The organism is Streptomyces sp. NPDC002754 (genome assembly GCF_053592315.1).
The window spans coordinates 619843-676173 of record NZ_JBSFVM010000001.1 but is presented as its reverse complement, the minus strand read 5'-3'; the positions used below and the strand labels follow the sequence as shown (position 1 = coordinate 676173).

Here is a 56331-nt window from a genome sequence, read left to right as displayed (position 1 = left end):
TGTCGTCCAGCGGCTCCTCGCGCAGGTCGCGTACCGCGGTCTCCAGCTGGGTGAGGTCGTCGACGGCACCCCTGCAGTGCGGGCAGGCGTGCAGGTGCGGGTCGTCCGACTGCTCCTCCCACGCGGCCCACACCTGGGACAGCAGGCGGCCGCAGGGCAGTTGCTCGTCGTCGGGGCCCTCGGAGTGTGTGTTGGGCGGGTCGGTGTGAGCGGTCATCGCCAGGCCCCCAGTGCTTGAGTCAGGCAGCGTCGTGCACGGAAGACACGGGCGCGGACAGCCTCCTGGCTGATCCCGACCGCGTCCGCGATGAAGTCGTAGGACTGGCCGTCCAGATCGCGCAAGACCCAGCACGCGCGCTGTTCGGCCGACAGTTGATCGAGGGCCGCGCCCAGCTCGCGCACGGCGCCGCGGGCCTCGGCGATCCGGGCCGGCGAGACCGTGTGCTCGGGCGCGGCCACGTCCGCCGCCGTCTCCAGCGACACGACCGGCCTGCGGGATCGGGTGCGCAGAATGTTCAGGCACCGGTTGGTGACGATGCGGTACGTCCAGGTGCCGAACGACGCCGAGCCGCGGAACTCGGGGAGCCGCCGCCACGCGCTGACGAAGGCGTCCTGCACGGCGTCCTCAGCCTCGGTGCGCGTGCCGAGGAGCCGGGTGGCCAGCCGCAGCAACGCCGGAGCGTGCCGCTGGACGAGCACGGCGAAGGCGTCCTCGTCCCCTTCCGCGGCCCGGACCGTCAGCAGCTGGTCATCGGTCTCGCTCCCGCCCTCGGGCGGTGCGGTGTCTCTGCGGGCACCCGCCACTGAGTGGCTCCTCTCGTCTCTTCCTGCCTGTTGGACACACCTGCGCCGGATCTGTGACGCAGCAATTCCGAAAAAAGTTCTTCCGGTTGGCGCGTCACAGATGCGTCCGGGGCGGGTCTATCCACGTAAGAGCATCTGACCGACCGCAGAGAGAAGGACACGCCATGAGCACGAACACGCAGAGTGCACCAGACGCCAAGAACGTGCCGCTGGAGCGCTCCGGCCGGCCGACGCAGACGACGCAAGCCACGCAGACGACGGAGGTCTTCGGCGGCGCGACGGGAGCCGATCAGCCCGCCTCCGACCGCGGCAGGACGTCCATCGCCGACGTCGTCGTGGTGAAGATCGCCGGTATCGCGGCACGCGAGATCCCTGGCGTCCACGACATGGGCGGCGGGCTCTCCCGCACCATCGGTGCCGTGCGCGACCGGGTGCCGGGCGGCCGGCCGAACGTCGGGCGGGGTGTGAAGGTCGAGGTCGGCGAGCGGCAGACGGCCATCGACATCGACCTCGTGGTCGAGTACGGCGTCCCGATCTCGGACCTGGCCCGCGACGTGCGGGAGAACGTGATCTCCGCGGTGGAGCGCATCACCGGTCTGGAGGTCGTGGAGGTGAACGTCACGATCAACGACGTGCACCTGCCCGAGGACGACGAGGCGCCCGCCGCGGAGACCCGCGTGGAGTGACCGGCAGGTCGTACATACGGGCCGACGGAAGCGGCCGGGGTCCTGGGCGCCGGTCGAGACGAGGTGAGGTGAGGTGGCAGTGACCAGAGCGATGACCGGGATGCTCGCCGGGATGGCGTTGGCCTTCGCAGGGTACTTCGGGGGCTTCGGAGCGTTCCTGCTCGTGGCTGCCCTCGGCGCCGTGGGCGGGGCGGCGGGCCACTGGTTCGACGCCGGAGGGCACGTCCAGGACCTGCGCGACAGCTGGGAACGGGGCCGGCGATGACCGAGGCCGCCGAGCGGGGCACGACGGCCGTCTCGGACAGAGTCGTGCGCAAGATCGCCGGGCGTGCGGCCGGTGAGGCCACGCCGGGTCCCGTCCGCGGCGGGGCCGCTTCCGCGACCGTGCGTGGACGCCGGGCGGACGTCGGAGTGAAGGTGGCGGTGCCGTTCCCGGCGCCACTGCCCGAAGCCGCCCGACTGATCCAGGATCATGTCACCCGCCGCACACAGGAGTTGACGGGCCTTCACGTCGGCCCCGCACGGGTCCATGTCACCGGACTCCTCCCGGCGCCAGCAGAGAGGAACGCAGCGGCGCTCACGGCGACCGACGACCCGGGTGCCACACACCGGGACAGCGGGGGCTCCGGGGACTCGGGGGACTCCGGCTCCCGCACGCCGTTGCGCTGGTGGTCGCCGCGCAGGCTACCGACGGCGCTGCTCTGCCTGGCGGCGGCCACCGCCAGCGGCATACTGGCGGCCGACATGATCAGGGTGCATTGGGCCCACCGCGCGGCCGCATCCTGGCGCACTGACGCGGTCCACTGGCTGGAGGGGCACGGCCCGGACGCCCCTTTCGTCGCCGTCGCCGCCGGGGCTCTCGCCGTCCTCGGCATCCTGATGATCGCCCTGGCGGTCAGCCCCGGGCGCCGTGGGCTGCTCACCGTGGCCTCCCCCGCCGCGCAGCTGCGGGCGGCCATGGACCGCAAGGCGATCGGGCTTGCGGTGCGCGATGCCGTGGGGGACGTGCCAGGGGTCGGCACCGTGCGTGTCCGGGCGCGTCGGCGCCGCGTCGTCGTCCGCGCCCAACTGGCCTTCGGAGACAGGACGATCGCGCGAAGCGACATCCGGACCGCGGCACACACCGTCCTCGACGGTTGCGGCCTGCGACGCCCACTGAGACTTCGCGTCAAGGTCCGTACAGGGAGCGACTGGCCCGCTGAACCGGCCGCCGCCCGGGACCGGTCCGATCCTGATGCCGGTGCCGGTGCCGGTCCCGGTCCCGGTCCAAGCACCGAGCAGCAGGCCCCGAGCGGCGGCTTCCAGCCGGTGCCGGTACAAGAACCACGCCAGCAGAAGGGCCGTGTCACCGATGCCCCGTAGCCGTACGCTCCTGAACCGGGTCACGCTGGCCGTGTGCGGCTTGGCCGCCGTGGCGGTGGGTGGCCTGCTCTGCCTGGGGCACACGTCGTGGCGGTCCGCCGTGCCCGACCGGTGGTCCGCCCTCAGCAGCCCTCACACCCCGCTCGTCCCCGCTGAACGCCTCGCCTCGATGCGCGGCCAGGAGTGGTGGACGCCCACCGTCATGGCCACCTCGATCATCGCCGCCGTCCTGCTCACCTGGTGGGGTGCGCGGCAACTGCGCACCGGACGGCGGCGATTGGTGGCCCTGCCCGTTTCACGAAGCCATCTGCACACCCGTGCCCTGGAGGACACGCTGGCCGGTCTCGTGGAGGACGTCGACGGTGTCGCCCACTGCCGGCCCCGAGTACGGGGCGGAACACGGTCGGGCCGACTCGACGCCGTGCTGCGCGTCAGTCTCCACCAGGACACCACACCCTCCACCGTCCTTCCCCCACTCACCAGGATCGCCTCCGATACGGGGGACGCGCTCGCCCCGTACCGTTTCCGCATGCACATCCGCTTCTCCGCACGCTCGCACCGCAGGCCGCATGTCCGCTGAGCCAAACGCCTTCGACGGCACGTCGCACGAGCGGGACTCACGTCCCCTCCCCTCAAGAGGTGACAATCGCGTGTCGGCGTGGCGGTCCGCGCTGCGCCGCACCCCCGTGTCGATGTGGCGCGACGACATGTCGGACTCGGCGGCGGCTCTCACCTACTACGCGATCCTGTCCGTACTGCCCTCCCTGCTGGTCATCTCCCTGGCGTTCAGCCTCATCAGCCCGGAGACGGCCGAGCAATTCATCGCGCACGTCAGCGATTACGCTCCCGGGCAGTCCGGCACCCAACTCCACGATGTGTTGTCCCGAGCGCTGCACCACGGCACGGCCGCCTGGACCCTGCTGTGCGTCGGCTCGGTCAGCGCGCTGTGGTCGGCCTCCAGCTACCTCGCGGTGTTCCGTCGCGCGGTCCACCGCATGCACCGGGTGGCGGACCGCCGCTCGACCTGGCACAAGGCCCACCGCATCCTGATCACGGCGCTCGCCCTGCTCGGCATCCTCGTCCTCAGCGCCCTGGTGCTCCTGATGACCGGCCCGGTCGCCGAGACGACGGGCCGTTACCTCGGCCTCGACACCGCCGCCGCATGGGCGTGGAGTCTGCTGCGCTGGCCCATGCTGCTGTGCGTGGTGGCTCTGCTCGTCGTCATCGTCTTCCGCACCGGCCCCGCACAGGCCCGCGTCCGTGCCCACAGCATCCCCGGCGGCGCCCTGGCCGCCTTTCTGTGGCTGTGCGCCTCCGCCGGGTTCGCTCTCTACACCTCGGAGTTGAGCACCTACAGCAGGCTCTACGGGTCGCTGGCCGGCGCGGTGGTCTTCCTCATCTGGCTGTGGTTGTCCAACCTGGCGCTGCTCGCCGGCGCACAGTTCACCGCGGAACTCAGCGAATTGGAGGCGCGGGCGGCGACGGCCTGAGCGAGCCGGCCCCCTCCGAAAGACGCGGACCGCCACCCCGGGCGACGCTGCCGCGGCGCGGATGGTTTCATTGGTTGCGCAATCTCGAAACCTTCGAGTGCGGCGCGGCGATGCGCCGCGCCGCCGCCAGGCAAGGAGTGCCGAATGCTCTCGGATGTGGGCCCGCTGGAGCTGCTCACGATCGCCGTGATCGGTGTGCTCCTGTTCGGGCCGGACAAGCTGCCGGAGTTCCTGCAGAACGTGGCCCGCACCGTACGGAAGATCCGGGAGTTCTCCGACAGCGCCCAGCAGGAGATCCGCTCCGATCTCGGCCCGGAATTCCAGGACTTCGACGTGCGGGACCTGCACCCGAAGACGTTCGTGCGCAAGCACGTGCTGAGCGGCGGCACCGACCTCGGCCGGGAACTCGACGAGATCCGCGAAGCGCTCGACCCACGTCACGAACTGGCCGACGCCACCGACTCACTGCGGGCCACCGTCAGCCTGGCGAAGCCCTCGTCATCCCCCGAGGGCACGCGGCCGGCCCTCGATCCCGATGCCACCTGACCGAAGAAGCCACGCCCGCAGCACAACAGTTCAGGGAATGTGCCATGCCGAAATCAGCGTCTGCGAACACTCACGACACCGGCGACAGGGAACTCGCCGTCCTTGACGGCGGGCCCGCCCACGGACTGCGTCTGCGCGTCACGGGCCGCCCGCCGGTGGTTCAGGTGACCCGCCCCTGCGACGTGGAGGAGCCGCCCGGCCCGCAGGACCTGCGAGCCGACGCACTGTACGTCTACCGGCGCGACCTTTACGTACAGGACGAGCCACTGCGCTACGGCTTCGACCGCGCAAGCCCGTGAGGGGCTGCTCGCCCGCCGAACCCTCATTACCGCTCGTCGAGGCCTCCGGACGCGTCGTGTAGGACGACGCTCCGTGTCCTATCGGACAGCTCTCCGATCCTCGTGCCGCCTCACCTGGCATGTAGAAAACAGCGATGCCTCCGGCGGGCCGCCCGCCTGGGCTGACACGGGCGCCGTCCCGGCAACCGCCGAGCGTACTGGTGACGCTACGCCGAGGAGAGGCCGCCCGTTGATCCGCCGCCACGGCCCGGTCGGCACACTCCTCCATGCCCGCCCCCGTCCACCCACCGAGACGGAACTTGACCAGCGGGCGTCGGCGCGAGAGATTTCCCTAGTAATCCAGTAGGAATTGTAGGCAAGGAGGGGGCGGCCCGTGCAAGCACATACCCCGCCCTCGCCTGTATCCGCGACGCACGGCGGATCCGGCATCGGCACACCGCTCGTCGCACGTCGGCACATCGACCTCTGCCGGTACGCCGGCGCCTGCTGTCGGCGCTGACGCCGCTCCCTGCCCGCCGCACGCACCGCGGCGCTCCCCCTCCCCTCCCGCGCGCCCGCGCCGACCGTCCGGTTCGCCCCTCCGCACCCGGCTCCTCGCCGTGGTGTCGGCACGCCCGGAAGGCCTGCCCGTCGCACGCCCGTACTCCGTGAGGTCCTCACCCCGTCATGTCCACACTCACCTTCCACTGGTTCCTCCCCACCACGGGCGACAGCCGCCACGTCGTCGGCGGCGGTCACGGCTCGACTCCCGGTACCGCCGGGGGCGACCGTCCGGCGTCCGTGGAGTACCTGGGCCAGATCGCCCGCACAGCGGAACAGCTCGGCTTCGAGGGGGCGTTGACGCCCACCGGCGCCTGGTGCGAGGACGCGTGGCTGACCACGGCGATGCTGACGCAGGTCACCGAACGGCTGAAGTTCCTCGTCGCCTTCCGGCCAGGACAGATCTCCCCCACGCTCTCCGCCCAGATGGCCGCCACGTACCAACGGCAGTCCCACGGACGCCTGTTGCTGAACGTGGTGACCGGCGGCGAGAGCGCCGAGCAGCGCGCCTACGGGGACTTCCTCGACAAGGACCAACGGTACGCACGGACAGGCGAGTTCCTCGACATCGTGCGCCGTCTGTGGGACGGGCAGACGGTCGACCACCACGGCGACCATCTGCACGTGGAGGGCGCCCGCCTGAGCCGACTGCCGGACCCGGTGCCCAGCGTCTACTTCGGCGGTTCCTCGCCCGCGGCCCTGGACGTCGCCGCCCGGCACACCGACACGTATCTGACCTGGGGCGAGCCGCCGCAGGCCGTCGCGGAGAAGATCGCCGAGGTCCGCAGGCGGGCCGAACTCCTGGGCCGCACCGTCCGGTTCGGCATCCGGCTGCACGTCATCGCCCGCGACACCGCCGCGCAGGCCTGGGCGGAGGCCGAGCGATTGCTGCAGGGCATGGACCCGGAGCGCGTCGCCGCCGTCCAGCGCGGCCTCGCGACCTCCGAGTCCGAGGGCCAGAAGCGGATGCGCGCGCTGCACTCCAGCGGCACCAGCTCCGACCTGGAGATCTACCCCAACCTGTGGGCCGGTGTCGGCCTGGTGCGCGGCGGCGCAGGCACCGCCCTGGTCGGCAGCCACGAGGAGGTCGCCGACCGTATCGAGGAGTACCACCGGCTGGGCATCGACGAGTTCGTCCTCTCGGGTGTGCCACACCTGGAGGAGGCGTACTGGTTCGGCGAGGGCGTCCTGCCGCTGCTGGAGCGCCGCGGGCTGTGGAACCACCCGGCCGCGCCGGCCCCCGTCGAGCCCGGCACCGTCGCGTTCGCGGGCGTGTGAGCCCAGGCATGAACACCCAACTCACGGACACCCAACCCGCGGACACCCAGGACACGGATGCGCGCACGGGCACGGACGGCGGCGCGACGGCCGGGCGCAAGCTGCGGACCGTCGTCCTGTCCAGCCTGCTGGGTACCACCGTCGAGTGGTACGACTTCTTCCTCTACAGCACAGCGGCGAGCCTCGTCTTCGGGAAGCTGTTCTTCCCGGAGACGAACGGCACCGTCGGCACCATGCTCGCCTTCGCCACCTTCGCGGTGGGCTTCGTCGCCCGTCCGCTCGGCGGCCTGCTCTTCGGGCACATCGGCGACCGCGTGGGCCGCAAGCGCACCCTCGCGTTCACCATGGGCCTGATGGGTGTGTCGACCGCACTGATCGGCCTCCTGCCCACATACGAGCAGGTGGGCGCGCTCGCCCCGATACTGCTGCTGGTCCTTCGTGTCGCGCAGGGCGTGGCAATCGGCGGGGAGTGGGCCGGGGCCGTCCTGCTGGCCGTGGAGCACGGCCCGGAGGGCCGCAAGGGCCGGTTCGGCAGCTACCCGCAGATCGGCCTGGCGCTCGGACTCGCCCTCGGCACGGGCGTGTTCGCGCTCCTGAGCAACGTACTGAACGACGAGGCCTTCCTCGGCTACGGGTGGCGGGTCGCGTTCCTGGCCAGCCTGGTCCTGGTTGGCGTGGGGCTGACCGTACGGCTGAAGATCGACGAGACACCCGCCTTCCGCGCCGTGCTCGACCGGACGGCGGAGCCACGGGCCGTACCCCTGGTGGAGGTGGTGCGCGATCGGCTGTCGCGCCGTCATCTGCTGCTCGGCATGGTGGCTCGCTGGGGTGAGGGCGTGGCCTTCAATACTTGGGGTGTCTTCGCGCTGACGTACGCGACCGGGACGCTGCAACTGCCGCGTACGCCAGTGTTGTTGACGGTGACCGGGGCGTCGCTGGTGATGGCGGCGCTCGTCCCGGTGTCGGGGCGGCTTGTGGACCGGTTCGGCGCGCGGCGCACCTATCTGACGGGCATGGCCGCGTTCGGCGTGTGCGTCTTCCCCGCCTTCCTGCTGTTCGAGACGGGCGGCCTTCTGGGCTTCGCCGTGGCGCTCGTACTCGCCCTGGGCATCGTGCACGCCTGCTTCTACGGGGCGCAGGGCACGTTGTTCGCCGCACTGTTCCCGGTGCACGTGCGCTATACGGGGATGTCGGCCGTCTACCAGGTCTCCGGCATCTTCGCGTCCGGCATCACGCCGCTGCTGGTCACCGCCTTCCTCGCCATCGGAGGCGGCACCCCGTGGCTGGCGTGCGGGTATCTCGTCCTGTCCGCGGTGGGCAGTGTCTGGGCGACGTCCCGGATCCGCGAAAAGGATCTGTTCGTGGGAACCGGCCGGGCTGCCGCCGAGGAGTGACCGGTGCGCGGCCGCGCCCTCTCTATGGTCAGCTGGAGACGGACCATCGGGCACAGTCCCGGTGTCGTCGCACCGGTGCCTGCCGACCAAAGGGAGAGGTTGCCGCCATGCCCCTCGCGGACGCGTTCGTCGACCACCTGGACCCGGAACTGTGCGTCGTCACTGCCGAGGCCGACGGCGAGTGGGCGGGCTGCCTGGTCGGCTTCTCCTCGCAGTGCTCGATCCACCCCGTCCGCTACGTCGTCTGGCTTTCGAAGGCCAACCGGACGTACGGCATCGCCAAGGACGCCGGCCACCTCGCCGTACACCTGCTGGGCCGCGAACAGCACGCTCTGGCCCGGCTGTTCGGCGGCGAGAGCGGCGACGACGTGGACAAGTTCGCGCCGGTCGACTGGACCCGCGGCCCGCACGGCACCGTCGTACTCCCAGCGGCCCGTGCCTGGCTCGTCGGCAGCGTGGTGACACACCTCGACGGCGGCGACCACGTGGGGTTCGTCCTCGCCCCGGAGGCCGCGGGCACCGGCGGCGCGTTCGAGCGGCAGCCGTTCAGGCTCTCCGACGCCGAAGGAATCACTCCGGGCCACCCTGTCGACTGAAGACACCAATTGAATACGCCCTACTGAAGGCGCCCTGCTGAAGGCACTACTGAAGACACCTGCCGACCGGCACGGCGCCGGAGTCGGGCCCGCCCTACGGACGCAACACGGTGATTCCCGAGCGGCGGGCGGTGTCCTCGGCGAACAGCAGGGGCGCGGCCTCGTCCATCCCGACCGCGTGCGTCACGAGGTCGGCCGGCCGCAGCACCCCACGTTCGACCAGGTCGAGGAGTTCCGGATAGTGGCTCGCCGCCATGCCGTGGCTGCCCAGGACGTCGAGCTCCCAGGCCAGCACGCGGTCCAACGCAATGGCGGGCAGCGGCCCGGACAGGAGCCCGATCTGCACATGGCGTCCGCGTCGGCGCAGCGACCGGATGCTCATGTCGATCACCTCGGCCGCCCCGACCGCGTCCACGGCGACATGGGCTCCCCCGCCGGTGAGTTCCACGATCTCGGGGACGGTGCCGTCCGAGACGCCCAGTACGTGTACCGCCCCGGCCTTGGCCGCGAGCGCCAGGGCGTCGGCGGAGGGGTCGATCGCGATCGGCCGCGCACCGAGCGCGGCAGCGATCATGATGGCGCTCAGCCCGACTCCCCCGGCCCCGAACACGGCCACCCATTCGCCGGCCTGCACACGCCCGCGGGCGGACACGGCCCGGTAGGCCGTGGCGAACCGGCACCCGAGGCCTGCGGCCGCGGCGTCCGAGATGGTCCGGGGGACTGCCACCAGGTTCACGTCGGCCGCCCGCACGGCGACCAGCTCGGCATGCGAACCCCAGTGGGTGAAGCCGGGCTGCGTCTGGTCGGGACACACCTGCGCGTTCCCGCTCCGGCACCACTCGCAGGTCCCGCACCCGTTGACGAAGGGGGCCGTCACACGGTCACCCACGGACCAGTGCCGCACCTCCGCACCGACGGCCTCGACCCGGCCGACGAACTCGTGCCCGGGGATCTGCGGCAGTGTCACCGTGTCGTCGTGGCCGGACCACGCGTGCCAGTCGCTGCGGCACAGGCCGGAGGCCGCGACGCGAATCACCGCGCCGTCGTCCGGAACCCGCGGATCGGGGACCGTCTCCACGGCGACGGGCCCGCCGAAGCGGTGATAACGCAGCGCCTTCACTTCTCTCCTCCTCCGTCGGACTCCACCGGGCTCCACCGGGCTCCAAGGGCTCCACCGGACCGAAGCACTTCGGCTCACGGTAGCCGCGGTGTCCATCGCGATGTCAGTCACGCGCCGTGGGGACCGTGAACGAGGGGGGCTGCGTGGCCAGTTCCTTCTTCGTGTACATCTTCAGGTAGGTGTCGAGGTATGGCGAGCGCTTGCCTTCGGTGGCCCGGTCGTCGGCGGGGTCGTCGACCGAGAGGGTGAGGTGTGCGTCGCTCACCTTGATGTGATCGCCGGTCGGTGTGTCGACCCACACACCGTCCTGGACGGTACCGATCTCGACGGCCAGGGAGTGCCCGGCCGCGAGCCGCCAGTCGGTCGACTTGAGATCCATCGCCACATGGCCGGAGGCGTCCGCGAGGGAGACCTGCTCGTCGAACATGACACCGGAGCCATCCGGTGCGACGTCGTACAGCTTGACCATGACGTTGCCGCTGCCCTCGGTGTCCATGGCGATCCTGGGGGTTCCGGTGACACGAACGTCCCGCTCGACCGGTTCGGACCACGTGAGGAAGGAGGCCGCGTCGCCGGGCTCGCCCCGGTCCACGTAGGACCCGTCGCGCAGGGACACGGTCGCGGAGCGGTCCGAGACGGGCCAGGTGTCCTGGGAACGCCAGGATCCGGTGCTGTCCTGAATGGCGAGGGCCGGGTAGTCGCTCGTGGGGTCGATGCCCTTGAGCTGCTGGTCGTAGAAGGACATCACCTCCTTGAACCAGCCCGCACGCCCCATCTGCAACCGCCCGTCCTCGGTACGGTCGTTGCCGCGTACGTGGTCCCACTGGCCGAGCCAGCCGCGCTCGGTGCCCTGGTGGTTCGCGAGGTACTCCTGCATCGCCTCAGGCGTGGTGTTCGACTCGATGAAGCCCTGGGTGACGAACAGCGGTGTGTCACTGCCCTTGGCCTGCTTCGCCAGGTCACGCTGTCGCCAGTACGGGTCCTCGGGGTCGGCCTTGAGGTTGTTGTCTGTGTTGTAGGCGGTGCATTCGGGGTGCTTCAGTTCGTACTGGCTGTTGTTCCTGTAGCGCTTGTCGTCGTCGGGCAGCGGCGGCAACTGGGCGATCTGGTTGTAGGAGTTGGGGGCGAGGACCCCGCCGAGCTTGGGCACCCTGTTGGAGCGGGTCAGGCGGTACATGTCCCACACGGGTTCCTGGGCGACGACGGCCTTCAGCGCGTCCTGATCCAGGTTGTTGCCGACCAGGCCGGTCGTCGCGTCGTACGACTTGCCGTACATGCCCACCTTGCCGGTGGACCACGGCTGCTTCGCCGCCCAGTCGATCGCCGCCCTGACGTCGGCCTGCTCACCCTTGCCCATGTAGTCGAGGCAGCCGCTGGACCCGCCGAAGCCACGCAGGTCCACCTGCACGAGGGCGTAGCCCCGCTTGAACAGGTCGCCGCCCTCGACGAGGTCCTCGAAGCGTGCGGAGGGGCCGGGCTGCTTCCATCCCTCGTCCGTGAGCTCTCCGGAGTGACCGAAGTAGGCGCCGACGGAGAGGATCACCGGCACCTTCTTGCCCTGGGGGAGGTCTTCCGGCAACAGGACATCGGCGTGCAGGTCGGTGCCGGAGCCGTCCGAGGACGGGAAGTAGTGCTGGGTCCATGCCGCCCCCTTGGGGACACGTTCGTTGTCCGCGTCGGTGACTGCGCGGGTGGCCGCGTCCGCAGCGCCGGCGGGGGCGATGTGGGCGCCGGTCAGTGCGAGCACAGCGACGGTGGCGGTGGCAGTGGCTGCGGCGGGCAGGGGGATCTTCTTCATGGCTCCTCCGGGAGGTGGGGTACGAGGTGACTCCGTGCCGTCGCGGCACGGTCAAGGCAGTGTCACGAGGCGCTTGGTCGACCGGCGGAACGCCCAGAAGACGACCAGCAGGGCCAATGCGAGCAGCGGTACGCCCATCCCGACCTTGGCGAGAGCGAGCCACTCCGTGGACCCGTTCTCGTACAGCCACAGCTGCACGCCGAACCGGGCCCCGAACAGGACGGTCAGGGTGGCCGTGGCGACATCATGTGCCAGCACGCTGGGGCGGTCGTGTCGCCACGGGTGCCGGTTGCCGTGCAGCGCGTTCCACAACAGCCCCGTCAACGGCCTGCGGGCCAGCAGCGAGGCGGCCAGGAGCACCGCGCCCGCGCAGCTCGCCCAGATCCCGATCAGGAAGAACCCACCCGCCGAACCGACCCACGCCGAGACACCGCCCGCGGCCGCGACACCGAAGAGGCCGCCGGCAGCCGCGGTGAACGGCTCCCCCCGCGCCATCCGCCACACCGTGATGAGCAGGGCCACGGCCAGCGCGACGCCGATCGCGAGCGGCAGCCGGCCGAGCGCGGCGTTCGCGCCGACGAAGGCCGCGACCGGGATCGCCGAGTACACCATCCCCTTCGTGCCGCCGAGTTGGTCGAGCAGCTTCTGCTGCGCCGCCTGGCTCTGCCCAGCGGGGCCGACAGACTCGGCCGGTGTCGGCTCGGCGTGGCGGCAAGTGGCCGTATCGGTACAGGTGTTGCGGGTCATGTTGTCGGTCATGGCGTACTCCTCGGTCTTCGCGAATCCGTGCCGTCGGTGCGCTGGGACCCAGGAGAAACTGTGCCGTTGCGGCACAGTCAAGCCCGTCCACAAGGGACGGTGTGGCGCTTGACCGTGCCGCGACGGCATGGTTTCGAATGGTGTGAGTAACCGCAGTGACGAACAGCAGTGAGCGAAGGCCGCACGCCGAACCGCGAGGGGTCGAACGGAGACGGAGTAGAAAGCAATGGCATGGAGTACGCGTGAGATCGCCGAGCTCGCGGGCACCAGCCTGCGGACCGTGCGTCATTACCACGAGGTCGGCCTGCTCGAGGAGCCGGAACGCCGGGCCAACGGTTACAAGCAGTACGGCGTGGCCCACCTCGTCCGGTTGCTGCGCATCAAACGCCTGGTCGACCTGGGGTTCCCGCTTTCACAGATCGCGGAGATGGGCGCGACCGACGAGCACCCGGAGGAAGCATTGCGCGCACTCGACGCCGAACTGGCCGCCACCATCGAACGGTTGCAGCGGGCCAGGATGGAACTCGGCTTCATCCTCCGCAAGGAGGTCCTGACCGACCTGCCCCGGGAATTCGCCACGGCAGCCGCGCCCGACATCCCGATGTCCGAGACGGATCATTCGTTCGTCACCGTGCTGAGCACGGTGCTCGGCCCCAAGGGCACGGCCGCCTATGCCGACTTGATGAGGAACCCCGTCGTCGATCCCGCGGGCGCGGCGTTCGAACATCTGCCGCCCGATGCCGACGAGCAGACCTGCGCCGACGTCGCCGAACGCCTCGTCCCCTTCGTGGAGTTGCTGCAACGGCAGAACCCCGGGTTGAGCACTCTGCCCGCCGATGCCCCGCGGGGTGAGGAATTCGCCAAGAAGACGGTCGGTAAGGCCCTCCAGGACATCTACAACGACGCCCAGGTAGACGTCCTGCGCCGACTGAGCACCCTGCTCGCCGAGGCACAGCAGGCGGGCACGGCAGAGCCGGAGGGGACCGGGGAGCCCGGCACCACCCCCCGATAGCGGGCCCCGCGACACTCAGCGGCGCCCAGCAGCACTCGCTGGCTCACAGCGGCGGCCGGCAGCTCTCAGTTGCGCGACCAGGCGCCGATCACCTGCGGCAGGAAGAAGGTCGCCCGCGCGGCGACCGCCTCCTCGCGCAGCCGCTCCTCGTAGGTGTCGATGCCCACTGCTTCCTCTGTGGTCACACCGAAGGCGACCGCGGCGGGCAGCATGCTGCGGACCGAGGCGGCGGTGTAGGCGGCGGCCACGTTCGGATCCGTCTCGACCGCTGTGCAGGCCGCCATGCCGGGCGCGCGCAGTCCGGCGTCGAGGAAGCACGTGGCCAGCGACTCCCCGAAATCCGGATCCCCGCCGGCGGCGACGAGGGTCCGCGCCATCCAGTCGACGCCCCGCTCCATGAGCGGTGTGGAGGGCACGGTCCTGGCCCTGCTGTAGGCACCTTCCAGGAAGGTGACCAGGCCGCCCGGTCTCACCTGCCGCACCACGGACCGCAGCACCTTGGCCGGCTGCGACAAATGCGTGAGGAGGAAACGGCCCACGACCGCGTCGAACCCTCCTGGCAGCGTCAGCGAGCCCACATCACCCTGCTGAAACGCGAGGTTCCGCACACCCGCGCGTACGGCCCGCTCCTCGGCGAGTGCCACGAGCTCCGCATCGATGTCCACGCCCAGCACGGAGCCCTCGGGGCCGACGAGCCGGGCCGTCATCAGCGATACGTCGCCGGGGCCGCAGCCGACGTCGAGCACCCGCATTCCCGGCTCGATGCCGGCCCGGCGCAGCAGATACTCGGTGTGCGCCGAAAACAGCTGGGCCTGGACCTGCAGCCGCTGCGCCTCCTGCGGCGACCGAGCCAAGGCGTACTCTTCCGAACCCGCCGCCTGTCCACCCATGCCCATGCCCAACGCCTCCCGTCAGAACCTTCACAGCACAACGATCCTGCCCCGCACGATGCGTTGAGCCCCCGGAACGGTTCCTTCCTTCGCCCGGAAGGCGGACCGGCCAGATGTCGCGGTCGCCCGCATGTCATGATCCTACTGAGCAGTAGCTTCACGCCGTGAGCCGAAAGCCGAAAGCCGTCAACCACATGTCGTCAGTTGGAGGAACCCCATGGCCCGCGTCTTCACCGTGAGCGACAGCATCACCATCGCCGTGTCGTCGGACGCCGCATACGCGGCCGTCAGCCGCCCTGCGGACATGGGCCGCTGGAGCCCGGAGAACCTCGGCACGACGGCCGAGTCACCCGCGGGGACGGCCGGCCTCGGCACCACGTTCGTCGGCCGCAACAAGCGCGGTGCGTTCCGGTGGACCACCCGGTGCACGGTCACCGCGGCCGAGCCGGGCCGGCGCTTCGCGTTCCGCGTCCAGGCGATCGGCCTCAAGCGGCCGTTCCTGCGCGGCCCGATCGCCACCTGGGAGTACCGGTTCGAGCCGGCCGGTGACGGCACCCTCGTGACGGAGACCTGGACGGACGATCGACGCAGCTGGCCGACGTTCGTCGCCAACGCCTTCGACCGCGTGGCCACGTCAGGAAAGACGTTCGCCCATTTCCAAAGGCGCAACATCGAGACGACGCTCCACAACCTCAAGCGCACACTCGAGGCCGAACACGACGACGCGCGCTGAGCCGATTTCAGGCGCGCACCAGCAGATCATGGCACCGGGTCGTAACCGAGCCGGTGCGAGAGCTTCGCCGCCGCTTGCCGGGCCAGGGGGACCAGGGCGATCAGTTCCGGGCGGCCGGCACGGACGGCCGGAACGGAAACGCTGAGAGCCGCCGCGACGGCACCGTGGTGGTCCCGGACGGGGACCGCGAGGGCCACGACCCCCTTGACGCGCTCCTCCAGGGAGATGGCGTAGGCGTCTGCCCGCACCTGCTCCAGTTCCGCGGCGATCTCCTTGGCCAGGGCCGCGTTCGAGCGCGCCAGTTCGGTGATGACGTCCTGGGCCACCGTGCCGGGCGCGTGGGCCAGCAGGAGTTTTCCGGGGGCGCCCTGGTGGGGCGGGCGGGCCGCGCCGAGGTCGGTGTATGTGCGCCGGAGCGGCTGGAGGGATTCGACCTGGGCGATCGTGCGGCGGCTCGGCAGGGCGTCGAGGATGTGCAGGCCCACGGTCTCTTCGGTCCGATCCCGCAGCCACGTCATGACCGGCGGCGCCTGCACGTCCAGTGAGAGCTGGTCGCGGGCCGAGTCGGCGAGGCCCAGCAGCCGGGGCCCGAGCGAGTACGCGGTGGAGCCCGGCTCCTGGGCCAGCACGCCGTGCGCGGCCAGGGCGCTGACCAGCCGGTGCGCCGTGCCGCGGGTCAGACCGGTGTGCCGGGCGAGCTCGCTGATCCCGAGCACGGGCCGGGCCCGCGAGAAGGCGGTGAGGATCGCGACCGCCCGGTCGATCGACTGCACGCCAGAGGCTTGGCCGGCCGGTACCACGGCGTCGTCTTCCGGTGTCGTCACGCGGCCAAGCCTATCGGCCCGGTGCATTTCCCTTTGCCCTGCCTCTTGTTGAGGATCCGCCCGCGCCCTAGTGTGCCCGCATTACGAAACGACGTCTCGCTTTGCGGGCATCTCGGATCGTGGAGGGACCATGAAGGTGGAAGACCGCGGCGTCGCGGCCCCCTCGGGGACCGTCGACCGCCAAGAACGCTTCGACATGGCGCGAGCCCGCATCGGACTGGGTCTGGGACCGGTCGCCTTCGCTCTCGTGCTCCTGGCCACCGCCGGCCTCGAATGGCCGCAGCGGGCACTCGCCGCGGTGCTCGCGCTCATGGTCGTCTGGTGGGTGAGCGAGGCGATACCGCTGCCGGCCACCGCGCTCCTGGGCATCGTCCTGTGTGTCCTCATGGGTGTGGGCGACGAGGACGCCGTGTTCGGGGCGTTCGGCAACGACACGGTCTTCACGTTCCTGGGTGGCTTCGTCATCGCCCGCTCCATGACCGTGCACGGTCTCGACCAACGCATCGCGCTGCGCGTCCTGTCCATCGGCGGGATCGTCCGTTCGCCGGCCCGCACCGTGATCGCCTTCGGTGTCATCGCGGCCGCGTTGTCCGCCTTCATCTCCAATACGGCCACCGTCGCGATGCTGTTCCCGATCGGCATCGGCATCGTCCGGGCGGTCAGCGCGATCAACTCCGCGGACAGCGGCCGGGATCTGAGCCGCTCGCGGTGGGCCACCGCGCTGATGCTGATGATCGCCTACGGTGCCTCGATCGGGGGCCTGATCACCCCGATCGGCGCCCCGCATCAGCTCATCGGCCGGGACCTGGTCGAGAAGCAGACCCACAAGTCGGTCAACTTCGTCGAGTGGGTCCTGCTGTTCACCCCGATCGTGCTCGTCATGTTCATCGCCCTGTCGTTCATCCTGCTCCGGCTCAACCGACCGGAGGTCAAGCAACTCCGCGGCGCGGAGGACTACGTGGCGGGACGGCGCGCCGAGCTCGGCCCGTTCTCCCGCGGCGAGGCCAACACCTGCGTCGCGTTCGTCATCGCCGTACTGCTGTGGACGCTGCCCGGCATCGGGAATCTCGCACTCGGCGAGGACCACGGCGCCGTGCTGTGGATGCACGAGCATCTCACCGAAGGGGTCGCGGCCATCCTCGCCGCGACGCTGCTGTTCCTGTTGCCACTGGCCCGGCCCGCCGGCGGCACTCGGAGCGCGCCCACGCTCACCTGGACCGAGGCGGCCAGGATCGACTGGGGCGTGATCCTGCTGTTCGGGGCCGGCACGGTGATCGGTTCGCTGTCCTCGGAGACCGGCCTCGCCGGCACCATGGGGAACGCGCTCGCCGACCACCTCGGTGTGTCGTCCCTGACCACGATCACCATCCTCGCCGCGGTGACCGGGCTGATCATCTCCGAGACCACCAGCAACACCGCGAGCGCCGGCATCGTCGTGCCCATCGTGATGCCGATCGCGGTCGCCGTCGGCGTCAACCCGCTCATCCCCGGCCTGGTGGCCACCGCCGCCGCCGGATACGGCTTCATGCTGCCGGTGTCCACGCCTCCCAACGCGATCGTCTACGGCTCGGGGATGGTGCCGATGACGAAGATGCTCCGCAGCGGCATCGTCTTCGACGTGATCGGAGTGACGATCCTGGTCACCGGCGTCCTCCTGATGGCACCCGTCGTCGGCCTCTGACCACTCCGTCTCCCCTCGGCCCCGGGCCCCACGCCCGTGCACCACTGACCGACCCCACCCACCATCAGCCCCACGTACAAGGAGATTCATGGACGCCCCGCTCGACCGGCTCGCCCACCTCGTCACCGCACACAGCCGGTCGCCGCTCCCCGCCCAAGTACGGGACGCCGCGCGGCGCACGCTCTACAACGCGCTCGCGACGAGCGTCGGCGCCTCCCGTGAACCGGCCACCGACATCGTGGTCGCGGTCGCCGCCCAATTCAGCGGCGGCCGGGCCATGATGCCAGGACGCCCCGACCAACTGCAGCCACTGGACGCCGCGTTGGCGACCGGCCTCGCGGCACACCTCGACGATTACGACGACACACACCTGCGCACCGTCATCCACCCCGGGGCGGTCTGTCTGGCGGCGCTGGTCGGCCTGCAGCAGGAGATCGCCGACCGGGACGCCGACGAGGTCCTGGGCGCCTTCGCCTGGGGCGTCGAGGCCCAGCTGCGACTTGGTGTGTCGGTCTCGCCCGAGCACTACGACGCCGGCTGGCACATCACCGGCACCTGCGGCGCCGTCGGGGCCGCCGTCACCGCCGGCCTGCTCCTCGGCCTCGACACCGGGCAACTGCGCACAGCACTGGAGTGGGCGGTCGAGGACGGGCTGGGCAACCGGGAGGGTTTCGGCTCGATGATCAAGCCGTTCCATCCGGGCAAGGCCGCCGTCTGCGGACTTCGTGCGGCACTGGACGCACGGGCCGGAGCGGACGGTCCCGGCGACAGCCTCACGGGCCCCGAAGGGTTTGTGCACCGGCTCGCACGCGGCAAGTTCGACCCCGACGCCCTGCTGGGTGGTGCGGACACGCGCTGGGAACTGCTCGACAACACCTTCAAGCCGTACCCCTGCGGCATCGTCACGCATCCCGCCATCGAGACTGCGGAGGCCCTGCACGACCGGGTGGCCGCGCACGGCGGCGCGGAGGCGGTCCGGGCGATCGTGCTGGTCTGCCACCCGCTGGTACCGGAACTGACCGGCAACATCCAGCCGGTCGACGGGCTGCAGGCCCGCTTCTCCACCGCCCATGGCATCGCCGCGGGGCTCCTCGCGCCACCGGTGGGTCTGGCGGGGTACGCCACGGACTTCGTCGTCTCCGCATCGGCACGGCGGCTGCGCTCCCTGGTCACCTTCGAGCCTCGGGAGGAGTGCGGGCGCGACGCGGCGCGGATCGACGTCACCATGACCGACGGCACCGTCCTCAGCCATGAAGTGGCCCATGCCCGCGGGAGCATGGCGCGCCCCCTCACCGAGGAGGAGCTGAGGGCCAAGGCCCGCGGTCTGGTCGACGCGTTCCGGCCGAGCGGCGCCGACGCGCTGGACGCCGCCGCGCGCCGGCGGGGGCCGGGATACCTGCGTGGCCTGCTCGCCGCTGCGGCACCGGCCACCGTCGAACGGGCCGGTGGTGCGCACTCCGACGCCGAACCGGGCACGGGAGAGGCGCACGTGAGCACCCCCGAGTCATCCCCCGCCCCGGGCTCCGATTCTCTGGGCGACTCCGACTCCGCCTCCGAGGAGTTCGCGCTCGCCGCACTCATCTCCGACTCCGGAGCCCTCACGCCCGAGCATCCGCACGCCGAGCCCGCCGTCGCGCTCCTCGCGGAGGCTGCCCGCATCGCTCCCAGCGTTCCCGCAGGTGACGAACGCGTCCGGGCGGGGGCCGTCGCGGCCGCACTGGTCGAAGCCGGACACCGGCCCGTCGTCGCCGCAGCGGTGGCATCGTGTGCGGCGGAGCACCTGCGCCGCGCGGACGCGGCGCGGTGCGTCGCGCTCGCACTCGCCGTCGCCTGCCGTCTTGCCGCCCGGCTCGGAGTCGACGTGGACCGGGTGTCCGGTTTCGCCGCCGCCCTGGCGTCCGCCGCGGCGCACCGTCTGCCGCCGGAGACCGTCCTTCAAGTCATCGGACTGGCCGGTACCCGGACGACGGGCGTCGTCGGCGCCACGGCCTCTCCCGCGGCCGACGCCCGCCGGGCCGGGTTCGCCGCGGCCGACGGCATCGAGGCAGCTGCCCTGGCGCGGAGCGGCTTCACCGGCCCGGCTCGCCCCCTGACCGGCCGCCGGGGGCTGCTGAGCCTGCTCGCCCAGAGCGCCGAGCCCCCGCTGACCGGTCCCGAACTGCTCGGGGACGACGCCCTCGGGGCCCTCCTGCGGACGCGGAGGTGAGCCGAGGGCCGGAATCGGCGCAAGGACACGGGCATCGACGCCGGACGCGCGCACGAGTTGTGAACTCACGGCCTGCATCGTGGCGTTCGACGCCTCCAAGCATTGTTGGCAATTTCGTCCCACATCTTGCCCACAATCCCCTGCAGTGGTTGCGTACTACCCCGACACGTACGACCCAGCCGGCGCAGAGACCCTCCTGCGTTCACAGCTTCACTGCAACTCCCCATAGTTCCACCGGCTTTGCGCCCTCCTTCCGCGCCCGAATCCGGACAACTCCTGGGAGGCACGAGTGAGAGCAAGACGTGTGGTCAGACAGTTCATCGCCGTGGCGACAGCGGCGCTCACCGTTCCGGCCCTGACCCTCGCACTGCAGAGTGCGACGGACACCCTTGGAAGTGGCCATGGGAGCGCCGCGCCCACGGCATCGACGGACAGCGGCCAGGTGCGCGGGGTCGCCGCCCGGGATGCCGAGCGGTTCCTCGGCATCCCCTACGCGGCCCCGCCCGTAAGAGACTTGAGGTTCGCGCCGCCGGCCGAGCCGGACTCCTGGAAGGGGGTCCGGTCCGCCGACCGGCAGTCGCCGGCCTGCCCGCAGTTCGAACCGTCCGGGGTGCGCGAGGAGCAGGCGGTCAGCGAGGACTGCCTCTACCTCGACGTCTACCGGCCCCCGGGCGTGGCACGGACCGCGAAGCTGCCGGTGATGGTGTGGTTCCACGGCGGCGCCAACACTCAGGGCACGGGCGTGATCTACGGCGGCAGCACGATGGCCGCCAAGACCGGGACCATCGTCGTCTCCGTCAACTACCGCCTCGGCGCCCTCGGCTTCCTCGCCCACCCCGCGCTCTCCAAAGTCACCGAGGGCGGGTCCGGCAACTACGGCCGCATGGACCAGCTCGCCTCCCTCGAGTGGGCCCGCGACAACATCGCGAACTTCGGCGGCGACCCCGGAAACGTGACGATCCACGGCCAGTCGGCGGGCGGCGGCGCGGTGTGCGGCCTGCTCGCCATGCCCGCGGCCAAGGGCCTTTTCGACAAGGCCGTTGTGCAGAGCTCCGACTGTTCAGGCACATCCACCACCCTCGACGAGGGCGAGCGCAGCGGCACCGCGTTCGCCAAGGCCGTCGGCTGCACCGACGAGGCGGCCGTCGTGAGCTGCCTGCGCAAGACGTGGCCAGGGACCCTGATCGCACATCAGAAGGACTACGTCGGCGGGTCGAAGGTCGGCGGATCACTCCTCCCGAAGACCTTCAACCAGGCCTTGAAGGACGGCAGTTGGAACAAGGTGCCGGTGATGTCCGGCACGACGCACTCCGAGTTCCGCCTCCTGGCAACCGCTCAGGCCGGCATCACCGCACAGGGGTACGCGGACTTCGTTCGCACCACCTGGCCCGACAAGGCGGACCGGGCGCTGGAGCTGTACCCGGTGGGCCGCTTCAAGAGTCCGTGGGACGCCGTCACACAGATCCAGACCGACGCGCTGCGCGCCTGCCCCAGCTACCAGCACGCACAGCAGCTGGCCGGCGCGACCGAATCCCCCGTCTACCGCTACGAGTTCAACGACCCGACCTCGCCCACCTTGTACGGCTTCCGTGTGCCCGGTGAGGACATGGCCAACGGACACAGTGCCGAACTCGCCTACCTCTTCGACTTCACGCTCGGCGAGCGGCCGCTGACGGCCCAACAGGAGAAGCTCGCAGACCAGATGATGCGCTACTGGGCGGCCTTCGCCCGCACCGGCGACCCCAACACCTCCCACGCACCGCGGTGGCCGCAGTTCACGGACTCCGATGCCACCCGGGTGATGCAGCTGCGCGCCGGTGGCGCGAGCAAGGCCATCACGTCGTTCCCCGCCGACCACCACTGCGACTTCTGGCTCGGCTGATTCCCGTACGACACTTCACCACTCCGTACCGCATCCCCGTGAGAAAGCAGGGAGACATGGCGATCACCGCACTCCGCGGCAGACTCTCCGTCCTCGCGGCCACCGCAGGCGCGGTCGCTCTTGGCGTCGCCCCGGTGGCCGGCACCGCGCTCAGCGCACCCAGTGGCGACGCGGACGCCGGCGGCGTACAGCGTCCCGCCTCGCTCGTGGTCGGCACTGCCGACGGCAAGGTGCGCGGCGCCGCCCGCACCGGCTACAACCAGTGGCTCGGCATCCCGTACGCGGCCGACGCGGCCGGGAAGAACCGCTGGAAGGCGCCGCAGCCCGTCAAGAAGTGGTCGGGGGCGCGCGACGCCCGTGCCTTCAGCGACCGCTGCGCGCAGAACAGCGGCTGGGACCCCGGCTATGAGAAGACCATCACGACCGAGAACTGTCTCGGCCTCAATGTGTACGTCCCCGACGGCGCGAGGCGCGATGCCCCCGTGCTGGTCTGGATCCACGGCGGCGGCTTCACCGGTGGAGCAGGCCAGGACACCGACCCGCGCAGGTTCATCGAGCGCACCGGTGCGATCGTCGTGACCGTCAACTACCGCGTCGGCGTCCTCGGCACCCTCAACCTTCCGCAGCTTCGGACCGAGTCCACGAACGGTCCCGGCAACTACGGCCTCCTCGACCAGCAGGCGGCCCTGAAGTGGGTGCACCGCAACGTCGACCGCTTCGGCGGCGACCCCGGCAACGTGACCATCGCCGGCCAGTCCGCCGGCGCGGGCTCGGTCTGCGACCACCTCGCCTCTCCGGCAGCCAAGGGCCTCTTCTCGAAGGCGATCAGCATGAGCGGCGGCTGCAACCTCCAGTCCGCGGCCGCCGGGCAGCAGCAGAGCGAGGCGTTCGTCAAGGCCGTCGGCTGCGACACGGCCGCCGACGAAGTCCTCGCCTGCCTGCGCGGCAAGTCGTCCTCGGACCTGCTCGCCGCCCAGAAGACCTCCGGCGTCTCCCCCTCCATCGGCGGCGCCGCCTTCCCCGTCAACCCCGGCACCGCCGTGGCGAGCGGCGACTTCAACCGCGTCCCCGTCATGATCGGCCAGACCAACAGCGAACGCGGCCTGTTCACGTTCCAGAACTACGACTACGCGGGCCACCCCATGACGGCCGCCGAGTACGAGCAACTGGTGCGCACCACGTACGGCGCGGGTGCCGACGAGGTCCTCGCGGAGTATCCGCTCAGCGACTTCGACACCCCAGGCGAGGCGTGGACGAAGGCCAACAGCGACTCCACCTCGTACACGCGACAGCAGTTGACGGCCACGTTCGCGAAACGGGTGCCCACCTATTCCTACGAATTCGCCGAGTCGGACACCCCGCACTTCACCTCGATCTTCCGCATCCAGCAACGCAGCGCGGCGGCACGCGACTTCCCGTTCGGCGGCGCCGTTCACGTCGACGACCTCGGCTACCTCTGGGAGTACCTCGGCCAGACCCTCCCGTACGACGACGACCAGCTGGAGCTCTCCGACGAGATGATCACGTACTGGGGCCGCTTCGCGGCGGCGGGCGAACCGAACACCGCACGCACCCCCAACTGGCCCGACTACGCCGACAAGCCAGGCACGACGATGTCCCTGAAGGCCTGCGACACCGATCCGGCGAGCGGTGACGCCCCCGCGGCCTGCTCGAAGGCGGACACCGACTTCGCCACCGACCACAACCTCTCCTTCTGGTCCCACCTGCCGACCACTTGACCACGACACACACTCACGCCCTTGCCATGTGTGCGGAACGGCACTGATTCGTGCCGTTCCGTCGGTGTCGAGGTGGCCGCGATGAACACCGGGCGGATGTCGGCGCCCTCAGCGTGCGGTGGGACGCGACAAGTAGCGCCCCTGGGGCGCGCCCATGACCTTGCCGTCGCCGAAGACCTGCGTGCCGCGCAGGTACGTCGACTCCACGCGTGCGCCGATCTCTAGCCCTTGCAGCGGCGTGTACTCCTGCGCCGACAGCGAGTCGCCCGCGTCCACGGTCCATGATGCCGACGGGTCGACCAGCACCACGTCCGCGTCGTAGCCCTCCGCGATCTGCCCCTTCGTGGGCAGGCCGAAGCGCTGCGCCGGTGTCCAGGCGGTCAGTTCGGCGACCTTCTGCAGCGGCAGGCCGTGGGCGGGTGCCGCGCCGGCGAGGCCGGGCAGGAGGTACTCGGTGCCGCCGAAGCCGGACTTGGCCTGGAAGACATCGCTCTTCGGGTCGCCGAACTTCGTCTCCTCCTTGCAGCAGGCGTGGTCGCTGACCACCCAGTCGATGTTGCCCGCCACCAGGTGCTCCCAGAGCGCGTCCACGTCGTCCTGCGGGCGCAGCGGCGGGTTGACCTTGCCGCCGATGCCGGAGGCCGTCTCGATGTTGGCGAGCAGGTGGCCGATGGTCACCTCGCGGCGGAAGTTGACCTGCGGGAAGGTCTTCGCCATCAGCATCGCCGAATCGATCGCCTTGCGGGACGACAGGTGCAGCAGGTTGATGTTGGGAAGTTCCGTCTCGGCCGCGAGGTAGCTGGCGATGGTGACCGCGAGCCCCTCCGAGTGCGGCGGACGCGAGGCGCTGTAGGCAGCAAGGCCGTCCAACTGGCCTTCTTCCTCCACCAGTTTGGTGTACGCCGTCATGATCTCGGCCGTCTCGCAGTGCAGGGACAGCGAGATGGCGTCCGCGAGGTCCGGGTACGCCTCGCGTGCCGCCTGTACGCCGCGCATCACGAACTCGAAGTGCGCCAGGTCGTAGCGCTCACCGGGCGGGATCATGAGGAAGTCGTTCTGGTCGGCGGAGCGCCCGTGCAGGCCGTGGCTGCCGTAGAACATGAAGATCTTGAACGAGGTGACACCGAAGCGGGCGATCAGCTCGGGGATCTCCGTGATGTGCGACTTCTCCATCGGCGCGAGGTGGAAGCCGTAGTCGACGTGCGAGCGGCTCTCGGCGGCGTCGAGGACCAGCGGGAAGACGTCGTTGTAGCTGCCGCCGCGGTTCATGTAGTACTGCCCGGTCCGCATGTACGTGAGGGCGGTCGTCACGCCGCCCTGGGCGCAGGCCTTGCTCTCGGTGACGGTGTCGTCGGACAGCGGGTTGTAGATGCCCCAGTGCTGGTGTGCGTCGACGACGCCGGGGAACGCCAACAGCCCCTTGCCGTCGACGACTTCGGCCGCTTCGGACGCCGGGATGTCCGGGGCGATGCGGTGGAACACGCCGTCCTTGACGCCGATGTCGGTGGTGGGGATGTTCGCGGCGTCGTGCTTCACCAGGCGGACGTTCTTGATGAGCAGATCCAGTTCGGTCATGGTGTGCGTGCCTTTCCGGGTTCTGGGTTCTGAGTTCTCAGTTCTCGGCGATGTCCGTGGCGCCGGACAGGGTCGTGGCCGCCTGCCAGGCGAGGCCGAGTGCGGGCAGTAGTCCGTTGCCCGCCAGGTAGCCGTCCGCGCCCCGGCCGGAGATGCCGTGCGCGGCCCCTCCCGAGGCGAACAGGCCGCCGATCGGGGCCCCTTGGCCGTCGAGGACGCGTGCGGCGGCGTCGACGACGAGGCCGCCCTGCGTGTGGAACAGGGCGGGGATCACTTCGACGGCCGCGTACGGGCCGCGCAGCGGCGCCTCGAAGAATGTCCGGCCGAACCGGTCGTACCCGGCCGCCCCGGTGGCCGAGGCGACCTGCTCGGACACCGCTTCCTGGAGGGCCTTCGTGTCGCAGCCGGTGCGCGCGGCGAGCGCGTCCAGGTCGTCGGCCCACGCCAGCGCGCCCGCGTCCACCGTCTGCCGGAAGTCGGAGAACGGCAGGCACAGGTCGTGGATGCGGCGGTCCAGGACGATCCAGCCACGTGCGTCCGGGCGGGCCGCGAGGGCTGCCGCGTATTCGGAGTAGCCGGTGGTCTCGTCGCCGAACCGTTCGCCGACGGCGTCGACCATGATCGCGCCGTGCATGATGGTGGCCCAGCCGACCAGCGTCCGTGAGCGGCGGGCGAGTGCCGCGTGGCCCTGGTAGGCGTCCATGTAGGCGGCTCGTGCGCCGTGCCGCAGCCCGATGTCCAGGCCGTCGCCGGTGGAGAACTGACCGCCGTGGTAGTCGGCCGCCGCGATCTCCGGCATGTGCCGCTCGACCAGGGCGCGGTCGGCGCCGTAGCCGTTGGTGGCCAGCAGCACGGCCCGGGTCGCGATGGTCTCCCGGTGGCCGCCCGGGTCCTCGACGACGGCGCCGGTGACACGTCCCTCGGTGTCCCGCTCGACGTCCACCAGCCGAGCAGGGATCAGCAGGTCGATCGACGGTGAGCGCCGCACCCGTTCGTACAGGTGCCGCAGCAGCGTCGAGCCGTGCCGCCCCTGCACGGTGTGCAGCCGGTCGGCGCTGTGGCCGGGGTAGCTGAAGTCGCGTACGAGTTGGAGCGGCACGTCCGCGCCGTCCGCGAGCCATTCCACCAGGGGTGCGCTGATCCTCGCGAGGGCGTCGGCGAGTGCCGGGTCCGCGGTGCCGTGGGTCTTCGCGGTGATGTCGGCGAGGAAGCGCTCCGGGCTGTCCTCGACGCCCTCCGCGCGCTGCCAGCGGGAGCCGGCGCCGGGGATCATCGCGGTGGACATCGAGGTGTTGTTGCCGCGCAGGAACTGTTCGTCGGGGTCGACGACGAGCACGCTCAGCCCGTCCTCGGCGGCCTTGAGCGCCCCGGCGAGTCCGCCGCCCGCGCCCGCCACCACGAGGTCGACCGTCCCCGCGTCGGGCTGTGCGCCGCTCATGCCCGGCCTCCCGCCGCCAGTAGCCGCAGGGCCAGGGCCGCCGGGTCGACGAGTTCCACCGTGTGCGGGGTGTCGGTTTCGACGGCGGAGCAGCCGTTGATCACGACCCGCACGCCCCGCTCCGCGAAGCCGTCGAGCGCGCCGCGCACGGCGTCGTTCCACCGCCCGGTGTCGGGGATCGCGTCGACGGCCAGGTCGAGCACGGTCACTCCGGCGAACCACGGCCCGTACCCGTACTCCTCGATGCGCCGGGCGAGTTCGTCGCCGATCGCCCGGTTGCGGGTGACCGCACCGAACCGACGTCCGGTCGCGACCAGGTGTGCCGCGCACAACCGCAGCATGCCGACGTTCGGGACGGCGGCGCCGTCGGGTGCGACGGGGACGGCGGGGTCGAGGACGCAGTCCGGCATCCGGAGGTCGAATGTGTCGCCGGGCGCCGCCGCCAGGGCCGCGGTGACCGAGACGGTCGAGGCGGCGATGTCCCGCGCCGTCGCGAGTTCGGAGGGCGCGTCGGAGCCGATCTCCTCGAGGACCCATTCGACGCCGGGGGGTGAGAGCCGTCGGTAGCGGTCCCGGCGTCGGGCCAGTTCGTCGGCGCCCGTCCGGATCGGGGTGACGGAGAAGATCTTCATGCGCTGTCTCCTGGTGTCGCGGCAGGACAGGGCCTCAGGGCGGCGAGAGCCCGCAGCGACGGTCCCACATCGTCGGTCGTGAACAGGTCGTCGACGGCGCTTCGCAAGCGGTCGACCGTGGCCGTGTCGCCGAGCAGGTCCGCGAGCATCGAGGCCAGTGTCTGCTCGGTAAACGGGTGGTGGTTGCTGTCGCCGACGGGATGCGGTGCGCTCAGCTCCACGCGCCGGCCGTCGTCCAGCACCGCCGTCAGCCGGGTGGCGCGCTCGTGCGGCAGGCGTGCGGTCAGCTCCGGGTCCTCGGCGACGGTCACCTTGCGGGCCAGCGCGAAGAGTTCGGGCCGGTCGGCTTCGGTGGCGTCCGCCGTGTCCGGGGTCACCGCGCCGTCGAGCAGCGCCGCGGCGACTGCGTACGGGACGGAGAACATTGCCCCGAGGCTGCTGTCCCACGTCGTACGGTTCAGCGGTGCGGCGAGCGCGTGCGTGTCGACGTGCATCTCAACGACGGATGCGCCCAGTTGGGTGCCACTGCGTCCACCGAGGTGCCGGTCGCGCAGCTGGAGGGCCAGGTCGGCGGCCGGGTGTGTGTACGAGCACGACGCGTGCCGCTTGAAGTAGTTGTGCTGGATCTGCCAGTCGTCGCCGAGCCGGTCGGTGAGCGCGGCGGCGTCGAAGGTGCCGAGCAGTGTGCCGAGCGAGAGGGCGGCGGTGCCGGTGTTGCGGACCACGCCTGCCGCGGCGAGCCGGGCGGCGGCGAGGCCGGACACGGCCGCGGCGCCCATCCAGGCGTCCCGTACGCGGTGGCCGTCGAGCGCGGAGTCGAAGTGGCCGGCGACGGGCAGCCCTGAAGCCGTGTCGATGGCCGCGGCGATCCCTTCCGCGGGCAGGCCGAGCAGGAGTGCGCAGCCCGCCGCGGCGCCGGTCACGCCCCAGTTCCCGTGCGGGTGGACACCGGGGTGCAGGCCCGTGGCACGGCCGTGGCGCGCGGCGACCTCGTACCCCACGAGCAGGGCGCGGGAGGTCAGCTCGCCCGTGGAGCCGAGCGCGGCGGCCAGGGTGAGGATCGCGGGGAAGGTGTGTCCGGCCGGGTGGCCACGGGCGTACTTGCCGCCCTCGTCGAGCTCGCTGCACACCAGAGCCGTCGCGTTCAAGTACGCGGCGGTGTCCACCTGCGTAAGGACCGCGGCGCCGAACACCGGTGCGTCGCCCGCGGGTTGGGGCCAGGCGGCGCGGATGCGGCGCTGCCCCTCGGTCCGGGCTCCGGCGAGCGTCACCGCGAAGGTGTCGAGCAGGACGAGGGAGAGCCGCTCACGCACGTCGGCGGGCACGTCGGTCCAGGAGAGCCGTGCGGCCCAGAGTGCGAGGTCCCCGGTGCGCTCCCGCGCCTCGGTCTTGGGGTCGGGCGCCGCCGTCAGGGGTGCTTCGGATGGTCGGGCAGTCACCTGCCCACCCCCTTCCATGTTGTTCCGTTGAGCGGAACACGTTGGCCATTCGATACTTGCAGCACCCACGAATCGACGTCAATACCTTCCTGAAGAATCCAGGTAACGTCGCTACTTCCTGGCCAGCACCTCTTGACCGGGCCTGGAGACGGTGTTTCTCTGGTGTTCCATTCAGCGGTACGGAAAGAGATCGAGACTTCGGGAGCCCCCGGACATCGACCTCAGGGAACAGGCAAGAATGAGCCCATGACGACCCAACCCGGAACCGAGACCGCAGGCCGAGTCATCGACGTCCTCCTGCTGTTCACCGACGGCCCCGACGACATCGGGGTGTCATCGATCGCCCGCGAGCTCGGCCTGAGCAAGGCGGTCGTGCACCGCATCCTTCAGACCCTGGTGGCACGCGGGATGGTGGTGCTCGACCAGCAGACCCGGCTCTACCGCCTCGGTCCGACCGCGGCGGCGCTCGGCGCCAGGGCGCTGCGCGAGTTCGACCTGCGGGCCGTCGCCGCGGAAACCCTGCGGCGACTGCACGAGCAGACGCGGGAGACCGTGACCCTCACGGCGCTGGTGCCCGGCGGGCGCGCCTACATCGACCAGATCGTCAGCACCCACGAGGTGAAGATGACCGTGGAACTCGGCCGCAGGTTCCCGCTGCATGCGGGCAGTTCCGGCAAGTGTCTCCTCGCCTTCCTGCCCCAGGAGCGGCAGGAAGAGATCCTCACCGCGGAACTCTCGGCGCTCACCGACCGGACCATCACCGATGAGAACGCCCTCCGCACCGAACTGGCCGCGATCCGAGAGCTCGGCTACGCGAGTTCGCAGGGCGAACGCCAGGCCGACGCCGGCTCGGTGGCCGCGCCCGTCTTCGGCTTCGACGGCGACGTCCGCGGCTCGGTGTCCGTGTGCGGCCCGCGCTCCCGCTTCACCCCACAGTTCGTCCGCGCCTGCGCACCCCGCGTGGTCGAGGCGGCACGTGACCTCTCCACGCGCCTCGGCTGGAAGGCGGCCTCCTCCCCCACGTGACGACGGAAGGAACTCCATGACCGACACCACCCCCGCACCCCGGGCAGACAGCACTGCGGCCCTCGACGGCATCAAGGTGCTGGACATCGCGACACTGTTCGCGGGCCCCCTCGCCGCCACCCTGCTCGCCGATTTCGGCGCCGATGTCACCAAGGTCGAACATCCCAAGGGCGACCCGGTGCGCCACCACGGCGCGAACAAGGACGGTGTGGGCCTGTGGTGGAAGATGCTTTCGCGCAACAAGAAAGCGATCACCCTCTACCTCGGCAGCCCCGAGGGCCAGGACATCTTCCGCCGCATGGTCGCGGACGCGGACGTCGTCATCGAGAACTTCCGCCCGGGCACGCTGGAGCGCTGGGGCCTCGGCTATGAGGCGCTGGCCGAGATCAACCCGCGTCTGGTCCTGGCCCGCGTCACCGGATTCGGGCAGCGCGGCCCTTACTCCAAGCGCCCCGGCTTCGGCACGCTCGCGGAGGCGATGAGCGGTTTCGCCGCCATCACGGGACAGCCCGACGGGCCCCCGACCCTGCCGCCGTTCGGCCTGGCCGACGGCGTCTCCGCGCTCACCGCCGCCTTCGGCATCATGACCGCGCTGCACGCCAGGGACCGCACGGGCCGCGGTCAAGTGCTCGACCTGGCGATCATCGAGCCGATGGTCACGCTGCTCGGGCCGCAGGCCATCACCTACGACCAGCTCGGCGAGCTCCAGCCACGCACCGGCAACCGGTCGGCGAACAACGCGCCGCGCAACACCTATCGCACCAAGGACGGTTCGTGGGTCGCGGTCTCCACCAGCGCCCAGTCCATCGCGGAACGGGTCATGCGGCTGGTGGGGCGCCCCGAGTTCATCGACGAGCCGTGGTTCGCCTCGGGCGCCGAGCGCGCCCGGCACACGGACGAGCTCGACTCGGCGGTCGGCTCCTGGATCGCGGACCGCACCCGCTCAGAGGTCATCGCCGCGTTCGAAGAGGCGCAGGCCGCCATCGCGCCGATCTACGACATGAGTGACATCTTCGAGGATCCGCAGTTCCAGGCCCTGGAGACGATCACCGAGGTGGAGGACGAGGAGCTCGGCCGTATCCGGTTCCAGAACGTGCCCTTCCGGCTCGGCGACACCCCGGGCGCCGTCCGCTGGTCCGGCCGGCGCAAGGGCCGGGACACCGCTGAGGTGCTCGGCGCGTACGGTGTCAGCGCGGCCGAGATCGCCTCCCTCGCCGACCGGGGCGTCGTATGAGCGCCCCGGCGCACCCCACCGGCGTGCGGTCCTGGCTCTACGTCCCCGCAACCCGCCCCGACCTCCTCGACAAGGCGATGCGCGGCGAGGCGGACGCGGTCGTCCTCGACCTGGAGGACGCGGTGCCGCCCGACCGCAAGGACGAGGCACGCGCCGCCGCCGTACAGGCCGTGGGCGAGACCTGGCCCAAGCCGTTGTGGCTGCGCATCAACCAGGTCACACTCCCGTACGGGCAGGCCGACTTGGCGGTACTCGCGGGCGCGCCCGTGCAGGGTCTGCGCCTGGCCAAGTGCGAGAGCGCCGAGGAGATCGAGACCGTACTGCGGCACGTGGACGCACCCCTGCACCTGCTGTTCGAGACGGCGCTCGGCGTGGAGCACGCCTTCGAACTCGCCCTGGCAGCACCGCAGGTAGCGTTCCTCTCGCTCGGCGAGGCCGACCTCGGCGCCGACCTGAGGGTGCGCGGTGACGCGGCACTTGACTGGGCGCGCGCCCGCATCGTCAACGCGGCGCGCGCGGCGGGCCTGACCGGTCCGGTGCAGAGCGTGTGGACCGACGTGACGGACGTCGCTGGTCTCGCGGCCAGTACTCAACGCGCCCTCGACCAGGGCTTCTTCGGCCGTTCCGTCGTCCACCCGAAGCAGGTCCCGGTGGTCAACGCGGTCTTCACGCCCCGGCCCGAAGAGGTCGACGACGCCCGTCGGCTGGTCGATTCGCTGCGGCAGGCCCAAGAGAGCGGCAGCGCCGCCTGGCTCGACGACCGCGGCCGGCTGATCGACCCGGCGGTCGTGGCCCGCGCCCGCTGGGTGCTGGACCGCGCGAGCTGACACCGCATCCGCACACCTTCCGGCGGCGCACACACGCCGCTGCTCCCCGCTCCCCTCTCCAGGTTAGGCAGGTCATGACCTCTTCCCAGCTCACCCCACCGCACCAGGCGTCCGGCAACGCCCTGCTCAACGCACTGCCCGCCGACCCGCACATCGTGGAACTGGGCCAGCCCCTCTTCACCGGCATGCCGTGCTCGCCCAACCACCCTGGTTTCCGCATGACCTTGGCCCGCCGACACGGCGACATGGTCCGCCCCGACGGCGGTTCCGCCTCCAACGAGGTCATCGTCACCGGAGGCCATGTCGGCACCCACATCGACGCGTTGTCCCACGTCAGCCACAACGGCAAGCTGCACGGAGGGGTCGACGCCGCCGAGGCGCAGACCGGCGGCTCCTTCTCGCAGCACGGCGCGGAACAGACGCCCGCCATGGTCACCCGCGGTGTCCTCCTCGACGTCGCCGCGGCGCACGGGGTCGGCACCCTGCCGGGCGGATACGGTGTCACCGCCGCCGACCTGGAGCGCGCCGCGGAACTCGGCGGCGCCGAGCCCCGCCAGGGCGATGTCGCCGTGGTCCGCACCGGCTGGGCGCGGCACTTCGACGATCCGGCCGCCTACCTCGGCAAGGAGTCCGGCGTGCCCGGGATCACCGAGGACGCGGGGGCCTGGCTCGCGGAACGCGGCGTGAAGGCCGTCGGCTGCGACACCACCGCCTGCGAGCAGATAGCGCCGGGCGCGGGCCACAGCGTCCTGCCCGTGCACCGGCTGCTGCTGGTGGAGAACGGCGTCTACATCATGGAACACCTCGCGCTCGAAGACCTCGCCGCGACCGGACAGCACACCTTCCTGTTCGTCGTCGCCCCCTTGCGGATCGTCGGCGGCACCGGCTCCCCCATCCGCCCGATCGCGGTGGTGTCCTGATGACGGACGACTCCACGACACCGGCCACAGCCACTCCCGCGCAGCAGCTCGCGGCATTCGCCGTCGCCGTACGGGACGGTGAACTCGACGCCGGGCTGCGGGAGAAGACCACGGGGCACCTGCTCGACCTGCTCGGCAACAGCATCGCCGCGCTGTCCGAGCGGCCCGGCGCCGCGGTGCGCGAACTCGCCGAGGAGTGGGGCGGCGTCCCCGCCGCCACCGTCATCGGCTCCTCGACCCGCTTGCCCGCACCGTCGGCTGCGCTGGTCAACGGCACGCTCGCGCACAGTCTGGACTTCGACGACACCCATCTGCCGTCCGTGCTGCACCCGTCGGCATCGGTGATACCCGCCGCCCTCGCCACCGCGGAGGCGACCGGCGCCAGTGGGGCGCGGCTCCTCGACGCCGCCGCCGTAGGCATCGAGGTCACCTGCCGGCTCGGCATGGCCCAGTACGACGAGAAGCTCGGCAACTCCGTCTTCTTCGACCGGGGTCTGCACGCCACCGCGATCTGCGGGGCGATCGGCTCCGCCGTGGCCGCCGCGATGCTGCGCGGCCTGGACGCCGACGGTATCTGCTCGGCGATCGGCATCGCGGCGAGCATGGGTTCCGGGATCATCGAGGCCAACCGCACGGGTGGCACCGTCAAGCGGGTGCACTGCGGCTGGGCCGCGCACGCGGGGGTGGTCGCGGCCGACATGGCACGGCTCGGTCTGACCGGTCCACCTACCGTCCTCGAAGGCCGTTTCGGCTTCTTCCAGGCCTTCTGCGGTGAACGCTTCGACGAGGCCGCCGTGGTGGCGGAGGTCACCGAAGGGCTTGGCGAGCGCTGGGAGTTGGCCCGGCTCTTCATCAAGCCGTACCCGTGCAACCACTTCACCCACGCGGGGGTGGACGCCGCGATGCGGCTGCGCCGTCGCGGCGTCGAGCCAAGACACATCACCCGTCTGACGCTCGGTGTACCCGCGCCCGTCCTGCGTACCATCGCGGAACCCGCGGCCGAGAAGGCACACCCGCGCTCCGGCTACCACGCGGCGTTCAGCGGTCCGTACACGGTGGCCGCCGGACTGCTCGCCGAGCCCGACGCTCCAGGGCACGGACTCGGCGTGTTCCACGAGGACTTCACGGATGAGGCGGCGGCCGACCCCGCACGTCTCGGCCTCGCCGCCCGCGTCATCTGCGTGGCGGACGAGGAGTGCACGACCGTCTTCCCGCACCAGTTCCCGGCCGCCCTCACTGCCGAACTCGACGACGGATCCACCGTGACCGAACGTGTCATGGTCAACCGGGGCAGCCCCCAGGACCCCCTCGACCCCCGTGAACTCACCGCGAAGTTCCTCGCCAACGCCCTCGGCGCCGGCGACGGACCCGCCGTGCGGGCACTGGCCGAGGAGGTGTGGAACATCGCCGCGGCCGCGGACACGACGGGCCTGACCCGTGCGCTGTCCGCGGTGGTGGCCGGCACATGAGGCAACGCAGACTCCCCATCACTCCACCGAGGTGAACCCATGAGTTCCTCGCGTACCAACGTGCGGTGGCTGACGCTCGCACTGATCGTCGCCCTCATCGTGATCAACTACATCGACCGGAGCGCCATCAGCTACGCGGTCGAACCGCTCACCGAGGCCTTCGGTATCAGCAAGTCCCAGTACGGGCTGATCAGCAGCGCCTTCTCCATCGGCTACATGGTGTTCGCCTTCATGGCGGGGCCACTCGTCGACCGCTACGGCGCCCGGCGCATCCTGCTCGTGGGCGTGGCCATCTGGTCGCTGGTCACCGCGGTGACCCCCATCGCCGGATCCTTCATCGGCCTGTTCGTCACGCGCATCATCCTGGGTGCGGGTGAGGGGCCCGGCTTCCCCGCGGCGAGCCGTACGGTCAGCCGCTGGCTTCCGCAGAAGGAACGCGGGATCGCGCTCGCGATGGTCGGCGGTGTGGCCGTGTCCGGCTCGCTGCTGATCGGCGGGCCGCTGGTGTCTCAGCTGATCGCCGTCCTGACCTGGAAGGGCATGTTCTGGGTGCTCGCCGGTCTCGGCGTGCTCTGGTTCGCCATCGCCTACGCGCTGTTGAAGAACACACCCGAGGAACACAGTGGTGTGTCGGAGTCGGAGCGCGCGCACATCGCCGCGGGCCAGCTCGACGAGGAACGCACCTCCACGGGGCGGGTCCAGTGGCGCCCGATCCTGACCAACCGGAACCTGTGGATCATCGCGGTGGGCTACTTCGCGTGGGGCTTCATGTTCTGGGGCTTCATGTACTGGCTGCCCGACTACCTGTCCTCGGAGTTCCAGCTCAGCATCACCGAGGTCGGCCTTTTCACCGTGGCTCCCTGGGCCGCGGGCATCGTCGGCGCACTCATCGGCGGGGTGATCACGGACCGCGTCTTCGCACGCACCGGCAGCGAGCGCAGCCGCCTCACCATCATGGGAACCGCGCTGCTGCTCTCCGGCGCCGCCCTGATCCCGATCTTCACGGCGCCGTCCCTGACCGTCGCCGTCACCTTCATCTCGATCGGGGTCGGGCTCGGCTTCGTCACCGGCGGCATCTGGTGGGTCGCCGCGATCGACGCGGCGCCGTCCCAGCCCGGCGTCGCGGCCGGTTTCGCCGACGCGGCGTTCGCGCTGTCCGGCATCGTCGCGCCTTCCGTGATGGGCTTCATCGTCAGCGTGACCGGCAGCTTCTCCAGCGGTTTCGTGGTGATGACGGTCCTGGCCGTGATCGGCGCGGGAGCGATGCTCGTCCTGCCGAAGCGGGGCGCAGGTCAGCGCCAACCCGTCGACGCCCAGGCCGACTTGGTCCCAGAGTCCCGGTGACCGCACCGTGCCGCTTCGGCAGCCGCCGAGTCACGGGCCGGGGACGTCGTGCGCTCAGAGCGCTCGGCCGGCGCCGGCGCCTGCCTCGGTCAGGATCGCGCTCGCGACGACGTCGAAGAGGTGGTCGGCGCGCGGCGCGAGTGAGGCCTGGTCACCGACCCAGGCGAGCGCCGCCACCAGAGCGAACAGATCGGTCTTCGGCCTCCTGCGCTTTCCCGGCTTCAACGGCTCCGCGTACGCCGAGTACGTCGCCGTCCCCGTGTCGGACCTGGCACGCAAACCGGCCGGCATCGACCACGTACACGCCGCCGGGGCACCGATGGCCGGACTCACCGCGTGGCAATTCCTCATCGACGTCGGGCACGACCGTCCGTCCCCCTTCCAGGAGACGCGGCACCACCCGACGGCACTCGGCACCGACACGACGGTGCTCATCAACGGCGCCGCGGGCGGCGTGGGGCACTTCGCGGTGCAGCTGGCGAAGTGGAAGGGCGCGCAGGTCATCGCGGTGGCATCCGGCGAGCACGAGACCTTCCTGGCGGACCTCGGCGCCGACCGGTTCATCGACTACACCAAGAGCCGTCCCGAGGAGCTGGTGCACGACGTGGACCTCGTCCTGGACACCGTCGGCGGCCCCCACAGCAGCCGCTTCCTGCGCACGCTCAAACGCGCCGGCGACCAATTCCCCGTATTCCCGGGAGACTTCGACGAAGCGGAAATCGCGAAGCGGGACGTCACGGTCTCCAGTACCCAGGTCCGCTCCAACGGCACTCAACTCGCCGAACTGGGACGCCTGCTCGACGCGGGCACGGTCCGCGTTGCGATCGACAGCACCTTCACACTCGCGGATGCCCGAGCCGCCCACGAACGCGCCGCGCGGGGGCACATCCGCGGCAAGATCGTGCTCACGGCTGCGTAGGGCCTGTCGTATGGGTCGGCGCCTGGGAAAGTGACGCTTCACGGTCGTGCGGATGTGGCTGGTGGCTGGTGGCTGGTGGCGATCAGGGGGCCCGGTGTCGGCCGGCCGATGGTGTGAGGCTGGTGCGGTCGAACGGGCCACCGTGCGCGGCGGCGTACGCGATGGCGTCGTTGACGGCATCGAGGCCGAACGACCGGACCCGTTCGGGGGCGAGATCCAGAGTGCCCGAGGCGAGGAGCCGGATGATGCCGACATTGGCTGCGCGCGGGTACATCCACTGCCCGCGCACGGTGACCGAGTTGCGCATGATCCACGGGTACGGGAGTGCGAGGTCGGCGCCACCGAGCATGCCGACGCCGCCCATGAGGACGACCCGGCCGTACTCGCGCACGGTCATGGCCGCCGCGCGCGAGGCCGAGCTGGGTGCGCTCGGCGGGAGCAGGTCGATCACCATGTCGATCGGACCGCCGGCCGCCGCGGACATCGCCTCGCGGTCGCCGACCTCGTCCCCGGTCAGCGGGACCGGGCGCAGCCGCGGACCGAAGCGGTCGGCGAGGAGGTCGAGCGCGGCCTTGTTGCGGCCGGGGGCGACCACGCGGCCCGCTCCCATCGCGAGCGCGACCGCGACGGCGCTGCTGCCGAGGTTTCCGGTGGCCCCGCTGACGAGCAGCGTCTCGCCGGCCGCGAGCCCACCTGCCAGCAGCCCGCCGTAGGAGATGGTGTGCACGGTGAGCGCGGCCCAGCGGGCCGGATCCTCCCCGGCCCAGGTTGGCAGTGGGTAGACGTTCTCCGTCGGCACCCGCATGAGTTCGGCGAACGCGCCGTCGTGCAGGTACTCGGCGAGCCGCGCGCCGCCCTCGCCGCGCGAACTCCAGCCCTGGAGCGTGATGTCGGGCGTCAGGGCGTCGTCTCGCGCACGCACCGTCGGGTCGCACCACACCAGGTCGCCGAGGCGCAGCCGGGTGGCGTCGGGGCCGACGTGGACGATCCGCCCCACGCCGCCGACACCGGGCACGACAGGAGGGACGAGGGGGTACTGCCGCTTGCCGCTGAAGACTTCGGCCGCGTAGGGCGCCACGGCGGCGGCGAGGACCTCGACCACCACCTCACCGCTACCGGCCTCGGGGGCCGGTGCCTCCCGCACCGCGAGTGGGGCGCCGAAGCGCGTCAGAACTGCTGCGCGCATGTGTTGACCTCCATGTTCGCCCGTCCTCTTCCGTCCATCGTCTCTAGTCCGTCCTCTTCCGTCCGTCCTCTTGGGATCGACACTAGGAGCCGGACGGGCATGCGGGAAGCGAAGATCACGCACATCTGGTATGCGTATGACGCATGGACATCTCCAGCACGGGACTGCGGGTCCTGCGGCAGATCGCCGAGTCGGGCAGCTTCACCTCGGCAGCTGCCCGTCTCGGCTACACGCAGTCGGCCGTCTCACGCCAGGCCGCCGCCCTCGAACACAGCGCCGGTACCACCCTGTTCGAACGCCGCGCGGACGGCGTACGGCTCACTCCCGCCGGCTTGACCCTCCTGCGGCACGCCCACACGATCCTCGCCTCGCTCACAGCGGCCGAACGTGAACTCACCGGCACCGTCCCGCGGACCGAACTGGTGCGGCTCGGGGCCGTCCCGAGCGCGGGCTCGACGATCCTGCCCGCCGCACTCGCCCACCTCGCGAAGGCCGACCCGCAGATCACGGTCACCACCCGCGAGGGCACCACGCCCGCCCTCATCCGGGCGCTGCGCGCAGGCTCGCTCGACCTCGCCGTACTGACGTCCCGAGCACCCCACCGTCCCTTCGACGGTGACTCGCCGCGCCTCCACGTCGAGACCGTCGCGGACACCGAACTGGTCGTCGCGGCGCCCTCGACCGGAGACCTCGCCGGACGCACCACCGTGCACGTCGACGAACTGGTCGACGCCGCGTGGATCGCCACCCCGTCGTCGAGCTCCGAGCCTCTGCTCGGCGTCTGGCCCGGCCTGCCCGGACGGCCGCGCGTCGTCCACTCCGCGCGCGACTGGCTGACGAAGCTCCAACTCGTCGCCGGCGGCTTCGGCGTGACCACACTGCCGTCCCGCCTCTCACCGGTACTGCCGCCCGGGGTGAGCCTGCTGCGCGTCGAGGGCGCGCCCCCGGAGATCCGCCGGGTACTCGTGGCACGCCTCCCTGGCCGTCCCGGCCCGGCGCCCAGGGCCGTCATCCAAGCCATCGCTGCGGGTGCGTGAGCCGCCGTGAGGGCCGGCACGACCGGGCTTCTGCCGAGGCCGGTGGGCTTGTTGCCCATGGACAACGCAGAGGATGGCTTCGGGCCCGGAGCCTCAACGGTTGGCCAGAGTGCGGCCGAGGAGAGGGAGCAGGTGCTCCCAGTGGAGCTGCAGTGCGGCGGCGTTGAAAGCGTCGGTGTCGGCCATGGTGAAACCGTGGACGGTGTCGGGGTAGATCTCAGAGGTGTAGTCGACACCCGCGGCGTCCAAGGCCTGGTTGAGTTCGCCGAGGGCCTCGGGCGTCAGGTCGGTTTCGGCGTGGCCGAAGTGGACCTGGGCGGTGAGTCGGCGCAGGCTGTCGGGTCCGGCAACGCCCACGGGGGCATGAAATCCGGCGACGGCGGCCACTTGGCGAGGGTAAGCCGCGGCGGTGTGCACCGCCAGGAGGCCGCCGATGCAGTAGCCGGTCACCGCGACGGGTCCGGCGTCGACCTCGGGCCGGGTGGTGAGGAATCTGAGGTAGGCGTCGGCGTCGCGGAGGGCCCGATCGATGGTGTGCGCCTCAATCAGGGGCATCAGCCGACCCATCACCGAGGTCCTGGCCTCTTCTCCGATGTACTCGGGGAGTTCGACCACAGGTGCCGGGCCGTGCCGGTAGAAGAAGTTGGGGACGAGCACGTAGTACCCGTGGCCGGCCAGTTCGCGGGCCAACTCCCGCAGCACAGGCCGGATGCCGAAGCCGTCCGCGTACATCAGCACCCCTGGGTGCCGCTCGCCGTCGTCGGGGAAGGCGGCGAGGGCATCGGCCTGGCCGTCCTCGGTGGGAATCTGCAACATCTTGGTGGGCATGAACGCTCCTGTCGTGGTTGATGTGTCCTGTGATCAACACGACGAGGGCGGAGCCCGCGCGGCAGCGCGAATACCTCGATCGAACAGCGGGCCCGCAATGGCCCGTACGGCGCTCAGAACAGCACCGGGTCACCGATCCGTGTGTGGCGCAATGCCCTCCCGGTAGTCATCCCCACAACCTAGTCCACCGGACAAGGCCGACACCAGCGCTGGAGGCCGAACTCGGGCTCAGGCGTGGTCAGATGCGTGCCTCCGTGCGTCCGATTCGGGTCCGCTCACGACGCACCCGCCCTACGAGGTCGGCCGCAGCCTGCGACCAGGCGCCGTGGTCGAAGGTGAACCCGGCGTCCTCCAGCCGCCCGGGCACCACCCGCCGACTCTTCAGCAGGAGTTCGGTGTCCGAACGGAGAGCGAAGGCTCCGACCCCGGCCATCCACCGCGTCGCAGGCAGCCCGACCGGCATGCCCCACGCAGCCCGCAACGCACGCATGAACTCCCGCTGCGGCAGCGGGCCGGGGGCTGCGAGATTGACCGCCCCGCTGATGTCGTCACACCCGATCAGGAACTCCACCGCGCGCACGAAGTCACGGTCATGGATCCAGGACACGTACTGCGCGCCACCCGCGACCGGCCCACCGAGACCCAACCTCGTCAGCCACAGCAGGTAGTCGAAGACACCACCGCGGTCGGGGCTCATCACCATCGCCGACCGCAGGGCCACCCTGCGCGTCTGCGGGGTCGCGGCCCGCTCCTGCTCCCGCTCCCAGTTCTTCGCGATCTCGACGCTGTACGCCCAGTAGCCCGGCACGCCGGGCTCGGCTCCGCCGATCACGCCGGTCGCCTCGTCGTTCGGCGCGTCGAACCGGTGGGCGTAGACAGTGGCGGTGCTCATCTGGAGCCAGACGCGGGGCGGCGTGCGGGCGGCGGCAATCGCCTGGCCCACGACGCGCGCGGAGTCGACACGCGAGTCCATCATGGCGCGCAGATTCTCGTCGGTGTAGCGGCAACTGACGCTGCGGCCCGCAAGGTTGACCACAACGTCACTGCCGTCGACCGCCTCAGCCCAGGGGCCGAGCGTCCGGCCATCCCACTGGACCTCGCCGTCCCGCACAGGGTGCCTCGTCAGAACGACAACCTCATGGCCCGCACCGGTCAACGCCCGCCGCAGCACACCGCCGACCTGACCGGTCCCTCCAGGAAGCACAATCTTCACCGGTCTCTCCCCTGACGTCTGGCGTCGCACGGCACAGCCAGCGTACGACCCGCCCAGATTCGGAGCGGAGGGGGCCTGTTACCTGGCGACGCAGATCGGGCGAGCAGGTGACGGCGGTGCCACGGCACACCGCGGCGGTGCCCGAGGGCGTCCGCCACGTGAAGGCCCGCAGTCGCGGCGGCCTACCTACCGGAGGGCCAACACAGCGGCCACGCCTACGAGTTGACGGGCCCGGAAGTGATCACTCCACGCGGGCAAACGGAAGCCATCGCCGCTGCACTCGGCTCGCCCGTCAGGTTCCAGGAACTCACCCGCAACGAGGCCCAGGCCGCCACGACCCGGAGCATGCCGGCGTAACTCGCCGATGACACGCTGGACACCCTCGGCTCCCCGAACCCGGCCGAGTTGCGCGTCAGCCCGGACGTCCAGCAGGCCTGGGCCGTCCCCCGCGCCCCCTTTCCGACTTGGTGGCCCGCAATGTCGCCGCATTCCACTGAGACGAACCGGCACCGCTTCAGGAAGACGCCGCCCGGCCCCCGGCCACTCCCGGTGGATCGATGCCGAGGTGGCCCGAGATCGACTACCCGCACAGCGAGGAACGCCGGGCCTGGAGCTGACCCCCGTCAGGTCTGCGTCAGACGCAGCTCACAGCCGCTCTCACGGATTCCGGTGACCGCGCCCTCCGCCAGGGCGTTGTCGGTGATCACCGTGTCGAATGCGGTGAGCGGAGCCACCCGGTACTTGCCGAACGTGCCGAACTTCGACGATCCCGCGACCAGGACCGAGCCGGCCGCGGATTCCATGGCGGCCTGCTTGACGTCGACCTTGGGTTCCGACGGTGTGGTGACGCCCCGCAGCAGGTCCCAGGAGCTGCTGCTGATGAAGGCGAGGTCGAGGGCGAGTTGACGCAGTGTCGCGGCACCGAGGCGGCCGACGCTCGAGCGGTTCGCCGTGTCGATACGGCCGCCGGTATGGATGATGTCGAGGTGGGGCGAGGCCATGAGCTGTTCGGCCGTGTCGAAATCGTTCGTCACCACCGTCAGTTCGCTCAGGCGTGCCAGTTCCGGGACCATGGCGATGAGGGTGGTGCCCGCGTCGAGGTAGACGGTCATCCCTTCGGTGACGAGGCGCGCGGCCTCGCTCGCCATGGCCGCCTTGGCGGGCTGTTCGACGCGGGCCTTGTCCTGGAAGCTGGGTTCCGTGCTGAGGTGACTGGCGATCCTGACGCCGCCCGGCACCGAGAAGACCAGCCCTTGGCGCTCGAGTTCCGCGATGTCCCGCCGCACCGTCATGTGGGAGACGTTGAACAGCTGCGTGATCTGCTGGACGCTGAGTACGCCCTCCTTGCGCAGGTGGCGCAGCAGTTGCTCGCGCCGCTGGTCCGGGATGAGCGGCAGGTGCTGCTGAGCGGTCATCGTCACCCTCCTTCACAATTCGTACGCGACGTTAGCCGATGTTCGCCCGTGCTCCGGCGCCGACTCAGCTTCCGACGAATGTGCTGAGCAGCAGGACACCACCGAGGCTGAGCAGGGACTGCAGCGACAGCATCAGGGTCCAGGTCCGGAAGGTCTGGGACACGGACAGCTGGAAGTACTCCTTGAAGAGCCAGAATCCGGAGTCGTTGACATGGGAGAGCATCACGGCGCCGGACGCAGAGGCGAGCACCATCAGTTCCGGTGAGACACCGGGGTAGGCGGCGAGCAGTGGGGCGACGATGCCGGTGGCGGCGGCGGTGGCGACGGTGGCGGAGCCGAGGCAGATGCGCAGGAGCGCGGCGACGAGCCAGGCCAGCAGCAGCGGCGGGACCGACCAATCGACGGCGTAGTCCGAGATGATCTTGTCGATGCCGGTGGCGGTGAGCATGGCCTTCAGGCCGCCTCCGGCGCCCAGGATCAGCACGATCGCGCCTACGGGACCGAGCCCCTTGCCTGCCATCTTCTGCAGCTGCGTCAGGCCGAACCCGGACCGCAGACCGAGAGCGAAGAACGCGAACACGACAGCGGCGAGGAGCGAGAGCACTGAGGAGTTGCAGGCCTCGAAGAAGGCGTACGGGAGGGTGCCTTTGGCCGTGTTGGACGTGCCCAGGGTGCCGATCAGCATGAGCCCGGGCGGCAGCAGCACCGTGATCATGGCCAGGGCGAAGGAGACGGGGCGGCGCTGGTTGTCAGGGGTGGGGTCGGGCTGGGGAACCGGCCCCTTGTCGAGGTCGGGGGCGGGTCCGAACCAGCGGGAGGCGACCTTGGTCAGCAGGGGCCCGGTGATGACGGCCAGGGGGATGCCGATGATGAGGCCGTACAGGATGGTCAGGCCGGTGTTCGCGTCGTACGCGGAGACGGCGAGGGTCGGCGACGGGTGCGGCGGCAGCAGACCGTGCGAGACGTACAGGCCGGCGGCCATGGGCAGGCCGACGTACAGCAGGTGGGTGCCGGTGCGCTTGGCGACGGCGTAGACCAGCGGGACGAGCATGACGAAGCTGACGTCGAACAGGTGCGGCATGCCGATGAGCAGGGCCGCCGCGGTGATCGCGGCGGGGATCCACTTCACGGGGCGTGTGCCGATGAAGACGGTGGCGATGCGGTCGGCGCCGCCGGAGCCGAGCAGGATGCCGCCGAGCAGGGTGCCCAGGCCGATGGTGGGTCCGCTGCTGGCCAGGGCGTCACCGAAGCCGTCCTGGAAGTGCTCGACGGTGGCGCCCGGCCCGATGCCCGCGGCGAGGCCGAGGCCCAGGGCGGAGAGCGTGAGGGCGAGGAACGGGTGCAGTTTGAACTTGGTGATGAGCACGACGAGCACGGCGACGGCCGCGGCGCCGAGCAGCAGATGCTGGACGTCGGTGCTCACGCCTGCACCGCCGATGCGGCGGGGCGGGCGGCGCGGCCGGCCGTCCAGGCCCGGGTGAGGTTCTCGTCGGCATCGGCGAGGTCGCCGAGGCGCAGGAGTTCGCCCGCGGCGACGGGCCGGGCCAGCGTGGTGTGGGCGGCGAGGTAGAGCGGGGCGATGTCGCCGGGGGTGTCCTCGTCGCGCAGCAGCACGGCCTGGACGCCGGTGACGTCGTGGTGGTGGCCGCCCATGTCGAGGACGGTGCCCGCGGACAGGTCCTGGCGGGCGCGGCCGGCCAGGACGGCGTGGCCGCGCGGGTCGGTGCCGCCGGAGGGGCGGTGGTGCAGGACCGCCGAGAGCAGCGAGAGCGGCGTCTCGACACCCATCAGGTGGTAGGGCAGGTAGACGGCCGCGTATCCGCCGTCGCGGCTGACGACGTGTCCCTTGCCGCGCAGCGTCTCCCAGGTCTCCTGGTCGCCGGTGCGTACGACGACGAAGACGCCGCCCGCGAAGGATGCCTCTCCGGGCAGGCGCAGGGCGCTGAACACGTCGACGGCGCCGGCCCGTTGGAGGACTCCGCCCTCTTCGCGCAGCCGGTAGATGTCGGCCAGTTCGGCGATGCGGGCGACGGGGTAGTGCAGCCGCTCGGTGTCGGGCTTGAAGCCGGTGTTGGTGGCGACGACGGCCATCTCGCAGTAGTCGGCGGTGGCACCCTGGGGCAGCGTGGCCACGGCGGCGGCGCGGGCCTCCAGCGTCGCCGCGACGTCGTCGCCGAGGGTGAGCAGGCCGGCGAGTTCGGGGGCGGGGACGGTGGTGTCGAGCTGGGTCACCGTGCCGCGCTCCGGGTCGAGGACGAGGTCGTACTCGCTCGACTTGCCGATGGCCACGATGTCGAGGCCCAGGAACTGCGCCCACGTGACCAGGCCGATGAGGTTGGCGGGCTGGTCGCCGTCCGCGGTGGTGTAGACGAGCCCCTCTTGCGCCGCGAGTTCGGCGAGGTGGAGTCCGGCGACGGAGTCGACCTCCTTGCTGACCATGGCCACATGGCGGCCGCTGCGCAGGGCGTCCTCGGCCATGGCGTGTCCATGGACGGGGCTGCCGGTCGCCTCCACGAGGATGTCCCAGTCGGCCGCGCCGAGGAGGGCGCCGTCGGCGACCAGGGCGATGTGCCCTTCGGCGCGGGCCCGGGTGACGGCGTCCGCGTCCTCGCAGTCGGTGAGGCGGGCGGTGTCGTAGCCGAGGTCACCGAGCATGGCGCGCAGGCGCGGGAGGTCGCGGTCGCACAGGACGGACGGCTGCAGGGCGTCGATCCGGCGGGTCTGCGCGAGGAGGGTGCGAGCGAATCCGCCGCCGGCGCCCGAGAGTGCGTAGTGCACGCTCCGGCCCTTGGCGGCGGCGAACAGGTGATGGAGATTCATGGCCCTCCTCAATGAGTGCTCATAGGCAGGCGTGACCCCGGCGCAGCGGCTCGCGGGTCGTCCGACGGTGGCTTGAACTACTCCCACCGGTTAACAACATGTATCAGGCATTCTCACTGGAGTAAAGGTTGTTAACATAACTTCACATGCACGGGGCTCGGATTCACAGCCGACGCCACACCCACGCACCTTGGAGGTCCGATGCCACTGCTCGGGGCCATTGCCGACGACTTCACCGGCGCCACCGATCTCGCCACCATGCTCGTCGCCCGAGGATTCCGGACGGTGGTCGCGGTCGGCTCCGCCGGCCTGACCGGCGACGGACCCGCCGCAGCCGAGGTACAGCGGGCCGATGCCGTGGTGGTCGCCCTCAAGACGCGCACCGTGCCCGTCGACGAGGCCGTCCGCGAGTCCACGACCGCGCTGCGGGCCCTGCAGGCCGCGGGCTGCAATCGCTTCTACTTCAAGTACTGCTCGACGTTCGACTCCACTCCCGAGGGCAACATCGGCCCGGTGTCCGAGGCCCTCCTCGACGCGCTGGGCGAGAGTGCGACCGTCGTCGTGCCGGCCTTTCCCGCCACGGGCCGCACCGTCTACAAGTCGCGCCTGTTCGTGCTCGACGAACTCCTCGACGAGAGCCCGATGCGCGACCACCCGCTCACGCCGATGCGCGACTCACACCTCGGGCGGCTCCTCGCGCCCCAGACCGCACGACCCGTGCAGTCGGTCGACCTCGATACGGTGCGCTCCGGCGCCCAGGCGCTGCGCGACGCCCTCGCCGCCCCGCAGTTCACCGACTCGCTCACCGTCATCGACGCCACGAACGACGACGACCTGCGCACCATCGCCGCCGCGACGAGTGACATGCGCCTGGTCACGGGCGCTGCAGGCCTCGCCCTCGGGCTGGCCGGTCCGCACGAGGGCACGGCGCGCGCCACCGCCGCCTCCGCCTCCGGCGCCCCCGGAGCCGTCCTCGCCGGCAGCGCGTCCGCCGCCACCCGCGCCCAAGTCGCCCACGCGCAGCAGCACCTCCCCCACCGCAAGCTCGACATCGCGGCGCTGCGCTCGGACCCCGCGGCGGCGGTGGCCGAGCTCGTCGACTTCGCCCGCGCCTGCTGGCACCGTGACGCGACTCTGCCACCGCTCATCTACGCGGTCGCCTCACTCGCGGACCTCGAACACGACACCCCTCTCGGCGCGACGCCCGCCTCCGAACTCGTCGAGCAGGCGCTGGCGGCCTGCGCCACGGCCCTCGTACACGCGGGAGCCAGGCGCCTGCTGGTCGCCGGCGGGGAAACCTCCGGAGCCGTCACCACCGCCCTGAAAGCCCGCACACTGCGGATCGGCCAACAGATCGCCCCGGGCGTCGCCTGGGCCCGCACCCAGCCCTGCGCCGGCGGAGCGTCCGACGGCATCGACCTCGCCCTCAAGTCCGGCAACTTCGGCGGCACGGACATCTTCACCACGGCCTGGGACCACCTCGCATGAGCCCCCGCCACGAACTCGCCGCGGCCGGAGCACACTTGGCCGCCCTCGGCCTGAGCCCCGGCTCCTCCGGAAACCTCAGCGTCCGTGAGGGCGACCATGTCCTCATCACTCCCACCGGCGCCGACCTCGCCGCGTTGGATCCCGACAACCTGACCACCCTCGACCTGAGCGGCACACACCTCGACGGCCCCCGGCCCTCGAAGGAGTTCCCCCTGCACACCGCGTTCTACCGACGCGACCCCGAGGCCCGCACGGTCGTCCACCTGCACTCACGCCACGCCGCGGCGGCATCCTGCCTCCCCTCGTGGTCCACGCACAGCGCGCTCCCCCCGCTCACCCCCTACTTCGTGATGCGCGTGGGTCAGACACCGCTGCTCCCCTACGCTCCCCCGGGCGACGCCCAACAGGCCGCGGAACTCGAACAGTTGCCGTTCCCGTTCCGCGCCGCGCTGTTGCAGAACCACGGGCCTGTGGTGTCCGGGGCATCGGTCGCGGCAGCCGTCGACACCACCGTGGAACTGGAGGAAACCGCTGCCCTCCTCCTCGCTCTCGGCCAACACCCGGCCCGCTTGCTCACCCTTCAGGAAGCACGACACCTCGCCGACAAGTACGGTACGGCTTGGAGCGGTTGAGGGCCGGGGCCAGGCCTCAGAGGTTGGCCAGTCGGGCGAGTCGAGGCGCGGCATGGATGCGGAACCGCGCCGTACGGAACGCGTGGAAGACGAACCCGTTGTGCGTCCGCCGCAGCCGGCACAGGCCACGCTCCGTCATTGAGCTGATCACGCGACCGCCGAGCCGCACCTCGCCCGTGGTGGGCCGGTCTAGCAGCCCGGCGGCACACTGCAGGAACGTCGACTTGCCCGAGCCGGACGGCCCCATCACCGCCGTGAGCGAACGCTCCGGCACCTGGACATCCACCTCGCACAAGGCGTGCACCATGCGTCGGCCACCCTCGGAAACAGGGTTCGGTTCTTCCGAACCCTGTCCGAAGCCCCCGGTCCCTGCTCAGCCTGCGTCGCGTTTGCGGTAGCGGATGTGAGTGGTCAGCGGTGAGTGGAGCACCTCGACGGGCTCGAAATCGAAGATCTCGACGCCGTCGAACATGCGCTCTCCGCTGCCGAGCAGAATGGGTGCGATGTCGAGGGTGAGTTCATCGATCACGTCGGCGTTGAGTGCCTGTCGAACCGTCGAAGCGCCACCGGCGATGTCCACGCCCTTGCCGTCCGCGACTGCGAGCGCCTGCGCGTAGGCGGCGTCGAAGCCTTCGGTGACGAAGTGGAACGTGGTCCCTCCTTCCATCTTGATCGGTTCGTGGGCGTAACGAGTGAGCACGAAGACCGGGGCGTGGTACGGAGGTTCGGCGCCCCACCACCCGTTCCACGCCTCGTCCCACTCGCCTCGGATCGGCCCGAACATGTTGCGGCCCATGACGTAGGCGCCACGCGAGCGCATCAGCCAGCTGTTGGCCGTCTTGTCGGCGTCGGTCGCGCGCGGGTCGCCGATATGCCAGCCGTGCAGCTCCTGGCCGCGCTTGCCCAGCGGATTGTCCCGGCTCTGCTCGGGCCCGGCGACGAAGCCGTCGAGCGAGATCGACATGTGGCAGGTGGTATCGGTCATCTGATTCTCTCTCAAGGCAGCAGTTGTGAGCGGCCGTGCGGTCACCGGACCGCACAACACATATATAGACCTAGACCGCCAGCGGCGACCGAACTCATCGCGACATCGCGAAGCCGTTGAAGGCTTGCCTGCGACCGCCCACCCGGAGCGTCGTCGTCCTACGCCGAAGTCGCCATCCCCTCCGCATCGCCCGCACGCAGCGCCCGCCCGTTCTCCTCGGAGCGCAGCGGGGCCGACGGCGCGAGCTCGGCCGCGGCCTCCTCCGGGGAGGTTGCGCGCAGGCGGCGCAGGTAGCGCTCGTACCAGAGGAGCGAGGCGCCGAGGAAGACGACGAGGCCGCCGACGTTGTAGGCCAGGGTCAGCCACAACGCCTGGCCTTCGGGGAACGTGGAGGCCACGAAGGCGACCGCGAACACCGCGAGCAGGAAGATCGACATGCCGAGGCCAACGGCCCGGGAGCCGAACCGGAACTCGCGGACCGCACCCTCGAAGCGGGCGCGCAGTACCAGGTAGGCGACCAGGATGAGGGCCGGCGGCAGCAGCGCCGTGGCGGCCGTCATGTTGGTGACGATCTTCAGCAGGTCGTCGATCGAGCTGCCCGCGCCGAGCGTCGGGATGAACAGCAGCGGCACGACGATCGCAAACTGGATCCAGGCGCCGACCACGGGCACGCCCTGGTCGTTGAGCGCCACGACGCGCTTGCCGAAGACCTTGTCGGGTATCTCGGAGAAGAAGATCTTCACCGGCGCGGAGGTCCAGATCAGCAGGCCGCCCAGGGTCGCGACGAGCATGATGAGGCCGACGCCGCGCACCACCAGGTCGCCCGACAGGCCGAAGTGTCCGGCCGCAGCCTGCATGGTCACGAAGATGCCGTTGCTGTACGAGACGCTGCTCTTCTTCACGAAGATGCCCATCAACCACGTGCCGACCGAGTAGAGCAGGCCGATCGCGACGCCGGCCACGATGATGGTGCGGACGAAGGCGCGCACGCCGCCCTTGAGGTCGTTCAGGTACACACCGATCGACTCGGCGCCGCCGACGCCCTGGATGATCCACGCCAGGGTGCCGAGGAACGCCCACGCGGTGATGCCGGAACCCGGGTCGAGGCGCATCCCGCCGGGCGACATGTCATTGACCGGGGTGATGCCACCGAGCAGCGCGCCGATGCCCGCGACGATGAACAGCAGCGCCATGACCATCATCAGGGTGGACCCCAACGAGGTGACACTGCCGATCCAGCGGGCGCCCTTCGTCGACACGAAGGTGGCGACGAAGAAGATCACCACGGAGAGCACGGCGATGAGCCACGGCTGGATGGCCCACTCGTGTCCAAGGATCATGTAGCCCGCGTACACGAGGACGATCGGCAGCAGCGAGATGAAGTAGAAGAGGTTCACGAACCAGTAGCAGAACGCCGTGAAGAACGCCCAGCGGCCGCCGAGCGAGGACTTCACCCACTGGTAGACGCCGGATTCCGAGCGGCGGTTGAGGCTCACCATCTCGGCGATGACGAGGGTGAAGGGCACGAAGTAGAGGATCGTGGCGATCAGGAAGATCGGGGCCGCGAGTGTCCCGATCGCGACGTAGTTGTTGACCACGTTGCGGAAGTTGAAGACCGCCGCGATGACCATGCTGAACAGGATCACCGCACCGATCGACCGGCGATTCGTCATTGAATGCTCCGTTGATGTCGGGAGGGGGTGGGGCTGGTGCGGCTACTTGTTGTGGAAGGTGGCGCCCTCCACGGTCACGTGGGCGACAACCGCCGTCGTCCTGGGCGCGGGCAGGACCCGCACCGCCTCGTCGGGTCCGGCCACGAGGACGGCTCCGCGCGAGAGTGTGCGCCGTTCGCCCTTGCCGCGCAGGGGCTGACGGTCGGTCAAGTCGCTGTACGGTTCTGCCGGTTCGAGCGTCGCCACGGGGGCCGTCTCGATCTCGACGTCCCCGTCCACGGGCGACAGCACGTAGAGGTACCGGCGCCGGGCGACGAGGTCGTCCGTGGCGAGCACGTCGGTGTGCTCGCGCATCGTCGTGAGCGAGTCACCGACCGAGTACATGACGCCGAGGGGGCGTCCCTCCGCGCGCAACGCCTGGAGCGTTCGCTGCCATTTGGTGACGCCGCCGAGGACCTCTTCGAGGTGGGAGTGGTCGCGGAAGATCCTCACGAGGCGATCCCTTCGTCGTGGTGGGGCGCGGTCGCGGACACGGAGCGCAGGTCGAGCTCGAAGCGGAACGGCTCGAAGCGGACCCGGTAGGTGTCGAGCACCTCGCTGCCCCACGAGTTGGACCCGAGGCCGAGCACACGGTGGTTGACGTTGACGGTCACGCGGTCCTCCGGCGCCAGGTCGTTGTGGTGCCGGGCGGCGTCGATGGCCGCCGCGGAGTGCGGCCACGCCGAGAACGCGAAGGGGCCCGAGCCCGCCGCGCGCACGGCGAGTCCGTCGCCGTGCGGGTCGGTGAGGGACGCCCAGCGCACATCGCCGCGGTTGGCGCAGTCCTGGGGCACGACGTACGGGGTGAACATGTCGTCGACGGTGCTGTGCCAGCGGCCGAGGGTGGCGGCGGCGCGGGAGTCCGGGTAGTTCTCGCCGGGCCCCAGGCCGTACCAGTCGACGGAGCGCAGTTCGCGCGGCACCGCGAAGGACAGGCCGATGCGGGGCACGATGTCGTGGTAGTCGCCGACGGGTTCGCCCGCGACGGCGAGGTGTACGCCGTCGTGCGCGAGGGTCCACGTCAGGACGACCTTCATGGCGATGTCGAGGGTGGGCGGCGCGATGCGCGCGGACACCTCCACGACGACGGCGCCGTCCTGCTCCCGCCACGCCACCTCACGCGTCGAGGTCTGCATGAGCGAGAGGAACCGGGGCGCCCACAGCTCGTCGTTCTCCTGCTGGTGGTTGTCGACGAGCGGCTTCCAGAAGCCGACGCGGGGCGGTTCCAGGAGGAGTTCACGCCCGTGGCTGCGCCACGACAGATCTCCGGTGAGCAGGTCGACCGTGTACCGGTCGGCGTCCGGGGTGGTGACGACGAGCGAGGTGCCCTCGGCCTCGGCGGCGACGGACGCGCGGGTCACGGCCACCGCGGTCCGGCGCGGGCGGTCGGCGACCAGTGTCTGGTAGCGGCCCAACTCGCGCATGGGCTCGGCCCATTCGTGCGCGGCGGTCGACAGGACGCGGGAGGTCACATGTGTCTCGCCGTGTGCCGCGACGTCCAGGTGCACGACCTCGCTCCACGCCTTGCCGGGCGGTACGGGTCCCGGGGTGAGCGTGCGCGATCCGACGACGCGCCCGTCGTGCAGCGTTTCGAGGACGACGACCACGTCGGACAGGTCGGTGAACCAGCGCCCGTTCGTCACGGTGCACACACCGTCCGCGTAGTCGACGCGCACGGGGCAGATGACGTGCTTGTACTCGACGAGGCCCGGGCTCGGCTCCTGCCACGGGAAGACGAGGCCGTCGATGCAGAAGCTGCCGTTGTTCGGGAAGTCCCCGTGGTCGCCGCCGTAGGAGTGGTACTCGCGCCCTTCGTCCGTGGTGGCGACGAGGCCGTGGTCGCACCACTCCCACAGGAAGTGCCCCTGGATGCTGTCCCAGGTCTCGAAGACCCGCTGGTACTCGGCGAGTCCGCCGGGTCCGTTGCCCATGGCGTGCCCGTACTCGCAGATGATGCGCGGCTTGGGGTGCGGGTGCTCCCCCATGTCGTTCATCTGCGAGACACGCGAGTACATCGTGGAGATGACATCGACGACCTCGGCGTCCCGGTCCTCCTCGTAGTGCACCGGGCGGGTCGGGTCGAGTTCCTTGCAACGCCGGTACATGGCAGGGATGTTGCACCCGTACCCGGACTCGTTGCCCAGGGACCACATGCTGACGGAGGCGTGGTTGCGCTGCGCGAGCACGTGCCGCTCGATGCGGTCGACGTACGCGGTCTGCCACGCCGCGTCGTCCGTGATCCGGGAAAGGTCGCCGACGTTGGCGAAGCCGTGTGTCTCCAGGTCCGTCTCCGCGAGGACGAACAGGCCGATGCGGTCGCACAGTTCGTAGAAGCGGGGGTCATTCGGGTAGTGCGCGGTGCGCACCGCGTTGATGTTGTGCTGCTTCATCAGGTGCAGGTCGCGCTCTACGCGGGCCATGCCCACGGCGCGTCCGTGCCGGTCGTCGTGGTCGTGCCGGTTGACACCATGCATCTTGAACGGCGTGCCGTTGAGCAGCAGTCGGCCGTCGACGATGGTCACCTCAGCCAGGCCGAGGCGGTGCGGCACGTGCTCGACGGTCCCGTCGGCGCCGCGCACGGTCAGGCGCATGTCGTACAGGTACGGGTCCTCGGGGTTCCAGAACCGCGCGCCCTCGACGACCAGCGTGGCGTCGGTGCCCGGCATGACGGCGCGCGAGGCGACGAGGCGCTCGCCGTCGTACACCTCCCAGGTGACATCGGGTCGCCCGACGGCGGTGGTGCTCAGAGTGACCTCGGCGCGGTCGTCCGCGAGGCGTTGGGTGCGCACGAAGAAGTCGGCGAGGTGTGCGGCGGGCCGGCTCAGCAGGTAGCAGTCGCGGAAGATCCCGGACGCCCACCACATGTCCTGGTCTTCGAGGTACGTGCCGTCCGAGAACTGGTGCACCTTGACGACGAGATGGTTGATGCCGGGGTGTGCCACGTCGGTGACGTCGAACTCGGCGCTGAGCCGCGAGCCCTTGGTCATGCCGACGTAGGTGCCGTCCCAGTAGATCTCGGCGTAGTTCTCGACCCCGTCGAACCGGAGCACGGTGCGCTCACCGGCCGGCGTTCCGGGCAGCACAACGGTGCGCTGGTACACACCGGTCGGGTCGTCGGAGGGCACGCGGGGCGGGTCGACCGGGAACGGGAAGCCCTCGTCGGTGTACTGCAGCCGCCCGTACCCGTCGACCTGCCACAGGTGCGGTACGCGCACGGTGTCCCAGCCCTCGGACTCCTCGGCGAGCGCGGCGGCCGGGACGCGCGCCGGGTGGTCGAAGAGCCGGAACCGCCAGTCGCCGGTGAGGTCGACGAAGCCGCGCGAGCGGCGGCGGTCCATGGTGCGGGCGAGCTCGGCCGAGTCGTAACCGAAGAAGTACGCCCGCGCGGGCAGCCGGTTGCGTCCGGTGAGGGCGGGGTTCTCCCAGTCCGCCGGGTCCCGGTCGGCTCGGTCCCGGTCTGCCGGCTCCGTGAGATGGAGAGTCATGATCCGGAATGTAACCGGTTACATTCCTGCGCCACAACACCGGTCAAACGTGACCTAGGTCTCACCTCGCCCACCCGCCCTCGGCGCCCTGACAACGAGTCACCTGGGCGATACTGAACACCGCACTTCTCCGTTCGTCCTGGTCACGGGCCCCTGCCCCGTGCGGAAAGGTCACCGATGCCTCGAGGCAAGCCCGGCGCCCCGCGCTCCGTGACGATCGGCGATGTCGCCCGCGAGGCGGGGGTCTCCCGTGCGACTGCCTCCCGCGCGATCAACGACTCGGACCTCGTCACGGCCGAGACGAAGCGCGCCGTGCAAGAGGCCATCGAGCGCACCGGCTTCGTGATGAACGCGCGGGGCCGCGCCCTGGCCACCGGGCGCGCGGAGACCGTGGGCGTCCTGGTCACCGAGCCGCTGGACGAACTCTTCGACGACCCGACGTACGGCAGAGTGCTGCGCGGCGTCGCGGAGGGCCTGACGGGCAGCGGCTTCCTGCCGGTGATCATCCAGGCCTCCAGCGAATCGGAGCGCGCGCTCGCGCTGCGCAGCTTCGGCCGCCGCTCGGTCGACGCGGTCGTCCACCTCACCCCGTACCGAGGCAGTGACCTGCTGGAATCCCTCGCCGGCACCGGTCTTCCCGTGGTCCTGTGCGGGCAGCTCGACGACTCTCCGTACGACGGCGTCTTCTCGACGGTCTACTCCGACGACGTGCGCGGCGCCCGCCTCGCCGCGGAACGGGTGCTCGCCGACGGGCGGGAACGGATGGCCGTCGTCCTCGGCCCCGCGGACAACCCGGCGACCGTCGACCGCAGGCGCGGCTACGCGGAGGTGCTCGGGTCCCGCCTCGACGAGGCCCTCGTCGTACACACCGGCTGGGACACCACGGCCGGTCTCGCCGCGACGGCCCGCCTCCTGGAGTCACACCCCGACATCGACGCGATCCTCGCAGGCTCCGACCGCATCGCCGTCGGCTCGCTCGCCGCGCTGCACGCCGCCGGGCGGCAGGTCCCCGAGGACGTCGCCGTGGTCGGCTTCGACGGTCACGCCATCGCCGAGACCTCGACACCGCCGCTGACCACGGTCGCACAGCCCCTCGTGGAGGAGGGCCACGTCGCGGCCCGCCTCGCCCTCGACATGATCGGCGGCGCGGGGCCGCGCACCGAGGTGCTTGAGATGAGCTTGGTGTCTCGCGGGTCCGCCTGAGGGGTCGTACCGCCCCCGCCCCGTGAAACGGAACGGCGGCGCAAGCGCTCGCCAGGCTGAACAACTCTGCGCTTCGGCAGTGATGTCTGTGGTGATGCCGAGTCTTGTGAAGCGAACCGCCGGGGCCGGACAGTGGCCTTGATCGCGCAGCACTGGTGCCGCCACAAGTCGTCGCAAGGGGAAAAGTGGATCGCCCACCGGCACGCACTCACCGGCGAAGCACTCAATCAGCCGTTCCCAGCTTGTCCGCCAGCCAGTCGGCCATTCTCAGGCGGGGTTCCGGGCCGAGGTTGTGGCAGCAGTGGTCGCCGAGCGGCTCGACGACGATGTCCAGCGGGGCGTGCGGCGCGCACTCGCGCAGGACGTCGAGTTCAGCGTCGGGGATCTCGTCGAGGGAGCCGTGCAACACGTAGGTCGGTACTCGGAGTTGGTGCAGTACGGGGCGGACGTCCAGGTGTTTGCGTACGTGTGCGCGCGCCTCATCGAGGGTGTCCATCTGGCTGACATAGCGCCAACTCTCCTTGGTCATCGGGGTTTCGGCCTCCCACTCGTCCATGTCGACGAACCCTCCCCAGGAGACGCAGGCGACGAGACGTGGATCCAGGCTTGCGCTGCGCAGCGCGTAGTGGCCGCCGAGGCTGCGGCCCAGGACGGCTATCCGGCCTGAGTCGACGCGCGGGTCGTCCACGAGCGCGTCGACCACCGTCGAGGTGTACCGCTCGAAGTCGCCGCGCAGCGGGGTCCGGGAAAACATCTCGCCCTGGCCGGGGCCGTCGAAGGTGGCGACCGCCATGCCTCGCTGGAGCAGGAGTTCCTCGAAGCGGAAGCTCTCCTCCTTCGTCGATTCGAGCCCGCCGATGAGCACGACGCACGGCTGTGGCGCCGTTGCGTGCGGCGGCAGCGGCGGGACACGTAGGTAGCCGGGGATCGATGTGTCGTCGATCGGCAGGTCGAAGCGGTGCGCCGGCGGGTCGAGCAGTGGCGCCGCGCGGCGGTACAGCTCCGCCTTTCGCCGCTGGCCGCGCTGCCGCCGCTCGTCGAACCACAGGAACTGGCCGTACTGCGCCGCAAGTGCTCCCGTCAGCAGCAGTTCCGCCGCCGTGCGCCGATGTCCGGTGCGCAGGGAGTCGTCGGCCAGAGCCTCGTAGCGGTCGGCCGCGGCCATCCAGTGGTCGAACCACGACACATCGCCGGCCCTGTCGCGGGCCGCGACCAGATCCGCGTACGGCAGTCCGTCTAGGAGGAGACGTCCCCAGTTGAGCATCTCCTCCTCCGGCATGGGGTTCGGCATCGGGCTGTCGACGGGCTTTGCCACCAGTGAGTCCTTCCCTTCCTGTCGCCTCCGGGCCGGAGTCCGGAGATGCGCAGGCCATGTACACCGTGCTCGTCCGTGGCACGGTGCCGCGCCAGTATCGGGTCCGTGCCATGGGCGAAGCCCCTGCGAATGCCCGACAACCGGGGCCCGAGCTGTACGGATTCCGCAAAGGACCGGACCGCCGCGGCTTCCGATAATTCAGACATCCCCTATCGCATGCATCCCGGATCGCAGGAGGAGCGCCTTCATGAGTGTGTCGAACACCGCGGAAAGCACCGCGGACATGGACCAGCCAACCGGGAGCCATGTGGGCGCCCGTACACCTCGTCGTGAGGACGTACGCCTCCTGCGGGGGCGAGGTGCCTTCGTGGACGACGTCGATCTCGCGGGACAACTGTGGATGAGGGTCGTTCGCGCCTCCGTCGCGCATGCCAGGATCACCTCGGTCGACGCGTCGGCCGCGCGGGGCCTTCCCGGTGTGCGCGCGGTCCTGACCGGTGAGGATGTGCGTGCGCTGGGTCGGGTGCCGCTGGAGGAGGCGGGGTACCAC

The 56331-nt window shown here is 70.7% G+C and carries 50 protein-coding genes and 4 pseudogenes (2 of these 54 cut by a window edge); 30 read left to right on the top strand and 24 right to left on the bottom strand.

Features of this window, described 5'->3' with window-relative positions:
• A protein-coding gene (locus tag ACWD2L_RS03300) for an Asp23/Gls24 family envelope stress response protein (RefSeq protein WP_351332531.1) crosses the window boundary here: on the bottom strand, positions 1-217 show its beginning. It extends 407 nt beyond the left edge of the window; the window shows 217 of its 624 coding nt (coding positions 1-217); the start codon lies at positions 215-217; the stop codon falls past the left edge of the window.
• The gene (locus tag ACWD2L_RS03295; protein WP_351332528.1) at positions 214-804 is read right to left on the bottom strand and encodes an RNA polymerase sigma factor; all 591 of its coding nucleotides are present in this window, start codon (positions 802-804) and stop codon (positions 214-216) included. Before ACWD2L_RS03295 ends, ACWD2L_RS03300 begins: the two co-directional genes overlap by 4 nt.
• A 164-nt stretch (positions 805-968) precedes the next feature.
• On the opposite strand from ACWD2L_RS03295, the gene ACWD2L_RS03290 reads away from it, so the two are divergent.
• The 11 genes from ACWD2L_RS03290 (at position 969) to ACWD2L_RS03240 (ending at position 8995) form a co-directional block, all read left to right on the top strand.
• The gene (locus ACWD2L_RS03290) at positions 969-1490 is read left to right on the top strand and encodes an Asp23/Gls24 family envelope stress response protein (protein WP_351332526.1); all 522 of its coding nucleotides are present in this window, start codon (positions 969-971) and stop codon (positions 1488-1490) included.
• 73 nt (positions 1491-1563) lie between these two features.
• A complete protein-coding gene (locus ACWD2L_RS03285) occupies positions 1564-1755 on the top strand; it encodes a hypothetical protein (protein WP_351332606.1) in 192 nt (63 codons plus the stop codon).
• A complete protein-coding gene (locus tag ACWD2L_RS03280; RefSeq protein WP_351332524.1) occupies positions 1752-2852 on the top strand; it encodes a DUF6286 domain-containing Asp23/Gls24 family envelope stress response protein in 1101 nt (366 codons plus the stop codon). Before ACWD2L_RS03285 ends, ACWD2L_RS03280 begins: the two co-directional genes overlap by 4 nt.
• Positions 2842-3432 carry a hypothetical protein gene (locus tag ACWD2L_RS03275; protein WP_351332521.1) on the top strand — a complete coding sequence of 197 codons (591 nt, stop codon included), beginning with the start codon at positions 2842-2844 and terminating at the stop codon, positions 3430-3432. Before ACWD2L_RS03280 ends, ACWD2L_RS03275 begins: the two co-directional genes overlap by 11 nt.
• 70 nt (positions 3433-3502) lie before the next feature.
• Complete coding sequence (locus ACWD2L_RS03270) at positions 3503-4342, top strand: YihY/virulence factor BrkB family protein (RefSeq protein ID WP_451187135.1); 840 nt, start codon at positions 3503-3505, stop codon at positions 4340-4342.
• 144 nt (positions 4343-4486) lie between these two features.
• Positions 4487-4888, top strand: a complete 402-nt coding sequence (locus ACWD2L_RS03265; RefSeq protein ID WP_351332518.1) for a sec-independent translocase — start codon at positions 4487-4489, stop codon at positions 4886-4888.
• Between the two features lie 44 nt (positions 4889-4932).
• Positions 4933-5187, top strand: a complete 255-nt coding sequence (locus tag ACWD2L_RS03260) for a hypothetical protein (protein WP_351332515.1) — start codon at positions 4933-4935, stop codon at positions 5185-5187.
• Between the two features lie 373 nt (positions 5188-5560).
• On the top strand, positions 5561-5686 hold the full coding sequence (locus tag ACWD2L_RS03255) for a putative leader peptide (protein ID WP_351332512.1): 126 nt from the start codon (positions 5561-5563) through the stop codon (positions 5684-5686).
• Between the two features lie 167 nt (positions 5687-5853).
• A complete protein-coding gene (locus tag ACWD2L_RS03250) occupies positions 5854-7005 on the top strand; it encodes an LLM class flavin-dependent oxidoreductase (protein WP_351332509.1) in 1152 nt (383 codons plus the stop codon).
• 8 nt (positions 7006-7013) lie between these two features.
• On the top strand, positions 7014-8399 hold the full coding sequence (locus ACWD2L_RS03245) for an MFS transporter (protein WP_351332507.1): 1386 nt from the start codon (positions 7014-7016) through the stop codon (positions 8397-8399).
• Positions 8400-8506: 107 nt separating this feature from the next.
• Positions 8507-8995 carry a flavin reductase family protein gene (locus ACWD2L_RS03240; RefSeq protein WP_351332505.1) on the top strand — a complete coding sequence of 163 codons (489 nt, stop codon included), beginning with the start codon at positions 8507-8509 and terminating at the stop codon, positions 8993-8995.
• Positions 8996-9089: 94 nt separating this feature from the next.
• Here the strand turns inward: ACWD2L_RS03240 and ACWD2L_RS03235 are convergent, their stop codons facing one another.
• From ACWD2L_RS03235 to ACWD2L_RS03225, 3 genes are all read right to left on the bottom strand, one after another.
• Entirely contained in the window at positions 9090-10115 is a 1026-nt protein-coding gene (locus tag ACWD2L_RS03235; protein WP_351332504.1) for an alcohol dehydrogenase catalytic domain-containing protein, read from the bottom strand.
• A 103-nt stretch (positions 10116-10218) separates the two neighbouring features.
• Positions 10219-11913 (bottom strand): CocE/NonD family hydrolase, encoded by a 1695-nt coding sequence (locus ACWD2L_RS03230; RefSeq protein ID WP_351332501.1) that lies wholly within the window; start codon positions 11911-11913, stop codon positions 10219-10221.
• A 51-nt stretch (positions 11914-11964) separates the two neighbouring features.
• The gene (locus tag ACWD2L_RS03225; RefSeq protein ID WP_351332498.1) at positions 11965-12672 is read right to left on the bottom strand and encodes a DUF3159 domain-containing protein; all 708 of its coding nucleotides are present in this window, start codon (positions 12670-12672) and stop codon (positions 11965-11967) included.
• A gap of 226 nt (positions 12673-12898) precedes the next feature.
• Between ACWD2L_RS03225 and ACWD2L_RS03220 the strand changes: the two genes are divergently transcribed.
• A complete protein-coding gene (locus ACWD2L_RS03220) occupies positions 12899-13684 on the top strand; it encodes a helix-turn-helix domain-containing protein (protein ID WP_351332495.1) in 786 nt (261 codons plus the stop codon).
• A 65-nt stretch (positions 13685-13749) separates the two neighbouring features.
• Here the strand turns inward: ACWD2L_RS03220 and ACWD2L_RS03215 are convergent, their stop codons facing one another.
• On the bottom strand, positions 13750-14538 hold the full coding sequence (locus ACWD2L_RS03215; RefSeq protein WP_351332492.1) for a class I SAM-dependent methyltransferase: 789 nt from the start codon (positions 14536-14538) through the stop codon (positions 13750-13752).
• 253 nt (positions 14539-14791) lie between these two features.
• Between ACWD2L_RS03215 and ACWD2L_RS03210 the strand changes: the two genes are divergently transcribed.
• Entirely contained in the window at positions 14792-15307 is a 516-nt protein-coding gene (locus ACWD2L_RS03210) for an SRPBCC family protein (protein ID WP_351332489.1), read from the top strand.
• Positions 15308-15333: 26 nt separating this feature from the next.
• Here ACWD2L_RS03210 and ACWD2L_RS03205 read toward each other — a convergent pair whose 3' ends face one another.
• The gene (locus ACWD2L_RS03205; RefSeq protein ID WP_351332486.1) at positions 15334-16131 is read right to left on the bottom strand and encodes an IclR family transcriptional regulator; all 798 of its coding nucleotides are present in this window, start codon (positions 16129-16131) and stop codon (positions 15334-15336) included.
• A gap of 130 nt (positions 16132-16261) precedes the next feature.
• Between ACWD2L_RS03205 and ACWD2L_RS03200 the strand changes: the two genes are divergently transcribed.
• The 4 genes from ACWD2L_RS03200 to ACWD2L_RS03185 all read left to right on the top strand — a co-directional run bounded on the left by ACWD2L_RS03200 (position 16262) and on the right by ACWD2L_RS03185 (position 23639).
• Positions 16262-17812 carry an SLC13 family permease gene (locus ACWD2L_RS03200; RefSeq protein WP_351332483.1) on the top strand — a complete coding sequence of 517 codons (1551 nt, stop codon included), beginning with the start codon at positions 16262-16264 and terminating at the stop codon, positions 17810-17812.
• A gap of 88 nt (positions 17813-17900) precedes the next feature.
• Positions 17901-20018, top strand: a complete 2118-nt coding sequence (locus ACWD2L_RS03195; protein ID WP_351332480.1) for an MmgE/PrpD family protein — start codon at positions 17901-17903, stop codon at positions 20016-20018.
• Positions 20019-20322: 304 nt separating this feature from the next.
• Complete coding sequence (locus tag ACWD2L_RS03190) at positions 20323-21900, top strand: carboxylesterase/lipase family protein (protein WP_351332477.1); 1578 nt, start codon at positions 20323-20325, stop codon at positions 21898-21900.
• Positions 21901-21938: 38 nt separating this feature from the next.
• Complete coding sequence (locus ACWD2L_RS03185; RefSeq protein WP_351332475.1) at positions 21939-23639, top strand: carboxylesterase/lipase family protein; 1701 nt, start codon at positions 21939-21941, stop codon at positions 23637-23639.
• Positions 23640-23747: 108 nt separating this feature from the next.
• Here ACWD2L_RS03185 and ACWD2L_RS03180 read toward each other — a convergent pair whose 3' ends face one another.
• Genes ACWD2L_RS03180 through ACWD2L_RS03165 form a run of 4 tightly spaced genes read right to left on the bottom strand, consistent with a single transcriptional unit; the run spans position 23748 to position 28723 of the window.
• Complete coding sequence (locus ACWD2L_RS03180; protein ID WP_351332472.1) at positions 23748-25214, bottom strand: dihydroorotase; 1467 nt, start codon at positions 25212-25214, stop codon at positions 23748-23750.
• Between the two features lie 37 nt (positions 25215-25251).
• Positions 25252-26652 (bottom strand): FAD-dependent oxidoreductase, encoded by a 1401-nt coding sequence (locus ACWD2L_RS03175; protein WP_351332470.1) that lies wholly within the window; start codon positions 26650-26652, stop codon positions 25252-25254.
• Entirely contained in the window at positions 26649-27284 is a 636-nt protein-coding gene (locus tag ACWD2L_RS03170) for an aspartate/glutamate racemase family protein (RefSeq protein WP_351332467.1), read from the bottom strand. Before ACWD2L_RS03170 ends, ACWD2L_RS03175 begins: the two co-directional genes overlap by 4 nt.
• Entirely contained in the window at positions 27281-28723 is a 1443-nt protein-coding gene (locus ACWD2L_RS03165) for an MmgE/PrpD family protein (RefSeq protein ID WP_351332464.1), read from the bottom strand. Before ACWD2L_RS03165 ends, ACWD2L_RS03170 begins: the two co-directional genes overlap by 4 nt.
• 246 nt (positions 28724-28969) lie before the next feature.
• Between ACWD2L_RS03165 and ACWD2L_RS03160 the strand changes: the two genes are divergently transcribed.
• The 6 genes from ACWD2L_RS03160 (at position 28970) to ACWD2L_RS03135 (ending at position 35543) form a co-directional block, all read left to right on the top strand.
• Complete coding sequence (locus ACWD2L_RS03160; RefSeq protein ID WP_351332461.1) at positions 28970-29749, top strand: IclR family transcriptional regulator; 780 nt, start codon at positions 28970-28972, stop codon at positions 29747-29749.
• Positions 29750-29765: 16 nt separating this feature from the next.
• Positions 29766-30983 (top strand): CaiB/BaiF CoA transferase family protein, encoded by a 1218-nt coding sequence (locus ACWD2L_RS03155; RefSeq protein WP_351332459.1) that lies wholly within the window; start codon positions 29766-29768, stop codon positions 30981-30983.
• Positions 30980-31810 carry an HpcH/HpaI aldolase/citrate lyase family protein gene (locus tag ACWD2L_RS03150; protein ID WP_351332456.1) on the top strand — a complete coding sequence of 277 codons (831 nt, stop codon included), beginning with the start codon at positions 30980-30982 and terminating at the stop codon, positions 31808-31810. The genes ACWD2L_RS03155 and ACWD2L_RS03150 overlap by 4 nt, the downstream gene beginning before the upstream one ends.
• Positions 31811-31884: 74 nt before the next feature.
• Positions 31885-32730 (top strand): cyclase family protein, encoded by an 846-nt coding sequence (locus tag ACWD2L_RS03145; protein WP_351332454.1) that lies wholly within the window; start codon positions 31885-31887, stop codon positions 32728-32730.
• Positions 32730-34199: an MmgE/PrpD family protein gene (locus tag ACWD2L_RS03140; RefSeq protein WP_351332451.1), complete on the top strand. Its 1470-nt coding sequence runs from the start codon at positions 32730-32732 to the stop codon at positions 34197-34199. Before ACWD2L_RS03145 ends, ACWD2L_RS03140 begins: the two co-directional genes overlap by 1 nt.
• Positions 34200-34238: 39 nt before the next feature.
• Entirely contained in the window at positions 34239-35543 is a 1305-nt protein-coding gene (locus ACWD2L_RS03135) for an MFS transporter (protein ID WP_351332448.1), read from the top strand.
• Positions 35544-35597: 54 nt separating this feature from the next.
• On the opposite strand, the pseudogene ACWD2L_RS03130 reads toward ACWD2L_RS03135, so the two are convergent.
• Positions 35598-35738 (bottom strand): annotated as a pseudogene (locus ACWD2L_RS03130) (TetR family transcriptional regulator); the annotation flags it as partial.
• On the opposite strand from ACWD2L_RS03130, the pseudogene ACWD2L_RS03125 reads away from it, so the two are divergent.
• Positions 35737-36462: pseudogene (locus ACWD2L_RS03125) on the top strand (NADP-dependent oxidoreductase); the annotation flags it as partial. The pseudogenes ACWD2L_RS03130 and ACWD2L_RS03125 overlap by 2 nt on opposite strands.
• An 82-nt stretch (positions 36463-36544) precedes the next feature.
• Here ACWD2L_RS03125 and ACWD2L_RS03120 read toward each other — a convergent pair.
• On the bottom strand, positions 36545-37648 hold the full coding sequence (locus tag ACWD2L_RS03120) for an alcohol dehydrogenase catalytic domain-containing protein (RefSeq protein WP_351332446.1): 1104 nt from the start codon (positions 37646-37648) through the stop codon (positions 36545-36547).
• A 143-nt stretch (positions 37649-37791) separates the two neighbouring features.
• Between ACWD2L_RS03120 and ACWD2L_RS03115 the strand changes: the two genes are divergently transcribed.
• A complete protein-coding gene (locus tag ACWD2L_RS03115; protein ID WP_351332444.1) occupies positions 37792-38685 on the top strand; it encodes a LysR family transcriptional regulator in 894 nt (297 codons plus the stop codon).
• A gap of 93 nt (positions 38686-38778) precedes the next feature.
• On the opposite strand, the gene ACWD2L_RS03110 is transcribed toward ACWD2L_RS03115, so the two are convergent.
• Both ACWD2L_RS03110 and ACWD2L_RS03105 read right to left on the bottom strand, forming a co-directional pair.
• Complete coding sequence (locus tag ACWD2L_RS03110; RefSeq protein ID WP_351332441.1) at positions 38779-39513, bottom strand: dienelactone hydrolase family protein; 735 nt, start codon at positions 39511-39513, stop codon at positions 38779-38781.
• Positions 39514-39751: 238 nt separating this feature from the next.
• Complete coding sequence (locus ACWD2L_RS03105) at positions 39752-40726, bottom strand: epimerase (RefSeq protein ID WP_351332438.1); 975 nt, start codon at positions 40724-40726, stop codon at positions 39752-39754.
• Between the two features lie 168 nt (positions 40727-40894).
• Between ACWD2L_RS03105 and ACWD2L_RS03100 the strand changes: the two are divergent.
• Positions 40895-41223, top strand: a pseudogene (locus ACWD2L_RS03100) (NmrA family transcriptional regulator); the annotation flags it as partial.
• 126 nt (positions 41224-41349) lie between these two features.
• Here ACWD2L_RS03100 and ACWD2L_RS03095 read toward each other — a convergent pair.
• The 3 genes from ACWD2L_RS03095 to ACWD2L_RS03085 all read right to left on the bottom strand — a co-directional run bounded on the left by ACWD2L_RS03095 (position 41350) and on the right by ACWD2L_RS03085 (position 44961).
• The gene (locus ACWD2L_RS03095; RefSeq protein WP_351332436.1) at positions 41350-42141 is read right to left on the bottom strand and encodes a DeoR/GlpR family DNA-binding transcription regulator; all 792 of its coding nucleotides are present in this window, start codon (positions 42139-42141) and stop codon (positions 41350-41352) included.
• 64 nt (positions 42142-42205) lie between these two features.
• On the bottom strand, positions 42206-43564 hold the full coding sequence (locus tag ACWD2L_RS03090; RefSeq protein WP_351332433.1) for a GntT/GntP/DsdX family permease: 1359 nt from the start codon (positions 43562-43564) through the stop codon (positions 42206-42208).
• A complete protein-coding gene (locus ACWD2L_RS03085) occupies positions 43561-44961 on the bottom strand; it encodes a homoserine dehydrogenase (RefSeq protein ID WP_351332431.1) in 1401 nt (466 codons plus the stop codon). The genes ACWD2L_RS03090 and ACWD2L_RS03085 overlap by 4 nt, the downstream gene beginning before the upstream one ends.
• Positions 44962-45162: 201 nt before the next feature.
• Here ACWD2L_RS03085 and otnK point away from each other — a divergent pair, with 201 nt between their 5' ends.
• Both otnK and ACWD2L_RS03075 read left to right on the top strand, forming a co-directional pair.
• Positions 45163-46449 (top strand): 3-oxo-tetronate kinase, encoded by a 1287-nt coding sequence (otnK, locus tag ACWD2L_RS03080; RefSeq protein WP_351332428.1) that lies wholly within the window; start codon positions 45163-45165, stop codon positions 46447-46449.
• Positions 46446-47081, top strand: a complete 636-nt coding sequence (locus ACWD2L_RS03075) for a class II aldolase/adducin family protein (protein ID WP_351332425.1) — start codon at positions 46446-46448, stop codon at positions 47079-47081. Before otnK ends, ACWD2L_RS03075 begins: the two co-directional genes overlap by 4 nt.
• A gap of 76 nt (positions 47082-47157) precedes the next feature.
• Here the strand turns inward: ACWD2L_RS03075 and ACWD2L_RS03070 are convergent.
• The 5 genes and pseudogenes from ACWD2L_RS03070 to ACWD2L_RS03050 form a co-directional block, all read right to left on the bottom strand.
• Positions 47158-47397 (bottom strand): annotated as a pseudogene (locus tag ACWD2L_RS03070) (ATP-binding cassette domain-containing protein); the annotation flags it as partial.
• Positions 47398-47454: 57 nt separating this feature from the next.
• Complete coding sequence (locus ACWD2L_RS03065) at positions 47455-48066, bottom strand: dihydrofolate reductase family protein (RefSeq protein ID WP_351332422.1); 612 nt, start codon at positions 48064-48066, stop codon at positions 47455-47457.
• A 158-nt stretch (positions 48067-48224) separates the two neighbouring features.
• A complete protein-coding gene (locus ACWD2L_RS03060; protein ID WP_351332419.1) occupies positions 48225-49739 on the bottom strand; it encodes an amino acid permease in 1515 nt (504 codons plus the stop codon).
• A gap of 42 nt (positions 49740-49781) precedes the next feature.
• Positions 49782-50231 carry a hypothetical protein gene (locus ACWD2L_RS03055; protein ID WP_351332416.1) on the bottom strand — a complete coding sequence of 150 codons (450 nt, stop codon included), beginning with the start codon at positions 50229-50231 and terminating at the stop codon, positions 49782-49784.
• Positions 50228-53263, bottom strand: a complete 3036-nt coding sequence (locus tag ACWD2L_RS03050; RefSeq protein ID WP_351332413.1) for a glycoside hydrolase family 2 TIM barrel-domain containing protein — start codon at positions 53261-53263, stop codon at positions 50228-50230. Before ACWD2L_RS03050 ends, ACWD2L_RS03055 begins: the two co-directional genes overlap by 4 nt.
• A gap of 177 nt (positions 53264-53440) precedes the next feature.
• Between ACWD2L_RS03050 and ACWD2L_RS03045 the strand changes: the two genes are divergently transcribed.
• On the top strand, positions 53441-54466 hold the full coding sequence (locus ACWD2L_RS03045) for a LacI family DNA-binding transcriptional regulator (RefSeq protein ID WP_351332410.1): 1026 nt from the start codon (positions 53441-53443) through the stop codon (positions 54464-54466).
• A gap of 223 nt (positions 54467-54689) precedes the next feature.
• Here the strand turns inward: ACWD2L_RS03045 and ACWD2L_RS03040 are convergent, their stop codons facing one another.
• On the bottom strand, positions 54690-55781 hold the full coding sequence (locus tag ACWD2L_RS03040) for an alpha/beta hydrolase family protein (protein WP_351332407.1): 1092 nt from the start codon (positions 55779-55781) through the stop codon (positions 54690-54692).
• A 247-nt stretch (positions 55782-56028) separates the two neighbouring features.
• On the opposite strand from ACWD2L_RS03040, the gene ACWD2L_RS03035 reads away from it, so the two are divergent.
• A protein-coding gene (locus ACWD2L_RS03035) for a xanthine dehydrogenase family protein molybdopterin-binding subunit (RefSeq protein ID WP_351332404.1) crosses the window boundary here: on the top strand, positions 56029-56331 show its 5' end (the start). The gene runs 2061 nt beyond the window's last position; only the first 303 of its 2364 coding nucleotides appear in the window; the start codon lies at positions 56029-56031; its stop codon lies off the right edge, out of view.

Excerpts from the sequence above, each read along its gene's own strand:
- ACWD2L_RS03050 (WP_351332413.1), bottom strand. The coding sequence starts at position 53,263 with ATGACTCTCCATCTCACGGAGCCGGCAGACCGGGACCGAGCCGACCGG.
- ACWD2L_RS03230 (WP_351332501.1), bottom strand. The coding sequence starts at position 11,913 with ATGAAGAAGATCCCCCTGCCCGCCGCAGCCACTGCCACCGCCACCGTC.
- ACWD2L_RS03155 (WP_351332459.1), top strand. The coding sequence starts at position 29,766 with ATGACCGACACCACCCCCGCACCCCGGGCAGACAGCACTGCGGCCCTC.
- ACWD2L_RS03245 (WP_351332507.1), top strand. The coding sequence starts at position 7,014 with ATGAACACCCAACTCACGGACACCCAACCCGCGGACACCCAGGACACG.
- ACWD2L_RS03275 (WP_351332521.1), top strand. The coding sequence starts at position 2,842 with ATGCCCCGTAGCCGTACGCTCCTGAACCGGGTCACGCTGGCCGTGTGC.
- ACWD2L_RS03065 (WP_351332422.1), bottom strand. The coding sequence starts at position 48,066 with ATGACCGATACCACCTGCCACATGTCGATCTCGCTCGACGGCTTCGTC.
- ACWD2L_RS03110 (WP_351332441.1), bottom strand. The coding sequence starts at position 39,513 with ATGCCCACCAAGATGTTGCAGATTCCCACCGAGGACGGCCAGGCCGAT.
- ACWD2L_RS03210 (WP_351332489.1), top strand. The coding sequence starts at position 14,792 with ATGGCCCGCGTCTTCACCGTGAGCGACAGCATCACCATCGCCGTGTCG.
- ACWD2L_RS03075 (WP_351332425.1), top strand. The coding sequence starts at position 46,446 with ATGAGCCCCCGCCACGAACTCGCCGCGGCCGGAGCACACTTGGCCGCC.
- ACWD2L_RS03280 (WP_351332524.1), top strand. The coding sequence starts at position 1,752 with ATGACCGAGGCCGCCGAGCGGGGCACGACGGCCGTCTCGGACAGAGTC.
- ACWD2L_RS03290 (WP_351332526.1), top strand. The coding sequence starts at position 969 with ATGAGCACGAACACGCAGAGTGCACCAGACGCCAAGAACGTGCCGCTG.
- ACWD2L_RS03120 (WP_351332446.1), bottom strand. The coding sequence starts at position 37,648 with ATGCGCGCAGCAGTTCTGACGCGCTTCGGCGCCCCACTCGCGGTGCGG.
- otnK (WP_351332428.1), top strand. The coding sequence starts at position 45,163 with ATGCCACTGCTCGGGGCCATTGCCGACGACTTCACCGGCGCCACCGAT.
- ACWD2L_RS03085 (WP_351332431.1), bottom strand. The coding sequence starts at position 44,961 with ATGAATCTCCATCACCTGTTCGCCGCCGCCAAGGGCCGGAGCGTGCAC.
- ACWD2L_RS03160 (WP_351332461.1), top strand. The coding sequence starts at position 28,970 with ATGACGACCCAACCCGGAACCGAGACCGCAGGCCGAGTCATCGACGTC.
- ACWD2L_RS03060 (WP_351332419.1), bottom strand. The coding sequence starts at position 49,739 with ATGACGAATCGCCGGTCGATCGGTGCGGTGATCCTGTTCAGCATGGTC.
- ACWD2L_RS03170 (WP_351332467.1), bottom strand. The coding sequence starts at position 27,284 with ATGAAGATCTTCTCCGTCACCCCGATCCGGACGGGCGCCGACGAACTG.
- ACWD2L_RS03195 (WP_351332480.1), top strand. The coding sequence starts at position 17,901 with ATGGACGCCCCGCTCGACCGGCTCGCCCACCTCGTCACCGCACACAGC.
- ACWD2L_RS03250 (WP_351332509.1), top strand. The coding sequence starts at position 5,854 with ATGTCCACACTCACCTTCCACTGGTTCCTCCCCACCACGGGCGACAGC.
- ACWD2L_RS03225 (WP_351332498.1), bottom strand. The coding sequence starts at position 12,672 with ATGACCGACAACATGACCCGCAACACCTGTACCGATACGGCCACTTGC.
- ACWD2L_RS03145 (WP_351332454.1), top strand. The coding sequence starts at position 31,885 with ATGACCTCTTCCCAGCTCACCCCACCGCACCAGGCGTCCGGCAACGCC.
- ACWD2L_RS03260 (WP_351332515.1), top strand. The coding sequence starts at position 4,933 with ATGCCGAAATCAGCGTCTGCGAACACTCACGACACCGGCGACAGGGAA.
- ACWD2L_RS03135 (WP_351332448.1), top strand. The coding sequence starts at position 34,239 with ATGAGTTCCTCGCGTACCAACGTGCGGTGGCTGACGCTCGCACTGATC.
- ACWD2L_RS03150 (WP_351332456.1), top strand. The coding sequence starts at position 30,980 with ATGAGCGCCCCGGCGCACCCCACCGGCGTGCGGTCCTGGCTCTACGTC.
- ACWD2L_RS03265 (WP_351332518.1), top strand. The coding sequence starts at position 4,487 with ATGCTCTCGGATGTGGGCCCGCTGGAGCTGCTCACGATCGCCGTGATC.
- ACWD2L_RS03045 (WP_351332410.1), top strand. The coding sequence starts at position 53,441 with ATGCCTCGAGGCAAGCCCGGCGCCCCGCGCTCCGTGACGATCGGCGAT.
- ACWD2L_RS03095 (WP_351332436.1), bottom strand. The coding sequence starts at position 42,141 with ATGACCGCTCAGCAGCACCTGCCGCTCATCCCGGACCAGCGGCGCGAG.
- ACWD2L_RS03180 (WP_351332472.1), bottom strand. The coding sequence starts at position 25,214 with ATGACCGAACTGGATCTGCTCATCAAGAACGTCCGCCTGGTGAAGCAC.
- ACWD2L_RS03200 (WP_351332483.1), top strand. The coding sequence starts at position 16,262 with ATGAAGGTGGAAGACCGCGGCGTCGCGGCCCCCTCGGGGACCGTCGAC.
- ACWD2L_RS03115 (WP_351332444.1), top strand. The coding sequence starts at position 37,792 with ATGGACATCTCCAGCACGGGACTGCGGGTCCTGCGGCAGATCGCCGAG.
- ACWD2L_RS03140 (WP_351332451.1), top strand. The coding sequence starts at position 32,730 with ATGACGGACGACTCCACGACACCGGCCACAGCCACTCCCGCGCAGCAG.
- ACWD2L_RS03175 (WP_351332470.1), bottom strand. The coding sequence starts at position 26,652 with ATGAGCGGCGCACAGCCCGACGCGGGGACGGTCGACCTCGTGGTGGCG.
- ACWD2L_RS03220 (WP_351332495.1), top strand. The coding sequence starts at position 12,899 with ATGGCATGGAGTACGCGTGAGATCGCCGAGCTCGCGGGCACCAGCCTG.
- ACWD2L_RS03240 (WP_351332505.1), top strand. The coding sequence starts at position 8,507 with ATGCCCCTCGCGGACGCGTTCGTCGACCACCTGGACCCGGAACTGTGC.